Here is a 57671-nt window from a genome sequence, read left to right as displayed (position 1 = left end):
CAGCCGAAGAATTCACGATTGCCGAAGCATTGAAAGAAGGTGGCTACGCGACGGCCTGCATCGGCAAATGGCACCTCGGACATCACAAGCAGTTCCTGCCGACCAGCAATGGCTTCGATTACTACTTCGGTATTCCATACTCTAACGACATGGACCGGATCGCTTCGGCCCCCAAAGGGCGCGAATCGTTCTGGCATCCCAAGAGCGAATACTTCAACGTTCCCCTGATGCGAAATGAAGAGATCGTCGAGCGTCCCGCCGACCAAACGACGATCACCCGGCGTTACACCGAAGAGACGGTCAAGTTCATTGACGAAAACAAGGACAAACCGTTCTTCGTGTATCTGGCTCACTCGATGCCGCACGTTCCCTTGTTTCGCTCGCCGGAATTCGAGGGCGTGAGCCGTCGCGGATATTATGGAGACGTCATCGAAGAAATCGATTGGAGCGTCGGTCAGGTCCTGCAAAAGCTGCGTGAAACAGGCCTCGACGAAAACACGCTCGTTGTTTTCTGCAGCGATAACGGCCCCTGGCTGATCTATGGCGATCACGGCGGTTCCGCTGGTCCGCTGCGAGACGGCAAAGGGAGCACGTTCGATGGCGGCATGCGCGAGCCCACAATCTTCTGGTGGCCTAAGACCATTCCTGCCGCGGAAGTCGCCGCCGACGTCGGCAGCACGATGGATCTGATGGCCACGTTTACATCGCTGGCCGGACTCCCCCTCCCTTCCGATCGCAAGCTCGATAGCTACGACCTGACACCAGTGCTAAAGCAGACCGGCAAGAGCAAGCGCGAGGCCCTCTTTTACTATCGTGGTTACGAATTGATGGCCGTCCGCGTCGGTCCGTGGAAGATGCATTTGAAAACCCAAACCGGCTATGGCCAGCCCAAAGCGGAAGTCCACAACCCGCCGCTGCTATACCAGTTGGAAGAAGATCCCGGCGAATCACGGGATCTGGCCAAGGAGAACCCTGAGGTCATCCAGTCGATTCAAAAACTGATCGAGCAGCACCAGAAGGAAATGGTGTTCGCCGATTCCCAGCTCGAACTCTAAGAGAAAAAACTTCACACCCCTAATTGGAAAAAATCATGTCTGCTTTTCCTGAAGTTGGAAAGATCGAATACGAAGGCCCCGAGTCGCGCAATCCCCTGGCCTTCCGTTGGTACAACCCCGACGAAGTGGTCGAAGGGAAGACCATGAAGGAGCACTTCCGCTTCAGCGTGACATACTGGCACACGTTCCGCGGAACAGGCAGCGACCCCTTCGGCCCTGGCACCGCACTGCGTCCATGGGACGATGGCAGTGACTCGGTCGAGAACGCCGTCAATCGTGTGAAGGTTGCTTTCGAGTTCATCGAAAAGCTGGGGGCTCCTTTCTATGCGTTTCACGATCGCGACGTAGCCCCAGAGGGTGCTAATCTGAAGGAAACCTACAAGAACTTCGATGCCGTGGTCGACGTGCTTGAAGCCGAGCAGCAGCGTACCGGCATCAAGCTGCTGTGGGGCACGGCCAACATGTTCAGCAATCCGCGATTCATGCACGGTGCCGCTACCAGCTGCAACGCCGACACCTTTGCGTACTCGGCTTGTAGCGTGAAGAAGGCCATGGAAGTCACCAAACGCCTGGGCGGCGAAGGCTACGTTTTTTGGGGTGGTCGCGAAGGTTACCAGAACCTGCTCAACACCGACATGAAGCGTGAGCTCGATCACCTCGGCCGGTTCCTGCACATGGCCGTCGATTACGCCAAGGAAATTGGCTTCACCGGTCAGTTCATGATCGAACCCAAACCGAAAGAGCCAACCAAGCACCAGTACGACTTCGATTCGGCCAACTGTCTGGCGTTTCTCAAGACGTACGACTTGGACAAGCATTTCAAGATGAACCTCGAGACCAACCACGCCACGCTGGCTGGTCACACCATGCAGCACGAGCTGGAGTACTGCGGCATGAACGGCATCTTGGGTTCGATCGACGCCAACACCGGCGATATGCTCTTGGGTTGGGATACCGACCAATTCCCCACCAACTACTACCTGACCACCGAGTGCATGCTTTCAATCCTGAAGTATGGCGGTCTGGGCAGTGGTGGCGTGAACTTCGACGCCAAGGTGCGTCGCGAAAGCTTCGAGCCAATCGACCTGTTCTATGCCCACATCGGCGGCATGGACGCATTCGCCAAGGGCTTAAAGATCGCTGCCGCAATTCGTGCCGATGGCAAGCTCGACGAATTTGTCAAACAGCGTTACTCCAGTTGGGATAGTGGCGTAGGTGCCGACATCGAAGCCGGCAAACACGACTTCAAGACGCTTGAAGCGTACATGCTCGAAAAAGGGGACGTCACCCCCAACACCAGCGGCCGTCAGGAACTGCTGGAACACATCTTCAACATGTACCTGTAATCACCGCAAACAGCGGAAGATAGGCCTATTGGTGGCCGCTTGAACCACTAAAATGGATTGCCAACCAACAGGGCGGCAATCCATTTCTTTTTTGCGCCCTATCCTAATTGGCAGAGGGCCCCAATCGTGCAACCCAAGAAAGACACCTGCTACCGCGGAGAAACGGCGGAAACTCGGGCCTGGAAAGCGGCCGAGGTGGAGCAGGAAAACAAGCAGCTCAAGCAACGCATCGCGGAACTCGAGAATATCCTTTGCTCGGCCCCGGTGCACATCGTCACGATCAATCCCGATGGTGAGATAACCTACGTCAATCATTTCCCTCATCAGTTTTACAACTCGATCGTTGGAAAGAATGTCCGCGATTTCGTTTCGGCCGAAGATGGTGAGGTGTTATCAGAAGCGATCGACAAAACTCTACAGCAAGATGAACTACAGCAAGTCTGGGTGCGAAGTATCGCCTCGAATACGATCCATCAGACTCGCTACGCCCCGTTGAAGACGATCGACGGCCAGAAGTGCATTGTCGGCGTCACCTTCGATGCCACCCCTCAGCAAGAGGTCGTCTATGCTCTGCAGGAAAGCAAAGAGAAGATCGAAGCCGAGTTGAACGAAAGCGATGAACGCTTCCGAATCATGGTCGATACCACGCCGGTTCCGGTGGTGATCTCCGACATGGAAACTGGCCAAGTCCTATCAGGCAACCACGCCTTGGCCAAAGCGTTCGACTCGCCGTATGAAACGCTGCGAGAGCAAATCACCGGTGAATTCTATGCCGATCCAGCTCAGCGTCAGGCACTTCTTGAGCGTGTTGCCAACAATGTTCCGATCCGGGGCATGACCATGAAATTGAAAACCGCCTCCGGCAAAGTATGGTGGGCGGCAGTCTACCTGGACCGGATCACCTTCGCTGGCCGTACGGCCCTGCTGGCCTGCTTTTTGGATATCAGCGTTCGCAAGCAGCGTGAGGAAGAAATCTTGCGCGACCGCCGAGCGTTGCGTCGACTACTCGACACCAACGAACGCGACCGGCGGCTGATCGCCTACGAAATCCACGATGGCGTCGTCCAAGACATGACCGGCGCGCTAATGTTCATGCAAACAGGACTCAGTCTGGTTCCTTCGGACACGGACGGCCATCAGGAACTACAGCGCGGAACGCAGTTCCTTTCCAATTCGATCGGCGAGATTCGCCGACTGCTCAATGGTCTCCGACCGCTGAGCCTCGAACAGGGAGGAGTCATCGCAGCCCTCGACGACCTGGTCACACGCATGACGGAAGAAGAATTCATCGTCGACTTCGAACATGATGTCCAATTCGATCGACTGGCCCCCTCGCTGGAAATGGCCATCTATCGGACAGTCCAGGAAGGTGTCAACAATTCCCGCAAGCACAGTGAAGCTAGTCGTGCCTTGGTAACGATCAAGCAGGACGACAAGACGATCCTACTGCAGGTAGCCGACAAGGGACGCGGCTTCGATCCTGGCAAAGTCGATCCGCGGCGCTGCGGACTATCAGGAATTCACGAGCGGGCCAGCCTGCTCGGCGGAACAGCCCAGATTGAATCATCTCCGGGCAATGGGACAACCATCCTGGTCTCGCTTCCCCTGGGAGATTTTATTGATACCGACTAACCGACGGTACTCGGTGCCATCGACTTAACGATTTCCGGAACGCTTACCACCAATGACAGTCGTCCACCGCCTAGTTGGGCGACACCGCTGATCCGGTTGCAGTTTTCCAGTACGTTCTGCAGATCGTTGACGACTACCTTTCGCTTGCCGATCACCCGATCGACCAGGAAACATGCGGCCCCTTGCTTGCTGGCCACCAGAACGGCTGCATGACGGGACTTATCTTCCCACGTACCCGATGGGCAAAGTTCCATCTGGTCGGCCAATGACACCACCGAAACTGTCTGCCCGCGGACGATCGTCATCGGCAGCCCATGACATGTCTTGATCTCGCTCGATTCGATCTCCATCACTTCGCGAATATTCTCGAAGGGGATCACGAACTGCTCTTCTTCCACGCCTACCAGCAACCCTTCGATCACCAGCACAGCCTGGCGAATGGGGATTTCAATCGTAAACGTTGTTCCTTGATTGACCATCGATTCAACGTGTACTTCTCCGTCGTGATCGCGAATGGTGGTCCGCACGACATCCATGCCTACACCGCGGCCTGAGACGTCGGTGATCTTATCGGCGGTCGAAAAGCCCGGGTGGAAAATCAGGTCGATCACCTCCGTATCAGGCATCGCCTGAAGCTGTTCGACCGGCATAATCTTCTTGTCGATTGCCTTCTGGCGAATGCGTTTGGCATCGATACCTCGCCCATCGTCTCGAATCGTAATGACGACATGGGTGCGAGTCGTTTCGGCCTTGATCCACAAGTTACCGGTTTCAGCCACGCCACGTTCGATTCGTTCCTGCGGTGTTTCGATGGCATGGTCAGCCACGTTGCGAATCATGTGCGTCAGCGGAGAGTCCAGGTCTTCAATCAACGACTTGTCTACTTCGACCTCTTCTCCTTCCAAGTGCACGTCGATTTGCTTGCCCAGATCATTGGACAGCTTACGGGCCATCGGAGGGAACTTGGATAGTAAGCCTCGTACGGGCACCTTACGCAGCGACACGACACTCTTCTGCAGTTCGTTGGCCTGGGTCGAGAAGGTGACGTTGATTTGACGCAGCTCTTCCACCAACTCACCGATCGTTCCCGAAATGGCCATCCGGCATTGAACATCTTTCAATCGCTCACAGGTAATGAACAACGCCGAAACGTCGTCCAGAAAACGATCGAGGTGGTTTTCGTTGACACGAATCGAGCGTGCGCGTTTGGCTTGCTGAGCCGCTGGAGTTTCTGGTGCGGTTTCTGGCTCCGGCGGTTTCGGAGCGGTCGCTACTTCTACCGGGCTTTCTTCTGGGTGGAAGCGTTCGATCACGACAGCGACATTCGCCCAAACAACCGAGAGCAGTCCCTCGTCAACGCCGATCGGGCTTTCGTAAATAACCTTGAAATCTTTGACGGCGGCCTCGATCTTCTCTTGATCGTTCTTGCTGCCACGCAGACGACAAATCATTGAAAAGTCTGCCAGGCGATCCAAGACCATTGCCGAACGTTGATCGTTCCAGGCACTATCTGCTGGCCAAAGGAATGCCTCGGCGACTTGATGCACCAGACCGGAAACGTCTTCGCCGTCAATTTCAAATCGGCCTGTCAGCACGTCCTTAGGCTCGATTGCCGAAGCTTCTTCCGACTTGGCATCCTCGGCGGAATTGCCGATGAGCTGCGACAGTTTCTCAGACCAGCGAAGCGATTCAGGGAAACCCGCGGCGTTCATCTCTTGGGCGAGGCCGTGCAGTTCCCGCAACAAGGCTTCTTCGCTGGAACATCCCCCACCTGCTTCGTGGGACAAATCGGCAATGCGTTCCAGCAGCGAGACTTCCTCGGACGAGAGTTCGTCGGGAATTTCATTTTGTTCGACTTGCTGCAGAAGTCCATTAATTCGATCGAACGAATCAATAAGCGCCCGATTCAACTCTTCAGTCAACGCCAGCTTTTGATTTCGAATATCATCCAGCGTGTTTTCGACGGAGTGCGCGAACTTCTTGATAACCGACAAGCCGAAGAAGCCCGCATTTCCCTTGATCGAATGGACCGTTCGAAATACGCCATTGATCGAATCCGAATTTGCCGGATTATGCAAATAAGCAGTGATCTGATCGGCGAGTCCATGAATCGAGTGGAGCGATTCATCGATGAACGCCAAAAGTAATTCGTCATTCGGGTTTACGGTGGTCGTCATGATGGGTCTCAAGGTTGCTGACTAGGCGAATGCGGCGGAGTTCAGATTCACTGAGAAGCCCGGATCACATTCAACTCGCTGGCTCGACGATTCTTCAGTTCATGCAAGCATCGCCACCATCGCTCGACCTTGAAGAAGGTTGCATCCAAGGTTTCCAACAGCGGCGTGAAGTCTGGCATGGGCTTGAAGAAGCATGCTTCCGCTCCGCCACGCAGCGATTCCAATACCGTCATTTGCGAAACCAAGCCGGTCATCATGATGACCTGAATACCACCATCGTAGGCCTTAATCTCTTGCAGCAACTCCAAACCGTTGACGCGTGGCATGTCGATATCGAGGATGCACACGCGGCAGTTTGTGTTCAGTAGGTGCTTTAGAGCATGCTCCGACCGGGACAAGGAGGTAACCTTGTAACCTTCTTTGGTTAAGCGATGGTTAGCAATCTTCAGGAAGACATCATCGTCGTCGACATGAAGAACTTGTTTCTCGCTGCTGAATGAAATCGATGCCATGACCTGCCCCATTTTTCTTGCAAATCGCAAAACTATTCTTGGCAAGAGTAGGCCACGATTCGCGTACAGCAAGCCGTCCCAGAGAGGAACTAGAGAGCATCAACAGGTTCTTGGGGGTTCGGACTAGAGACAGACGCCCCGAGTGTCTAATGCCTTACGTAGATCGGCCGGACCGGTAAACAAGACGGCGTCATAACCGGCACAAGCCGCACCAGCGACATTTTCCTCGCGATCGTCGACAAAGAAGATTTTTTCGGGGGCGACGTCACACAACGCGGCCGCTTTGATGTAAATCTCAGGATCTGGCTTCATCGTTCCAAGGCGGAAGCTCAATGCATGGATGGGAAAGAAATCGTTCAGGAACGGGAACGGTTTTCCCAGACAATATTCCCAATGGGCATCGCACGTGTTGGACAGAATTCCCATTCGATGGCCAGCGGCGTGCAGGGCTCCGGCAATTTCCACGGTGCCGGGTATCGGGTCGAAGATATGCGATGCCGCGTGGCAGACATCTTCCAGCTTGGCCTCGACGTCGTAACGATCGCATAACCAACGATGGAGATCGAGCGTAGTGATCTCCCCCCGCTCATACTTCCACTGCTGTCCCGAATGAAATACATCGGTGCGTATCACCTGAGCAGTCGTTCCTAGAACGTCAGCCATTTGCTGACAAGCGATCTCGTGATCGAAGTCGAGCAGGACCTTGCCCAGATCGAAGTAAAAGAACTCGAGGGTGGAACTCATTTCCTCCGCTGCTTACAGCTTCTTCAGACGAATGTTACGATACCAGGCTTCGCACTTCGGCCCGGAATGAATCTGCAGACCAATAATACCCGATTGAGGGATATTTTCGTCCGCTTCGTGGTAATCGACCGTTTTCTCGTCGCCAACCCAGATCTGAATGTGCTTACCTTGAGCGCGAATTTTCAGCGGTACATACTCTTTGTCGGCCAGTACCTTCTTTAGCTTTTCCGGGTCTCCTTCGGCCAGAAACTTGCGACGGCGTGACTCATCGTACAACGAGCCCCAAATCGGCTTGTCTCCCTGCCAGCCCATATCGCACTGGTAACCGATCAACTCGTGGTGATCCGGAATTCGCTTGCTGCGGAACTGAACGCCAGCGTTTTTGCCGTCCCCTACCAGCTTTGCTTCCAGGGTCAGTTCGAAGTCTGCGAATTCCTGCTCGGTGCACAGGAACTCATTGCGTGGGATATCTTGGTCTAAACGCCCAGCAACAACGGCTCCCTGCTCGATGCGGAACCAGTCGAGATTTCCCTCCCAGCCGGCGAAGGAATCGCCATTGAAGAGCATATCTTCGTCCGTCTCAGCGAAAGCAATCGACGTCGTACCCAGCATCAGCAGGCAAATAAGCAGCAGAAAGTTGATTTTCATACTCGTGGTGGGCTCCCGAGGTGGGTCGCACGGATGAGTTGGAAGGGGTTGGCCTAATGCCTAATTTTACCTTAAGGTCACCCCCCAGGTCAGAGCAGAAATGCCGGTATTTACATGGTTAAGGCAGTTTTTCCGCAATTCCTGACGATCCTGGCAGCATTTCGCTTGTCTGGCTAGAATAACGGATTCCTTATTGATGACTCTCGCCTCCAAGTAAGTAGCAGGAACCCTCGCGTGTCCCAGCCCCTGAACAAGTACAGTTCGCGTATCACCCAACCCAAAAGCCAAGGTGCATCTCAGGCCATGTTGTATGGAACTGGGATGACCGACGAAGACATGCAAAAGGCTCAAGTCGGTATTTGCAGCGTCTGGTACGAAGGCAATACCTGCAACATGCACCTCAACAAGCTGGGGGAAGAGGTCAAAAAAGGGGTCGTAGCTGCTGACCTGGTCGGTATGCGTTTCAACACCATCGGCGTGAGCGATGGTATCTCGATGGGTACTGAAGGGATGAGTTTCTCGCTGCAGTCCCGCGACCTGATCGCCGACTCGATCGAAACGATCATGGGTGGTCAGTGGTACGACGCGTTGGTCGCGATCCCCGGCTGCGACAAGAACATGCCTGGCTGCTTGATCGCCATGGGCCGACTCAATCGCCCTGCCCTGATGGTTTACGGCGGGACTATCAAGCCCGGTCATCGCAATGGCGAAAAGCTGGACGTTGTCTCGGCCTTCCAGTGCTATGGTCAGTACCTGGCCGGCACGATCAACGAAGACCAACGCAAAGAGATCGTTCGCAAGTCGTGCCCTGGTGCCGGTGCTTGCGGCGGCATGTATACAGCCAACACCATGGCCTCGGCTATTGAAGCCCTTGGCATGTCGCTACCGTTCTCGGCTAGCATTCCAGCGGAAGACCCCGGCAAGATCGATGAGTGCCACCGAGCCGGTGCCGCCATTCGTAACCTGTTGGAAAAAGACATCAAGCCGCGCGACATCATGACCCGCGAGGCGTTTGAAAACGCGATGGTTATTGTCATGGCCCTGGGTGGTTCGACCAACGCCGTGCTCCACTTGATCGCCATGGCCCGCAGCGTCGACATCGACCTGGGGCTGGAAGACTGGCAAGCCGTCAGCGATCGCGTGCCGATGCTGGCCGACTTCAAGCCTAGCGGTAAGTACGTGCAAGAAGACCTGCATAAGATCGGCGGCACCCCTGGCGTGATGAAGTACCTCTTGAAAGAAGGGCTTCTCAACGGCGACTGCCTGACGGTCACCGGCAAGACGCTGGCCGAGAACTGTGCCGAGACGCCAGATTTGACCCCAGGCCAGGATATCGTGCGTCCGCTGTCCAACCCCATCAAAAAGACGGGCCACTTGCAGATGCTCTTCGGCAGCCTGGCTCCTGAAGGGGCCGTGGCCAAGATCACCGGCAAGGAAGGACTTCAGTTCAGCGGTCCAGCCAAGGTGTTCGACTCTGAAGAAGACATGCTACACGCCCTGGAAGACAAGAAGATCGTCAAAGGGGACGTGGTGGTCATTCGTTATGAAGGCCCCAAGGGTGGCCCAGGCATGCCGGAAATGCTAACCCCAACCTCGGCCATCATGGGTGCCGGCCTGGGTGCCGACGTCGCCCTGCTCACCGACGGACGTTTCTCCGGCGGTTCGCACGGTTTCATCGTCGGTCACGTCACGCCGGAAGCCCAAGTCGGTGGCCCGATCGCTTTGGCCCAGGATGGCGACATCATCACCATCGATGCCGACCTGCGAAAGATTGACCTGGAAGTCTCCGAGGAAGAACTCGCCAAACGCAAGGCCGCCTGGACCGCTCCTCCGTACAAGGTCAAGCGCGGTACGCTCTACAAGTATATCAAGAACGTGAAGAGCGCCTCGGAAGGTTGCGTGACTGACGAGTAGATTTAAGTTCACACATCTATGTGAAAACTTGTTGTCCTTTGGCGTTATCGGTAGAATTCGCCCATCAAGCAAATGCTCATTTGGAGTTGCCGATGATGCCATACACGGTTGACACACATCCCGGTGCTCTCGAGGTTCAATTGAACCTGTTTCGAGATATGACGGGACAGCAGCGAGTAGCCAAGGCGATCTCCCTTAGCGGCCAAGTGCTTGCCATGTCTAAAGCCGCTATCCGTCGGCAAAATCCGGAGTTCACGGAAGAGCAGGTCCTGCTGACCTTTATCAAACAGAACTACGGAGCAGACTTAGCTCGATCCGTTGAATCTCATTTGAAGGTAAAGTAGACGCTTGAACACTTCCAATGATCTAATCGTCGCAGTAAGTACTATCATCGCGGCGTTGGACTCGTTGCATATACCGTTCTTTATCGGGGGAAGCGTTGCGAGTTCCTATCATGGCGTCCCGCGCAGCACGATCGATATCGATCTAGTTGCTGATATCAAAGAAGAACATGCGAAGCCTTTCTTTTCTCAAGTCGCAACCGAATTCTATGCCGATGAAACCACGATCAGAAAAGCCTGCTTAGATCGCTCCTGCTTCAATCTGATTCATCTTGGAACGGGATTCAAAGTGGACATATTCGTCAATCAGAACCGCGAGTTCGACCGATCCGCTTTTGCCCGAGCAACAAAGGGGGCATTGGACGAATGCCAACAGGTTTGTGTACCAATCGCGTCGCCGGAAGACATCATCCTGGCGAAACTGCTTTGGTATCGCGAGGGCAACGAAGTTTCGGAACGCCAATGGAATGATGTCTCGATGTTGGCCAGAAATAATCGTGAGCAACTCGATCAGGATTACTTAAGAGTTCAGGCAGTTCAACTCAAGGTCGTGGATCTACTCGATCGACTGTTCGCAGAAGTGAAAATCGGAAATAAGCCGAGCGAATAGCTACCGGTCGTTCGTATCGACTTTCGCCCAGAACGGATGCAAGCGATCGGCTCGCGTGCGTGCGTCTTCCAGCATCACCTCGGTGGAAGGGGTCACGCCGTTGCCGTAGTTTCGGCCGTCATAGGTAATCGTCATGCGTTCGTCGAAGTTGACGATATCAGGCGTCAGGTAAATGTTTGCTTTGCCGGTGCCGCTGTTGACCAGCACGCCGTTGGTGGCCAGCACCTTCGCGGTGATTTTTACCGGAGACTTCTTCGGCTCGGGATAGTTGGCCGGCAGTACCAGGCTGCGTTCGGGGAAGTCGTTCACTTCCAGCCAGTAAAAGAAATTATCCCACGGTCGCATCGAAACGACTTCGTACTCCTTCGGGAAGAAGTTGCGTTTGTGGATATCCATCCAGCGGAAGATATCCTGAATCTCGTCCTGGAAATGCTCGTGGCCGCGGCCTCGGTATTCGACAATCGTCGTGTCGAAATTCGTCTTCGTCAGGTAGCGGTCGAAGTCACGTGAATTGAGTTCGCGTTTATTCCCGTCGAGTTCCCCCCCCACAAAATACAGCGGCACGCTGCGGGCATTCTCCCAGTATCGCGCGACGTACTTATCTGCCTTGGCAACGATCGGAATGACGCCTGCCCATAAATCGGGATGGGCCAGGCCAATATCCCAGGCAGCATCTCCTCCCATCGAATGACCACTTAGGTACACGCGATCGGTATCGATCGAAAAGTGACGCAGTGCGTGGCGCAAGCTGAACAACACCGCCGCATGTTCGTAGGCGGAGTAGTTGTATTCAAACTGATGCTCTTCCGCCCACATCGGAGCGATCACAATATATCCGTTACGAGCGGCCTGCCCCGTGCGGATCTTGGCCTTCTCACTGTGCGAGCCTGCCCACCAGTCGATCTGCTGTTCGGCCGTGGTCCCTGCCCCATGCAGCGTCATAACCGTCGGATACTTTCGGTAAGGATCGTATCCCTGAGGCAACTGAACGTAATAAAAGAAATCGGAACGCCCAGGCACGCCGGGCACACGCATCAGGTAGTAGCCGGGAATCTCGGAAGCCGTCTCCGGCTCGGCATTGCCCAGGGGTGGCTTCATGAACTGCAGGATCTTGGCGACATACACCGGCGCGCCACCTTCCATCCCTTTCAGTTTTTCCAGAATGGCTCGGCGATCGACATCATTGCGGTTGCTGATATAGTCGCTGACAAGATCGCGGGCCTGGTAAACACTCAAAGCAACAACCAGGTTTTCCTGGGCACTGTTAGGACCGAGAATCCAGCCGCTGATCGCGAGCGCCAGTTTCTCGTCGAGTTTCAGCGATGGGTCGTCCGACAGTCTCAAGTAAGGCCCCAGGCGATCCATGTTGTTGATGTTCAGTTCCGCTTCCATTTCGGCCATCGCCGCTTCGACGATAGGCTTCTGGGCTGGATCGGCAAACGCTTCCAGATGCTCTTTCAGCAAGTTGAACATCTTGTCGCGGCGTTCATAGGCGGTCTGATACTCGGTGAGCATCGACTTGACCTTCAGCAACGTCGAACTGGCAACCTTATCGCCGGGAAACTTGTTCAACATGCCGTATGCCAGGTTGTGCTGCCCGGTGTCTTTACGAAGCTCGACCTCGTCAATCAGTGTCGTTGCACTCAACTGAATGAGTTCGTCGTACTGCTTGCCGAACTGTTTTTTCAAATCCTCGAAGTCATTCATCAAGGCCGACAACTCGGCGGCCGCGTCGCGGTAGCGTTCCGATTGCAGATAAAGCCGCACGATCTGCAGACGCTGCGCGGCATCTTTAGCATCGATACGACGCATCAGGATTTCGCTCAGCTTGTCGCGGGGAATGCTGCTGGTGCGGATTCGCATGTCCCAAACGTAGGGACTGTCGGACATCAAACCTTCGACACGCGTCCATTCGGGCGTGATCTCGGTGATGCCCTGAATGACATCGACCGGGCCGCGGGCTGTCTGCATCGAGTAGATTCGGCGACCATATTCATCCCACGGGGTCACACGAATGCCTTCTCCAACCGCGTGTACGCTACGCCCGGAAGTGGCCACCCGCTGATCGATCTTGATTCGCTCGACCGGAGTTGGGGCCGCCTCTTGGACGTCCTGAACCTGATAGGTCGAGACAAACGTTCGCTTCAGGTCGTTGTCGACCAGGACGATCAACTGATTGTCGACCGCACCGGCGGTGGGGGTTTTCAGCGGATCGTCACTCATGCTAGCGATCTTGCCGACCGATCCTTCCAGCCGCATCCCGTTCTTGAGTTCCACGATCGTGCCCCAAGCCGCCGCAGGTACGCTCAGCCAGATGACACCCAATGCGATGAGAGAACTTGTTCGTCGTTTCATGCAATCACGGAAGAGAGAAAGACGCGAAATGATTTCCAAAATATAGATTAGGTCATACGCCGCTCCTTCCCAAGGTTCTGCGGCGATGGCCCTCTACCATTATCAAGGAACCTGCCAGAGGAGCAATAAAATCGTTACAGATCGTCCTTTCATTCCCCCCTTTGGCCAAAAAACAGGGGGCAACACCCGGTAATTTCCGGATGCTGCCCCCTTAGCCTCGATTGAGAAGAGAGTCGAGAAAAGCAGCCTCTTGTGGTTCTTAGAACTCGCCCAGCACCTGGCCATCGCGGGCGGCCATCAGGTTTCGCCAGGTATCGATCTGAATGGTTTCGGCGACAAAGCGACTGGAACCATCGCACAACGTCACCTGCACGCCCCCTGGGTGACGACTTCGCGCGGCGAACATTGTCGGGGCACTCGAGGTGGCGACATCGCACGGCAGATTCTTCAGCGGCAGGTTATTACAGTAGCTGGCGCTGTAAATACGATCCGCTTCGGAAGAGTTCGGGGCCTGGTAGCCAGAAACCGAAGTACCGTCTCCCCACCACGAATAGGCCCGCAGGTCGGAGCCTTCCGCTTGCAGTTTTTCAGCAAACAGAACGGTATTGGCCGTCCCGTCGGTAATATCACGGAAGCCAAAATACCCAGCCGAACCCACGTTGTCTGAGACGTACTTGAACGGTGCCCCCATGAAGGTCACTCCGTTGATGGTCCCTTGGGAATAGCCGGTGTTACCAAAATTAGCTCCGTAGTTGTGGGAAGTGATTGTTCCGAATGGTTCGTTGGGAGAATCGCTCGGGCACGTCAGCGCGTTAAGCCGGTGAACCGTGACGTCGGTGTTCTGGCTTCCGCTATAACGAGCGGTGTCGTCGTAGTACTTGTCGGTGATGTTGTAGTTGGAGTACAGGTTGTCCTGCTCGATGTAGGGCAGAATCGCAACCTGCCAGGTTCCCCAGCAACAGCCGTACGTTCCGCCTGGGAAGTTCGTGTAGGTATCGTGATAGTTATGAATCGCCAGCCCGAGTTGTTTCAGGTTATTCGAGCATTGCATCCTGCGGGCAGCTTCGCGGGCCTGTTGTACGGCCGGCAAAAGCAAGGCAATCAAAACGCCAATAATGGCAATCACAACCAGAAGTTCGACGAGGGTGAATCCTCTCAAAGCGCGCATACGACGTACCACGTTAAAGCTCCAATAAAGAGATAGGAATAATTGCTTGGGGGAGCAGATGAGGTTTGACGCTAAGTCGCCGATTTAAGGGATGGCGAATTGAAAATTGTTCTCCTCTCCATCGACAACCGTAATGGTTTGTTCGCTCTTGCTATTCCACTGGGAAGGAATGCGTTCTTTCGGCAAAAGACGCGATTCTCCCGGCTCACCAACGGCTTCGGTAACCGAATCGGCACTGTTCACCCGAACCGTATAGATCCCCGGTGGCAGTCCGCGTTGGCTATCCAAGGCAAGCTTTCCTTCCAGAATCGTCGCCCCACCAGACCTGCCGGTTGTGAGATCTTGTGGATCGAAAGAGATCGAACCCTTGTCCAACGGTTTCTTACCCAGGGTGATTTCACCACGGATCGCCTGACGATTCAGGGGATCGGCAGGACCACCACAGCCGACAAAAACCAAAGTGGCCGCACTAACGCAAACCATAAATGCGACGTAGCGGCTTCGTGTGGTCCATTCCATTGACACAGTCATGCGGATACTCGATCTAAAGGAAAAGAAAAGAAACCGAGAATGCTTTACCGCCTATCGATTGAATCATTGGCCTTTCAACCAAGATCAAGCGATGAGAATTATGCTACCGTGATGTCACGAAATATCAACACCCAAAATTAAATATATTGAAAAACGCTTTACAGGACCCAATGTGGATCGTTCGCGGCCAGCCAAGAAGATGGGGCGATGAACAAAGAGTGTTCACGGCTACTACGACGAGGCTTCGATCACCAGCGGCAGCAACTCGTCCATGTGACCAAAGCAGCGAACACTGGCTGAAGATACGTAGCTGCCAGATGGATCGTAGCGCAACACGCGCATCCCGACAGCGACTGCAGCCGAGACTCCAACATCACTATCTTCAACGACGATACACTCCCTGGCAGTCATGCTCATTGCCTGGGCAGCGTGCAGAAAGATGGCCGGGTCTGGCTTCCACGCCCCGATCTCATAACAGCTGAAGACATCACTCCCAAAGAATGGAGCAAGTCCGCATACGTTGAGTGCGAGTTGAATCTTCGGTTTCGGCGCACTCGACGCCACGCAGCGCGCCAGATGCAGTTGTTCGAGCATGGCCACCACGCCTGGCATTGGTTTTAGCTCGGCTTCGATCCTAGATGCGGCGTATTCGCGGTACTCGTTCTCGAAATTTTCCGGCAGCTTACGTCCCAGTCGCTGCTGGACGTCGGCCAGGATGTTGGCCATTCGCTGACCGCGGTAGCGTTCGGAGATGATGGCCAGCGGTTCGTCGAGTTCCGGCAGCATATCCAGCAACGCCTGCGAACCGAGGGTCTCGCTATCGACGAGTGTGCCATCCAAATCAAAAATCACACACGAGTCGGACATGGCCGGAAGTGCATTCCCACTTTACGAAGATGCCCGCGACGCACCTACCAGATGCGACGAGGGGAGCAAGCGGCCAGACGTTTCGAGGCCAGTCGCGGATGAGCTACGCTCAGACGAAGATTGGGGCGGTCTTCCAATTTGGAAGAAGCAGCCAGGTCACCCAGCAAGAAACAGATATCGTCGCCGGTGGTGGTGGTTACGACATCCATCATGCCTGATGGGGACCGTACCAGACGCTGCTTTTCAACATTCAGACTGAAGTAGGCCAGCAGGTCTTGGCGATCGGACAGGTAGGTGATCTGGTAAGGGGCATTGGCAGAGCCATCCCCTGTTTCCAATAGCCCCTGCAAGATCGATTCGGTGACGAATCGTTCGAGTTCGGCATCGTCTTCACAGCCCATCTGCTGGGCGGCAATCGATGCGTAGAGGTGAGCCGAAGGAGACGCTACCCAGGCAAACGGCATCAACTCGGTCTGCTCGAACATTTGTTCGTAGCAGCCGCGTTGGCACAAGTCGGCCAGTTGGTCTACGAAGCTTCCTGCCGAACAAAAGTCGGTTTCCGATTTCACTTCTTCTTGAAGTTTCAGGAAACCTTCTCGGCTAGGTGCTTCGAGAAATGCCTGGTAGTAATCGATCATTCAAAGCCTTCAGAACGGGTTCGCTTGGAAGCAAAACTTGCGAGCTGCTTTCGACGGGCAAGGTTTGCCGTAGCGACGATCGTGACGTGCAAGCATGTCACTCTTCTTTAGACTAACGACGACGTTTTAAAAACGCAATAACTTCCGCGTTGTTTGTCGCATGATTTTGTCACACCGATGACGATGCTCAAGCGAACATTCACCGCGCGTGGTATGCATTTCTAACAATAGCTCTTCAAAGCGCGAAGGCAACCAACTTGTCTGCATCATCACCGCGCGTGTGATCAACTTGCATGGTGCGAACAAGAAACAAAACACGCCGCAGTCACTTGAAAGTAACGCGGCGTGGCGTGTTTCTTTGATCGAGCGGAGCTTAGCCGGTAGTGTTGATCAAGTTGCCGGTGCCTGGCGACTTGCTGATGCGTGCGGCCGACTCAATCAACTGAACGGCAGCGTCCCCTTGCAGCTTTTGAGCGTCCAAAGACTTCTTCGCCACGGCGATATCGACCTGGTTTTGAACCTGAGATTGTTGAATCGCGCTGGCCTGTGCCGCGATACCATCCACACTTGCCATTTTCTGCTCCCCAAGGGTGTTTCTGAGTCTTGCAGCACGCCCATTTCCTTTCAGAAAACGACCACGCCGTGTCTCTTTCATCGGCAAATGGGGGCAAAACACTTGGTCAAAACATGACCAGGGGAAAGTTGTAACCGTTTTTCCGGTTAGATGAGGTAAACCGCAGGCTTTTGAGGGAGATGACTAACCACTGATAAACACAGGTTGGATTTGCAAAATCGCCAAGGCGTTTCCTATTATCTGTGTTCATCCGTGGTTACTCCCTCTTACCCCAGAACTTCCCGTTTGCGGTTGATGTAGTCCCACACCACGTAGCGATCCAGGTCGTTGCCGGCGGTGAAGAAGACTCGTCCCTTGGTCGATTCAGCCAAACGATAGGCGAAACGGATGTCTTCTTCGCTTTGCGACCAGCTGGGAACCAGGAACATGTTGATCGTGATCCCCTGCTGCTGACACAGCTTGCCTTCCCGCATCGTGGCCGCTTCGGTCTTGGGATGCGGCGGGTAGAGCAAATAGAGCTCGTGCCCTTCAAAGTGAGCCGTCGGCAGGCCGTCGGTGATCAAAATAATCTGCCGGTTGGGGGTATCCTGGCTGCTGAGGAACAGCCGGGCCTGCTGCAAGGCGTGCTGAATGTTGGTGAAGTGGGGTGGAATCCGGTATTCGCTCATTTCCGGCTTGCTCATATCGGCCCGCAGCTTCACCACCGGATCGTGAATGGTCACCGGTTTGGGTAGCAAGCCAATCACCTCCCCTGGGGCCACCGGCTTGGCAAACGTATACATCTCGATCATCTGCAGGAAGTCGCCGGGAAATTCACTGCGGATGAGTCCCTGCATGGCCAAGGCCATCCGTTTGACGTTCGCATACTGGGCATCGTACCGCATGCTGCCGCTCATATCCATGATCACGCAGGTAGCACACTTGGGGTTGTTCTTCGTCTTATGAATGACGATGTCTTCGCTCCGCATTCGCAGCGGACGCTCGTCCCCTTGGCGAAGCATCGCGTTGATCAGGGTCTGGGGGATATCCATGTTGGTCAGCGAATCGCCGAACTCGTAATCTTTGGTCGATTGCAGTTCGACCGCCCCTTCCCCCTCGATTGGCCCTTGATGCCGGCCGCTGCGCGATGCCTGGAGGTTGCTGAAGATCCGCTCGAGCAGTTTCCCCTGGAAGATCTTGTACGCTTGCGGCGTCAGATGGACGTGCCCTGCCTGGTTGGTCAGCCCCTGCTGCTCGGCCTGTTCGCGGAGGTACTGTTCGACCTGCCGCTGAAGTTTCATCAACTGTTCCATCTCGCCCGGGTCGGCATATTCGGAAAGCTGCTCCATGTCGATGATGCCGATCTGGGCGTTCTCGCGGGCCTGCTTTAGTTGCTCCAGTAGCTCGTCGATCTTCTCCAACTCTTCCTTCAACTCAATCGCCTCGTCGACAGTCATCACCTGCCGACCGGCGAAGGTGTACTTGGCCACCAATTGATCGACTTCGTACTTGCGGCTGAGGTGCTCGATCAGTTGAACCAACTCGCGGGCAAAGGGCGAACGCTCGTCGTCCAGACCGTACCAGACCCGTTCCAGGTCGTACAGTTGTTCCTGTTCAAAGCCCAACTGAAACCGCTCTCGCTGCCGCTTGGGAGGCTGCATCGCTTCGCCGTGGTCGCGGTAAGCCTTCTTGGCGGCTTTCTCCGCGGCGGTGGTTTCGTACGTTTCGAGAATCTTCCGTTTGCGTTCCTCGAGCATCTTGATCAGCGCATCGATACTCGGACCGAGGCCAGCGATCTGGCTCGGATCGATCTTCACCGCGTTGGCCAACTGCTCTGGCGTCAGCTCCATCCGATCGCCATACATCAGCCAGTGCTCCATCGCCGGCGAAACAAGATCGGGCGGAGGGGTCTTGGGGCTGGGAAACTTCGCCGGATCATACTTCTGGTAGGTATGAATGATCCCGCCGGGTTGATGCTTTCGCTTTGTCATCAGTTCTTAAGCCCTGGTAAGAGGCTCCGAAGATTTCCTCGTTGCTTACTCAAACTCGTACGTGATCTTGCCGTGGTGTTGGGCTCGGCTGATGCGGTCTAGCGCGTACAAACCCGCCAGAACGAACTCGACGCACGAGGCCCGCATGGCGGGGTTCTCGGATGCGTTCACTTCAAACGCGCGATCCCATACCGGCGGTACCCGCTTCAGCCGCTCGCTGTAATGTTCCGACGGCAGTAAGTCCCCCACCTCGATCTTGATCCCCTTCTGGAAAATCTCGGCGATCTGTTCGAGGCCGTGCTCTTGGATGTATTCCTGGAACACCGTCCCGACCGCTTCGGCGATCAGCGCGTCGAGCACCTGACGCTCGGACATTTGATGGCTGCCCATCATGTCGAGTTCCAACTTCCCCAGGCTCGACGTATAGATGTGCCCGAAGTCGCTCAAGCGAACGACCGCCGGCTTCTCGTTGAGCAAGATTCCCCGATGCCGGGCCGAGGCGACCACGGTGCTGTAGTTGGCGATACTGAACCGGGCACTGACGCCAGACTGCTGATCGACAAACTTGCTTCGCCGGGCAGCCTCGGTGATCTGCTCCAGCACTTCCTTCATGAAGTATGGCATCACTACCGGATAATCACCATCCAGACGAACGTCCGCTTCCTGCTCGATAATCTGAATCCCCAGATCGCGCTGCCGTGGGTAGTGCGTATGAATAACCGAACCGATGCGGTCCTTAAGCTGCGGGATGACCTTGCCGCTGCGATTGAACGTGGAAGGGTTCGCCGAGAAGAGCAGCACCAGGTCGATATCGAAGTTCACCGGATAGCCGCGGATCTGCACGTCCCGTTCTTCCAACATGTTGAACAAACCAACCTGCACCAGTTCGTCGAGCTCTGGCAGTTCGTTCATCGCGAAGATTCCCCGGTGCATCCGCGGGATAAGACCAAAGTGCAATGCTTCTTCGGTGCTCATGCTCACGCCGCCGGCCAGCTTGGCCGGGTCGATCTCGCCGATTACGTCGGCAAACTTGGTCCCTGGTGCTAGACGCTCGGCGTAGCGTTCCTGCCGCGGCCACCAGGCAATCGGGATCTCTTCGTCCCCGTGATTGGCGACAAAGTTTTTCGCTACCGAGGTGATCGGGTGATAAGGATCTTCATGCACAGGGCAGCCAGGAATGTTCAGGTACGGCACCGCATCATCCAGAAAACGCACCATCATCCGCATCATGCGGCTCTTCCCCTGCCCTTTCTCACCCATGAACAGCATGTCGTGCCCGGCGATCAGGGCCAGATGAATCTCTGGCAAGACGGTATCTTCGTAGCCCACCATCCCGGGGAACGTTTCTTCTCCGGTGGCCAGCATGCGCATGAAGTTTTCTTGAATCTCTTCTTTCACAGAGCGCGACCGCCAACCGCTCTCTTTCAGTTCTTTCAGGTTCACCGGGCGAGCAAGGTTGTCAGTCGCGTCGTTCGAGCTAGTCACTATCCAATATTCCCTGTGGATTGCTGATTTTCTGGAAACTCCCGGAATTATAGCGCAGTATGCCTAAACGCCAAGCTTTCGCGCTTCTGGGGAGTCGAATCCTCCGATAGGCCTTGAGCATAACCGCAAAAGCTGGCCGCTTTCATCTACCCTGGCCTTAAAAAAAGGCCAAGTGTCGACATAACCACCACGCGTCTGACCGGGAAACGAAGTCATGGGAAAATCTGTCTTAGTTTTGCTGCTATTGGCCAGCACGGCCTGGGCCGCCGATAGCAAGGTCACGCGAAACATTTCCTACGCCGGCAGCGACAGCCGGCGTCAACAACTTGATATCTATGCCCCCCAAGATGCCAAAGACTTGCCGGTCATCGTCTGGATGCATGGCGGCGGCTGGCGAAGAGGCGACAAGCTGCTCGTTCAAAAGAAACCCCAGGCATTCAACGACCAAGGGTACGTCTTCGTCTCGATCAACTACCGCTTCGTCCCCGACCACACCATGCACGACCTGGCCACCGACGTCGCGACCGCGATCAAGTGGGTCCACGACCACATCGCCGAGTATGGCGGCTCACAAGATACGATCTTCGTCGGCGGACACTCCGCTGGGGCCCACCTTTCGGCGCTGGTCTGCTCGGACGAGTCTTATTTGAAGGCGCAAGGACTTGCTCTTACGAACATCGCCGGCTGCTTCCCTGTCGACACCGCCACCTACGACACCGCGAAGCTGGTCTCGTTCCTCGATCGCGCGAATAGCAATCGAACCGAACTATACACCAACGCCTTTGGCGAAACGGCCGAAAGTCAGAAGAAGTACTCCCCCCTCACGCACATCAACAAGAACACCAAGTACCCGCCCTTCCTTCTACTGCATGTCGCTGCGCGTCCCGACGCCACGCTCATGAGCAACGCATTCGCCAAAGCAGTCACCAGCGCCGGCGGCCAGGCCGAGACCTTCGCGGCCAAAGGAAAGGATCACGGAAGCATCAACAGTGAACTGGGCGTCCCCGGCGACGAGCCCACCAAGGCTGTGTTCGCATTCCTGAAAAAGCATCAACCCAAGTCCGCACAGGAATAACACCGAATCGGTGTACTTCAGCCCCCCGACCGGTTAGTCTAGTCGCATCCCTTGATGCACCTCTCTCCTAGACTTTCATGGCCGACGAAACAGAACTGGAACTCGAACTTCTCGACCAGCGCCCACCGCAGTTTGGCCTCATGCATTTGATGGGGCTGATGACCGCGTTGGCGTTGGCCACGGCCTTGCTGGTTCCCATCTTTCGAACGCTACCTGCCTACCTGACCGCGATCATACTGATCGTTCTTTTGATCGAGCTATGCGCGGTCATCGGCGACTGGTTTATTGGCACCACGCGCCGCCAAGGTGTGCTTGCGCTCGCGGGAAGACAAATCTCCCTCAGCGGCGACGACGATCCCCAGGCCAAGCCAACAAGCATCGGCAAGATGATCGTCATCGGTGTCGAGGTCCTGCTCGCTCAAATCGGGATCGGCATCGTAGCGTACTCACTAGGGGGAAACGACGTATACTGGCTGGTAATCGTGTGCCAAATTCAGATCGCACTCTACGTTGCCAACCAGTTGATACGGCAGCGATGGAGTATCCACGACGAAAACGCCGAGTTCTTCGAGAACGGCATCATCCTTGGATCGTTCCAGTTCACGCCGTGGGAGCGAATTTCCGTCCGACCGTGCCGTTTATACCCCGATCGCGTCAACCTGCATATTCAATCCGCCACCAAGCATGTTGGCCCCACGCTGAAAACCATTCCTGTCTCAGATTCCATGAAACGATACTTGCTGAATCAATACGGCGAAGCGGATCGCAGCACCCAGGCCAACGGGGAGCGAGCATGAGCACCGATCCCGCCAGCGAACCCGAACTGGAGCTTGAACTAGAACTTCTCGACGAACGCCCGCAGCAGTTTGGTCTCATTCATTTGATGGGGCTGATGACCGTGCTGGCGTTCGCGTTTGCGCTGCTGGCTCCCCTGTTTCGCATCCTGTCGGGGCGTCAAGTCACCTATATCGCATTGATTCTGGTGATCGAATTGTTTGTCGTTGGGGGATCGTATTATCTTGCTTCGTACCGACGCAACAAACTCCTTTCGGTTTCCGGTCGACGTGTCGGACAAAGCAACTTTGGTATGGCCAAGTCACGAGCATTCGGCAGACTGGCGACCGTGTGTGGCTTGCTCGTTTTTGCGTTCCTTCAGTTGGCCCTTGTCATTTTAGTGATCTGCTGGATGCCGGATGACCACTTCCCTTGGTCCATGTTAATCGTTCAATTTCAAATGGGGCACTTTGCCACCAACGCGATCATGCAGCTGCGGTGGGACCGCGACTACGGAGCGATCGAGTTCTTCGAGAACGGCATGGCTGACGCCACGATGCAGTTCACCCCCTGGGAACGCATCGTCGTGCGTCCGAGCAAACTGTACGAACACGGCGTGAACCTCCACATTAAACCTGCCGCAAAATATGGAGGTGCCATGATGATGACCATCTTCGTCTCCGATCCCCTCAAGCAGTATCTTTTAAAGCATCACGGCGACCTCTCCCCAGAAAAAGAGGCTGTATGAGCACGGATCCACTCAATGAGCCCGACCTGGAAGTGCTCAACGTTACGACGACCCAGTTCCATTTGATTCACTTGCTGGGGCTGATGACCGCATTGGGAATTCTCGCCGCGATCTTCGCCCCGGCGATCCGCGCGTTAGAGTCGGAGAATGCAACCGTCGTGCAGTTTCTCGTCGGATGCCAACTGGCCGTGATGACTGGCGGTTACTTTTATGGCAGCTATCGCAGAAGAAAGGGGCTGGAAGGATCAGGGGCGCGTCTCGGGCAAAGCGTTACCCGCTCGCCAGCCCTGCAATACTTCATCAACACGCTGATGATCGGGGGGATGTCCGTGGCATGCCTGGCGATCGCAGCCATGTCGCTACGAGAAACCAGCGAGACCATCCAGGTCTTTCCCGTGCGGCTGGTCTACAACAATTTCGTCGCCGCGTTCATCTCGGTCCCCTTTCTGCTGCATATCTCCTGGAGGCGGCACGTGGGGGGCGTGGAATTCTTCGAACATGGCATCGCCATGACCCCCATGAAACTTACGCCGTGGGATTTGGTGACGGTACAACCCAGCGAGAAGAACAGCGATGGAATCGAACTACTGGTGACCACCACCGGCAGACACCCCCGTCAGTACACGGTCGCGGTGGTGGTCTCGCCAGCACTACGTAGCTACTTGCTGAAACATCACTCTCGTCCAGACCACCCGGACGAAGAAGCCCCGCTCAAACGGGGAATGCTTTTTGATCCGTGATCCCTTTATCGGCACGCAGGTTAATCACGCAGCCAAACAAACCCAGGCACACCGTCGGCACCTTCCACGTAGTCGAACACAAACCGCGTGCACTCCGAGCTCCCCAAACCATACCGCCCGACTTGGTCGAGCTCTTCGAGCGTCTCCGGATCGATGACCAGGCGAAAGTACGGGGCCTCGTGTCGCTTCATCTTCGGCGAGATCAGCTTGGTCACCTTGAAGCCAACCTTCTGGCCATACTGCGAACTGAGTCGTGAAATGAATTGCCACCGCACCCACGCCTTCTCCGGCTCTGGGCTGCTTTCGACTTGCCGCTTCAACTGCTCGATCGCCAGCGGCGTGAGGGCTAACGAGACACTCACGTTGTGCTGGTTCTTGGCATTCCAGATCACAATCGGCTCAGCGACTTTCCGTTTGACGATGTGGGAAGTTCCCACGATCTGCCAATCCTCTTCCGGCGACGGCTGAACCAGGTACGTATGCTTCTGCTTATCCGCGATCTCATGTCGTGTTGGTACGCCGATCGAGTGCAGTGCCTGGGCGAGACTCGTTTCGTGTCCCTTGGGGCATCGCTCGACCTGGTCGAAAAGTACCTGCTTGGCTTTGGCCGTACCAATCTGGGCCAGCGAAAGATAGGCGAGCCCACACTGGTAGGTTCCAGCGATCCCAGCAAGTTCGTCGAGCAAACGTTCGCCAGCGTAGCCTGCCCACTCGATGGCAAACGGGTTCGAGTGCTCGCCCGACAGGAACTCTCGAACCGACTGGGCATCTTCCCACGGAGTCAGCGCGATGATATTGGCCGTGTAGACATCATCGTGCCCTTGGTCATACGAATCGACCTCCCGTTCCCTCTGCAATAACTCGCGTAGCTGCTGGCGGGCCTGACGATCGGCGGCGATCTCCTGAGATGTTGCCTGCCGCGGTTCAAACTTCAAACCACCGGTGAAGTAGTCGCCACACAGGCTCTCTTCCCAGTCGTCGTCAGCGACCGCGTCAAGCTGCTCGCGCAGCGACGGCACCGAACGAAACGCGACGCAGTACGGATACCCTTCCATCAACACCGACACGCGTCCTTCCAGCGGGCCGGTCAGATGTACGAACAGGTAGCTACCGTTGTCGTCGGTGAAGAAAGGAACGCCGCCCAAAAGAGGCATCACCGCTGCAAACGCATCAACCTCGTCGATGACCTCCTCAACACGCATCAGGCGAATCCCACTCGCCTCGGCTTCGTGGGCGGCATTGCGATAGAGACCAGCCAACACCTCTGACAGCGAAACACCAAGATGCTTTTCAAGCTGCTCAATTTGCTGAGCTCTGCCAGAGCGGTCTTCGTTTGCCATTGATATGCCTGAGGACTGTTCGGGATTTGTTACCGGCAAAGACCAAATCGTAACGAGTCCGGCAGCACGACGAAACATTTTCCGCGCATAAAAAAAGCCCCGGCCAGTGGCCGAGGCTCTTTTCTATTCTTAGTCGCTATCAAAAGCAGCGAACTATTTCTTCAGCATCGCACCACTGACGTACCAGCCGTTGTCTTCGGTGCGGCCATAGGCACCCGTTGGGCCAAGGTAACCTTCAACCTGGGCGAAGGGGGGCAACTTGCTGGCGTCGATCTGCTGCTGGCGTTTGGCCTGTTCGTCTTCCTGACCCATGCTCCACAGTTCGTTGATGATCTTGCCCAAGGCCGATTCCGATTCCGGCATCTTGCCTTGCTGCATCAGTTCGTACGTGACGCGGGCAGCCTGATCGGTGCGTCCAAAGTGACGGAAGCTATCGACACCGCTACCCAGAACCTGCAGGGCTTTGCTCATGCGTTGATAGTCGGCGGCCTGTTCCAACAAGTTGGCACCAGCACCGGCCTGCTTGGTCAGGATGACCTTCTTGATCAGCTCTTTGTTGTTGGCAAAGAAAACCCAGTCACCCACCACCGAAACGGCAGCGTTGGGAATCTTCGGCTTATTGGCGTCACCCTGGGTAAACTGATTGTTGGCAGCAAACGCATCCGGGAAGCCAGGACCACTGATGACCAGCGTCGGGATTTCTTCTTCCTCTTCGTGGATTTCCCAGATCTCTTCGTCACCCACCGCATGCTTTTCGGCGTTGGGGTCTTGCTGCATGATCTGCGTGATGGCCGCTTTCACCGGGGCGGAGTTCAGCAGATGCACGGCCACCAGACGCTGTTCCGACTGCGGCGTGATCGGCGTCTTCACGTCGACCAACATGCAAACCTTGTCGTCCAGGTGTTTGACGATCTGGTTGACGACGTCCACCTTCGGGCCGGCTGGGTCTTTTTCCAAGCTTTCGATCAGCTCGTCAAAGATCTCGTCGTCGGCGTATTCGTTGACGATCGTTTCGCTGAACTTGAACGCGTCTTGCACGTTCCAGCGGAAGTCCATGAACGTGGCGATTTCATTCGGAACCCAGTTGTGCGGCTGGAAGTTCTGATCGTTCGGGAAGTTCAACACGCGAGCCCCCAGGCGGAAGCGTTCGCCGGCCTCGGCCTTAGGATCTTGCGGAGCGTACACGAACGAACTGTGCACCATTTCCATCTGGTCGCCATCGTTGGCGACCACGAAGTTCACGTAACCACCCAGCCCCTTCACGGCGTCAAAACCTTGATTCCGCAGCAGGTGCAGCATGTCGGTACCGCGTTTCTTACGGCCACCTTGCTGCGAGCGGATCACTTCGGCATAGCCAAACGGCTCGACGAACCATTCGAAGTCGTAGGTTTCGGGTCCGCGGCCTTCAGCAGCCCGGGCCAGGACAGCCTTGAACGCTTCCAGCGAAGCCAGGTTATCTTGCTTGGCAGCAGCGATCGATTCCAGGATGTACTTCAGGGTCGCTTCAGAGTCGGTCGCGACCAGCAGGTCTTGCGAAACGGCATAGTAGGCTTCGTTCGGACCAGGCTTTTCGGCACTAGGCGGAAGATCGAACTTAGTGGCAGCCACCCCAGCGATGGTCACTTTCGACTCTTTGGCACCGTTGGCCTTCTGGTGCTGGGTGATCTTGGCCAGCAAAGCATCGACCTGGGCCTTCTTGGCGGTCACATCGACCGTCAGCACCACGCCGTCCGACTTCTCGCCGTTGGGCTGGTCGTTGGCAAAGCAGATTTCCCCGGCGTAAACGTCTTTCAGGTCATCCAGGTTGATGCCCAGTTTCACGCCGCCGGCGATCAGCTTTTGCTTGATTTGCTCTTTCAGATCGTCCGTAAACGGCTTCATGACCGGGTCGGCCATCATTTTACCGATCTGCGTTTCGTCGAAATGCGCGGAGGCCTGATCGTAATCAGGGATCGAAACGTAGCTTTTAATGGTTTGAGGAAGTACCGTCGCCGCCGCAGGGGCAGCTTGTACTTGTGGCTGAGCAAATGAGAAAATACCTACGCAAAGTAGGGCGAGCCGCGCCCAGCGATATGCCTGCATCACAATCAAAACTCCTCCGCCTGAGTGAAACGGATTTCCCCAAAGGGCTGCCTGTCGTACATTCGGGAAAATCCGAGGTGCTATTTCTATCGGCAAATGCGTTTAAAATTCCGTCTTGGAACTACCTCGGTTCCACGCATCTGATGCTAAAACGGTAACCGTCATCTATAAGATGTAGCGATTAATCCAATTAACGAATCTCCCTGATTCTGCGAAACTAGCGAATCTGGTGCAAGCTCTGCTAGCCGCCGCCTGACCAATTAACCCCAAAGGAGTAAGGGTGAATCTCGATAAATTTGCCGCCGAGTCCCTCTGCTACGATCCCATTCACGGATATGTTCCCTTCGTTTCGGAAGGAACTTCCCCGGGCGAGGTCACCGAACGCACCATCATCGATCATCCCTGGCTCCAGCGGATGCGGCAGATTCACCAGCTACAAACGGCCTGGTGGGTCTATCCCACCGCCGAGCATACCCGCTTTCAGCACATCCTCGGGGTGATGCACCTGGCCAGCCGGCTGATCAATCAACTGTATCCCAGCCTGAAGGAAGTCTGCCCCGACACCCCTTCTCGCGGCCACGTCGAATCTCTCCTGCGAATGGCAGGCCTATTGCACGACGTCGGCCACGGGCCGTTCGGCCACTTCTTCGACAGCCACTTCCTCCAGCACTTCGGCCTGACGCACGAATCGCTCGGGGCCCATATCATCCAGCACGAACTGGGGGACCTCCTTTCCCAACTGCGGCGGAATCCCTACTCGCAGATGGAAGACCACGAACACATCAATCCCGAACACATTTCCTGGATGATTCAGCGTCCCAAGCAGGGGGACGAAGCCGATCGCCCGCAGTGGCTCAGTTTTCTCCGTAGCCTGCTCAGCGGCATTTACACGATCGACAACATGGACTTCGTCCTCCGCGATGCCTACATGACCGGCTACAGCCAGCAGTCGTACGACTTGGAACGGCTGATCCGTTACAGCTTTTTCACGGAAAAAGGTCTCACCATCCACGAACGCGGCATGGCAGCGCTGATCCGCTTCATGAACGTCCGGGCAGAGCTTTTCCAAACCGTTTACTTCCACCGCGAAGTGATGGCGATCGATAAGACGCTCGAAGACCTGTTCGCCGAAAGCCGCCCCTGGATGTTCCCTGGCAACCCCATCGAGAACCTCGCCGCCTACCAAGGCTTCACCGAGTTCAGCCTGCTAGTCGATGCGGCCCGCTGGCATCAATCCGCAGACCCTCACCAGGCCGAGGTCGGCCGCAAATGGAAAGACCTGCTCAGCCGCAACATCCCCTGGCGATTCATCTGCGAACGCTCCCTCCGCTTCGACGAAGGGGAAAGTCAGGAGATGACCATCTTCCGCAGCGAAAACTTTGCCCTGACAGCACTGCGCGAAGTGCTACCGGCCGAACTGAAAGAGATCCCGCTGAAGATCGCCCTGAACCGAACCGTCTTCCGCCCCAACACCCGCGGCCCCAGCGACCACCAGAACTTCATGTACGACGGAGCTCAAAAGAAGATCAAAGAGCTCACCACCGACAAGATCTTCCGCTCGCTCCCAGTCAGCCGCGTCATCTGCCGGATCTACGCCCAGGATGCGTCCCTGGCACCAAAGCTGGCGTCGGCGCTCGATCGACTGGTAGGCAACCACGCGGTAGATGATTTGACGAATATGTAGACTCTCTCCCGTCCTCTCACCCCGCCGGAGAGAAGGCCAGGGTGAGGGACAAACCATAGAACCATGGACTCGCTCCACGACCGACAATGACATGAGACCCTACGAAAAATCCTCATCTTCCCGCCGCTTCTCAATCTCACGCAACCGGTTCGCTCTTCTTCCCGAGCCTCGGCCGAACAGGAGCGTGTCGACACCCAGGTACGCGACCCCGACCAACAGCGACACGATCACCGTAAAGAACATCATCGTCAGCGCGAGTTCGGTTATCGATGCTTGCGGGTAGCGAGCCCTGACCACGCCGGCCGTCACTCCCAAAATCGTCAGAAAGGCCATCATGTGCCGGAGGCCAAAGCCGAGCGATCGCACCGTGTGCTTCGTCTTCCGCCACAGCTTCCCTTCACGAATTAGATCCTGCACAAACCACCCCACGCTCAGGCCCAGCAGCGTGATCAGCACCAAGGGCACGATAAACGGGATAAGCCCGACCGCAATCAGCCCCACAAACAACAGTGCCCAGGCAACCGTGCCCATCTGCGTGATCTTGCTAGTCACCATCCGCCACGAAAAACGGTTCGTGCGACGTTTCCTCTCGGAACGCGCTTCTTGATTCCGCTGATCGCGAATGCTCCGATCACGATCAACCACAAAAGCGCAGAAGGCAATCCCGACAAACAAAAGGCCCCAGCCAATGACAGACCAAAATTGCATCGTTCCCCCCGATTCGCAGAGTAAGAGCGCAGCGAAAAGGTATTCGCGGCGGCAATGCGTTTCTTTGCCAGGAAACGGCCCAATTCCCATTGGATGCGAACAGAGAACCAACCACAGATCACACGGATGAACACAGATAGGCACAGAAAGAGAACCGCGGATCACGCAGACTTACGCGGATAAGAGCACACAAAAACTATCTTCCAAAAAATCTCCCCCAAACATTTGACATGTATACACATGTTCACATATCTTAAGGGGAACCCGCGAGTCTCACACAACTCCCCGGGTGCCACGCCCAAGTCTGCTTGGGCGTGCGAACACCATTTCCACTCAACCCAAAAGAAAAATGTCCCATCCCGACCCCCAACCTAAACAACACGGAGCCGGCCATCATAGCCAGACTCCGCAGGTTGCCGTGCGCGATGGGAACCGCATCATCTGCCCCTGCTGTGGTGAGGTGCTCATGGTCATCCCCGATCGACCGATCGAAGAGATGACCATCTTCCAGCAGGCCAACCAGGTCCGCGTCTCCCCCAAAGGGGACCCGCGGCGAACATGCGCGGCCCTGGAAGAGATGATTGCCCGGCAAGAAGCCGAAGAACGGGGCGATCACAAACCACCGCAAGAGGAAGAACCGCCGCCGGAACCATTCGTCTACGTGCCAGACCCCAACCGGCTAACGTACCGGGCAGACCCGCTCGTCGAACCGATCGATCCCGAAGTCGCGGCCCACCAGTTCCCCGACATGCGACCACCCTGGGTCGTTCCCCAGGCCAAGAAACCGCGAAAGCCCCCTGCGTACCGAGCACCGCGTGAACGCGACGACAACACGCGCGAACGGGAATGGCAACTACGACGCATGAAACGCCCGCCCGAAGAGGCGTGGACGTACGAGCTGGCGCGGCTCTATGCGTGGACCTATTACCGATTGCAGAAGCTGGACCGGCAACTGCAGGGCGAGATCTGCGCGAAGCAGGCCGAGCTGGATCGGTTGGAGCAAGAGTTGTTCGAGTTGAACCCGGAGCTCCAGCCCTTCAAAACGCAACCACGACAACCAGCGCTAACGGCAACACGTTTGCTAAGTGAAGCGAATGCGAACGTCCCGACATTGGATACGCATGAACTGCCAACCGGCGCTCCGCACGCCCAAGCAGACTTGGGTGTGGCACCCGGGGAGTCGTCTGGTGTGTCGTCCGAAACGTTGAGCAACGTTTCATCTGGCGAGTTGGTTCACGCGTCATCTGCCAAGCCGATCGACGAGCCGACCGTCGAGTTTAAACACGAAACGCCTCATGCCAACGAACGCGGCCCGCCAAGCTAATGTCAGCTCCAACGGAGCGACCGTTCATAGCCAGGGGCGGCAGCCCCTGGAAAGCGATCTCATTAAAACATCTTAAGCCCTGAAAGGGCGGCCGAACCGGTGCGCGCACACTCGGCCGCCCCCTTGGGGCTTGGGACTCGATGTTGGTGGCACGGGTACCAGGGGTTTCCACCCCTGGCTATGAACGGTCGCCCCTTTGGGGCTGGCGAGAAGAAGATTGCGCGCGAACATGGCGTTGCCATAATGGACAATCTTCATCTCCAAGGCCGCGGGTTAGCGTTGTGCCGGGTGCGACTGGCTGCGCTGTTCGCACCCTACGTCTTCCATTGGAATGCCTGCTGGCGAAACACACCCGAACTCTCTCCCCGCCGGGGCGAGGGGATCGGATTTGTGCGCGCACACACTTTTCTCGCCATTCAATCCCAAGCTCACTCAAACTCACACTTCTCAACCCCGCCCATACTCCTCAGATCCGCGTCCATCCGTGTTATCCGCGGTTAATAACTTCCTCTCTTCCAGATCGGTTCCTGTCCCCGCAGTGTCCCATCGCCTCCCCCCTGCCCCGTCGCAATCTCCTGGTGAACATACCCTGCCGAGACGCCCCGTTTTCCGCTAAAATCAATCGGTTCAGACGCCAACTCGAATCCATACAAGGGAACTCCACGTGTCCTACGAACAATACGAAAACCCGTTGATCTCTCGGTATGCCTCGCGGGACATGAGCTTTTTGTGGAGTCCGCAGAAGAAACATTCCACCTGGCGGCGGCTGTGGCTGGCCCTGGCCGAATCGGAACAAGAGCTTGGGCTGTCGATTACCGACGAGCAGCTCGCAGCGATGCGGGCCAACCTCGACAACATCGATTTCGACCTGGCTGCCAAGCACGAAAAACGCCGTCGGCACGATGTGATGGCCCACGTTGAAACGTTCGCCGAAGCGGCACCGATCGCCAAGCCAATCATTCACCTGGGCGCAACCAGCTGCTTCGTGACCGACAACACCGACCTGATTCTTCTGCGAGAATCGTTGGAGCTGGTTCGCGATCGTCTGGTTCGCTGCATTTACATGCTGGCCGATTTCGCCAAGCAGTACCGCGACCTCCCCTGCCTTGGCTTTACCCACCTGCAATCGGCCCAGCCCACGACCATCGGCAAACGCGCTACGCTGTGGTGCTACGACCTGGTGTTGGACCTGGAAGAAGTCGAACACCGGTTGGCCCTGCTTCGTTTCCGCAGCACCAAAGGAACGACCGGCACCCAGGCCAGCTTCCTCGAACTGTTCCAGGGGAATCACGACCTGGTCAAGAAGCTCGAAAAGCGTGTCGCCGAGAAGATGGGCTTCGATCAGTTGTACGCCGTCACCGGCCAGACCTATTCGCGCAAGGTCGATACCCAGGTCCTCGACTGCCTGAGCGGCATTGCCCAGTCGGCTCACAAGATCGCCACTGACATCCGTATTCTGGCCCATCGCCGCGAACTGGAAGAACCGATCGAAAAGGATCAAATCGGCTCGTCGGCCATGCCGTACAAGCGGAACCCCATGCGCAGCGAACGCATCTGCGGGCTCGCTCGTTACGTGATCAGCAACCAGGCCAACGGTGCCAACACACTCGCCACGCAGTGGATGGAACGCACCTTGGACGATAGCGCCAATCGCCGCTTGAGCCTGCCGCTTTCGTTCCTAGGTATCGATGCCATCCTGATTATTCTGGCCAACGTTTGTAACGGGATGGTTGTGTACCCTGCCCTGATCAAGCGTCACCTGGCCGAAGAGCTGCCGTTCATGGCGACCGAAAACATCATGATGGCCGCCGTGAAAGCAGGGGGCGATCGTCAGGACCTGCACGAAAAGATTCGTGTTTACTCGCGCCAAGCGGGAGAACGCATCAAGCAGGAAGGGCTCGACAACGACATGCTGGCCCGTATCCAAGCCGACCCGGCATTCCCTGAATTCGACGCTGAAGAAATCCTGGAACCGCTCAACTACGTCGGCCGAGCCCCCGAGCAAGTCGACGACTTCCTGGCCGACATCATCCAGCCGATCCGCGATCGTTACGCCAGCGTCACGCTCGAGAACGAAGAGCTGAAGGTTTAATGTTGGATAACCTCGTATCCAGCCCCACCGCCCCTTCGGAGAGAGGGGACAAAAATCAGAACGCTTAGATCAAGTCGACGCGGCGTTTTTTGCGGCGCGACTTTTTCTGGCACTCTTCGCAGACACCATTGATGATGAAGCGGTGGCCGGTAGCGCGGAACTGGTGCAGGCGGGCAACTTCATCGCGAAGTTCCTTAAGTTCGGCACTTTGAAATTCGATCAACTGCTGACACTGAGTGCAGTACAGGTGATCGTGATCGGGGTAGCCGTAGTCGTGTTCATAGACGGCTCGACCACCGATTTCCATCTTTCGCAGCAGGCCCGCTTCGACCAGTTCGTTCAGCGTGCGGTAGACGGTCGGACGACTGACACGGTCCGAACCTTTACTATGGTGTGAAAGTTCGTCGATCAATTGATCGGCGTCGAAATGCTCGTGGTGGCTAAAAACGTGCTCGATGAGGATGCGGCGAGGCTGCGTGATTCGCTTTCCCTTACTTTTAAGGTACTCCTCGAACCGCTCCATCGGGGTAAGAGCTACGTCGACGGCTTCCAAAGCAAACGGATCAGACATGGGAATCTCAATAAGGTCAACAAGGTCATCGTCTTTATTGAGACTGAGTTGCTTTATCTATCTAATTGCAGTTTAAGAAGATACGCTACTTACGGGGCTTTCAGTCTCAATACGGAATTCTAGGCCAAAGTTCCCCTGCTACAAGCCCAGGTGGGGCCGATTTTGGCGAGGGAAACAGCTTGAGACGGGGCACAAAAAAAACGGGCAGCATCCGCTGAGGAATGCTGCCCGTTACGATTGATTTTCTAAGTTGTTTGATGCTGGCTAGTTAGCCGATTTCATCCAGCAGACGCTCCAGGGCCAGATCGAGCTTATCGTCGGTCAGGTAAGTCCCGTCGGCGATTTGAGCTTTGATCTGGGCAACTCGATCGGCGCGAATGTCCGGAATGTCCTTCACCTGGCTGGCGAAGTCGGCTTCGTGCGAAATGTCGAGTTCGTCCACGGTGTCGAATTGGGTGCGGCTGTCTACGGCCGGGGCCTGCGGTGCGTGGTGCGGACCTCGGATGGACTGTGCCGGGTGAACTGCGGTTGGGCCATTAATGTGCATGGTAAATCCTAACTCCCTTTGACGTCTTTCTACTTGAGTTGTGGGTTGATTGGGCCACTCAAGCGAGACGTCCCTAAAATCATGACCGGAATCGGAGGTCTGGGTTTTCCCTAATCGGTAAGCCTGGCTTCGTCAGGCAACCTGAGGGAGGCAGTTTCCCTACCTCGCAAATATAGTTCATTGGCGTCTTCCATGGTGCCGTATTCCGTGTCAGTAATAGCCATCCGTGTGAAGCAAGTGACTCACGGCGAAGAGTTTGTCAGGAAGTACCCTTCTTATCGACTTGCTAGCACTCGAGATTCAACCATCCTTGACTCGGTCTCGTTATGCAGTCCCTGGCAACGTCGCCGACAAGGCTGCCTCTTTCGGACCGGCGAAATAAACCGATTAAACGGCTTTTTCCGGCCCTTGGCAGAACCATCGGCGGCGAATACCTGCCTTGCGTATCGCACAATCGTTACGACTGGTCTACGCAAATGGTTTGCCAAAAATTACGGCGTTTGTCCCCCTGGCGACATTTTTTCGATGCTCCCAGGCAAACGAGCCCGAGAGTACGGCAATTGTCGAAACGGCTCAATCGCAATTGCGACCGTCGTGGCCTGAATCTTGAGAAATTCCGGTCCTCGCCTGGGGAATTCCTGGAATTATTTCCACATATCAGGAAACCAACCCATCGATTCGTACGTTAACTTTATGGAGGGAAGAGGGTCCTTTCCAAGATAGGCCGCTATTTCGTCTCAGATCTCACCCGATCAAGCGAATAAGACATTAGAGAGGATCACACTCACTATCGAGCAAGCAACCCAGAGGCAAACACAGACACCCCATACAGGGTAGTTCAATGCCCTCTGAAATGCCTTGATCGTGATTTTGAACCCCTTAAACATTCGCCTAACGTGATGGGATCCCACATTAGTCCTATTGCAAGGGTGAGCCTTTTTTACTAAATCTTAGAATCACGTGAACTCGCGGAGCCGAATTTACGTCTAGAATTTGAGTAGAGCACGCGTCAGTGCAGCGCAGGATTCGCTGCGGTCAGCTACAGGGAACGTAGCGAACTTTCCCCAGGGAGTTCGCTAATGAACGACTCGCTTTTCGATACCATGCAAATCAAGCTGGAAGACGCCCGAGACCGGGAAGAAGCCCCAATCATGGTAGGCCTCGCGCCTTACATGGAGCTTTCCCAGTGGATGGACCAACAGTTGGTCAAACTGCGCCTCGAATTTCACGATTTCGAGACTTCCAAATCCCAACGCCTTAGCGACTGGGCCAAGGTGGCTCCTCATTCGTAATCGAATTCGTTAGCGCCGCTATCCATTTATTCTTCCTCATATCGGCGTCCCCAAAGCTTTTAAAATGACCTAAACTTGGAGTGTCCCAAAAACTTGGGACACTCTTTTTGTTTCTTGATCCCCCAAGGCAATCATGACGCAAGAACAACCTTCTCTCGACCAAGTCAAACAGCAACTTCGTCAGGGACAGAAGATCCAAGCCATCAAGACCCTGCGCGAAGAATCAGGCATCGGCCTGAAGGAAGCGAAAGACCAGGTCGAGGCGATTCAGGCCAAGATGATTGCCGACGGCGAAGTCTTGCCCAAGGCCAGCGGATGTGCCGGAGCGATGATCCTGTTTGCTGCAGGCCTGGGTAGCTTCAGTGCCTGGATGCTGACCTGAACCAGCGTCCCTCATTTCCACTCAACGTCCAAAAGAGTGGCTTGCCCTTCGGGTTCATCCAGGTTTTATTGGCTACTGGCCTTTCTGCAAAACGGTTGATGAATTCCTGGGAATCTCAATGCATTTTAGTTGCACACCTCGCTGGCTTCTTCTGGTTGTTTGCCTGGTTGTTGTCCCGGCAAACGCTTCGGCAGACGACTCCCCTGCCCTGCGTGTGATGACCTGGAACATCTGGCACGGTGGTAAAGAAGATGGCCAACAGGTCGGCGTGCAGCGCGTGATCGACGTCATTAAGCATAGCCAGGCCGACGTGATCGCTCTGCAGGAAACGTATGGCTCTGGCGAGCAGATTGCCGAGGCTCTCGGTTATCACTTTCATCCTCGTGGAACAAACGTATCGCTGCTCAGCCGTTATCCGGTGGTGGAAGACATTTCGGTTTTCGAGCCGTTCAAATGCGCCGGGGCGATCGTCGAGCTTCCGTCAAAGCAGCGAGTGGCCTGCTATTCGATCTGGTTGCCGTTCGACGGCGAGATCTGGAAGCCTGGTACCCGTGATGTAAGCGACCAGCAGAAGATGCTTGCCGTTTGTCAGCCGTCGCATGATGACCTGCAAGCGATGTGGAAGCGGATCAAAGCGCGGCTCGCCGATGCAAAGTACGCCGGCATTCCAATCATCATCGCTGGCGACTTCAACAGCATGTCGCGTCTCGATTACATTCCGTCCGCTCAGGCCGACTACCAGGTTGCCATCGATTGGCCGACCAGTCGCATCCTGCCCAACGCTGGCTTTCGCGATGCCTGGCGCGAGCTGCGTCCGGAAGTCAGTCGTCGGCTCGACAGTACCTGGACACCCCGTTTTCCTGAACAAGAGCAAGACCGCATCGACTACATCTATTATCGCGGCGATAACCTGCAAGCGACTGACGTAAAGCGAATCGATACGCACGAGCAGAAGTTCCCATCGGATCATGCCGCAGTGGTTGCTCGCTTTGCTTTCCTGAATCCCAACAAGTCGACGCAGCGTCTGCGTACGGTTAGCTACAACATTCGCCACGGGGCCGGCAATAGCGGGAAGGTCGATCTCACGCGCACGGCGGCCCTGCTTCGCAATCTGTCGCCTGATATCGTCGGGCTGCAAGAGGTCGACAACGGCGTCAAACGTAGCGGCAACGAGAACCAGGCAGAGTCGCTCGGCAAACAGTTGGGCATGCACGCCGCGTTTGGCAAGTTCATGGACCTGCAAGGGGGCCAGTACGGCATGGGGCTGCTTTCGCGGCATCCAATCGAATCGATCACCAAGGTGAATCTTCCCAAGGGAAACGAACCGCGCGTGGCACTCGCGGCCCGCATCGCACTCCCTTCGGGTCAGAAGATCGTGGCGGTCAACGTCCACTTCGATTGGGTCGACGACGACACATACCGTTACGCCCAGGCCGAAGCGTTATCGAAGTACCTGAAGAGCCTAGACGTGCCGTACATCCTACTGGGTGACTTCAACGACGTCCGCGATTCGCGCACGCTAAAGCTATTGAGCGAGAACAGCATCGAAGCGAAGAAACCGCAAGAGCGCCGCCTGACCTGGCCTTCGGATAAACCAGAGATTGAAATCGACTTCATCTTCGGTTCGCCTGCCGCACGATGGTCGGCCCCGGTTTGCCGCGTGCTGGAAGCATCGGAAACTTCTGATCACTGCCCGGTATTCAGCGTACTGGATTTAATCGATCGTTAACACAATCGACAAGCAGCATCGCATGGTGCTCAATTCGCCCGACTTTTTCTTTGACACGAAGCAAGACGAATTCGAGAAAAACGTTCTCGTTTGCCGCGTCTAACGCCTAGACTAGAGTGTGTTCGCCCTTCCTTTTCCAAGACACACTCTTTTCCTCGTGGGACATTCGACGGCATGCGATTACCTTCCTTCATCGCTTATGCGGCGATCGCTTTCGGACTGTTGGCCTTTAGCCTTCCGGTTTCCTCGTATGGTCAAGCGTCGCAGCAGCCATCGGCGGAAGACCTCGCCAAGCTGTGGGATCGCCTGGCTCATCGTCAGCGGCCGATGCAGATCAGCAAGGCCAACGAGTTCGATTTAAGTGGGCCAGCGATCAGCAAGACAGTCGTTTCTCGCGATGGAGGTACGCTGCTGGTGCTAGACCAAGAGGGTGCTCTCGTCTTTTGGAATTTGAAAACAGGGGAGCAAATTTCCCGCATCGTTCCCGAACAGGCATCGCCGGACGCGGTGCTCGATATCGCCTACAACGGCACGTCCGCTGTGGTCGGCTTTCCCTCTGGCCTGATCCAGGTCTTCGTGGCGAGCCGCAGCAAACCATTGATCGAGTACAAAGCCTATAAGACACCCCTGCAGATGGTTCAACTATCCGCGGATCAAAACCGCGTGATAGCCGTCGATGGATTCGGCAAGTCGTTTGAAGTCGACGCCAGAGGGAAATCGAAGGGCTTCGAGTTTGGTCCCAGCGAAGACACCCCCGTGAAAAGCCTGGTCGCGGCCGGCGGTGGCCTGCAAAACTGGTGGAAGATCTACATCGACGACAACAACCAAGTCAGCGACGTCTACTTCGATGGTAAAGAGAAGCTGGAAAACAATATTGAACTCAAGCCACCCCATCGTATCGAGGCATCCGACGTTCGCTTTTTACTGGTGGGCCCCGAGCAGTTGGCCTGGTCGCAATTGGCTTTCCAAGGAGAGAACAAATACGAAGCGAGTTTCTCAAAAGTCGATTTCGAAACGCCCCTGCGTGACGCGGCTTTTGTCTTTCGAAAACCTTGGATCTGGACCTTATCGGACGAGCAGTTGGAACTGCGAAGCCTGGCCTTTGGCAACGTAGAGAAGACGGTTCAACTACCGGAAGATCTGCCTGCCAAGCATACGTATCTGGTGCCCAACGACGAAGCCATGGTCACGATCACTCCGGAAGGTCATGTGACGCGATGGAATGCTTATGTCGATATCGGAAATCCGCTGAATGAACTGGTGGATATGATTTCCATCGCAACGATCAATCAGCGATTCGACGCGTTGGAACTGATCGCCAAGAAGTGGAACGATCGGATTGATCACTTTCAAGACAGCGAACACGAAACGCCTTATTCGTTTTTGATGAGCATCGTCCAGCGGGTCGCACCTCGCCTGCCTGGTCACGAGGAAAGACCTTATAAGGCGTTTCATGATTGGATCGACAACAACCCGAACAATTGCCAGTTCACCCGCATCGCATTGTTCCGCCTGTACCTCGCCGCAGGCTACCGTGCTCGCGGTGAAGGCTTCGCCAACACGGTGACCGAAGAAGGTTGGAAAACGTTTTACGAAAACATGGAAAAGTCGTGGGAAGTCGCCGAGCCGCTGTTCGATCAAGACTACATCCCGGCCGAAGGCTACACCTGCGCGATCATTGCCGGTAAGAACTTGCAGTGGGATCGCGACGAAATCAACGGCTACCTGCGTGATGCGTTCGCCAAGTATCCGACCTACCATCGCACCTTCACTGAAGAAGCGGTCGCCCGCCTGCCACGCTGGGGCGGCAAGCCAGGCGAAACCGAGTACCTGGCACGTTTCACGGCCGACAAGATTGGTGGAGACGACGGAGACATTCTGTACGCTACGCTTGCTCAACATATTTCTCGATATGTGGGCTGGGACAACATCGATGTCGAAACAGGATTCTCACGCGAGCGAATCTTGAAGGGGCTTGTTGCGATGACCAAGACCACCGAGAACCGACGCACCATCCAACAGACCCTGCAGGTGGCCATCAAATGGGAAGACGAAGAAGCCGCCCGGGCCGCCGCCACACGCCTGGTCGAACTAATGGAAATTGGCCGAGAAGAACCTCTACCGAACCGGCAAGAAGTGATCGATAAGATCTACGAGCAGTACAAGCAAAGGGAAGCAGACAAGCCGTGAAGCTGGCCGTATGACGATCACCCCGTAAGACCTCTGTGTGGCACTGGCCAGTGCCACACAGAATACTGAGCATTCGCCAGTCTTACCCAGTCGAAGCGTAGCGTGTTACTTCCACTCCGGCTCTCGCTTTTCAACAAATGCGGCAAGCCCTTCCTTGGCGGCATCGGTCGTGCGACTGGTGGCACTGGCGGCGGCACCGAGTGAAATCAACATCTCGAGTTGTTCGCCAACGGTTTCGTTCAAATGCTTCTTGGTCAGTTGGATGGCCTGGGGTGCGGACTGGGCGATTTGCTTGGTCAGTTCGGCGGCGTAGGCCCACAGGTTCTTCGTCGGAACGATCTCGTCGTAGGCTCCGATCTGCACGCCTCGTTCGGCCGTGATTGTTTCTCCAGTCAGTAGCAGCCGGGCAGCGTGTCGTCCGCCGGTGCGGAAGTGCAATAGCGGCGAGCAAAGACCACTGACGATGCCACGCTTGGGTTCGGGAAAGCCGAGCGTTGCTTCGGGGCCAGCGATGGCAATATCGGATGCCAGGACCAGCCCTGCCCCGAATCCCATCGCAGGGCCATTCACGGCCGAGATGATCGGCTTGGGGAACTGCAGCATCAACTGAATCAGCTCGGCCAGGCTACTGGTATCTTGATGCCAGCGATCGAAGTTGTCGTCTTCCTGCACAATCGCGTTCATCTCTTCCAGGCACAAGCCAGCACAAAACGCCGAGCCAGCCCCGGTCAGCACAACAGCTCGCACCTTGCGTTCGCCATGCAAATCGCGAAAGGCTTGAATCAAGTCGAAGATCATGGCCCGCGTGAGGGCGTTGCGTTTCTCTTCTCGATGAATCGAGATCGTGCCGAGGTTTTGATGAACTTTGACGAGAATAGGGGGCTGAGACATCTTGATCACGAGACCGCACGGGAAAGGAGTCGAGAAGTGGACGAGTCTTTCATGGTAACAAGTCTGCCAAAGATCGGGCATCCTGTTTGTTGCCCCCTCTCCCCGAGGGGCGCGGGGACAGACGTTTTTGGGTGTTTACGTTTTGCAACAAAACCCCGGAAAAACCGTGCTCAAAACGAGCATTCAGGGGTTCCGATGGAACGAACTACGGGTTTTACCCGTCTAAAAGCATTGGCAGAGTCTTGGTTGGAGGCAGCGAACCAGGGTGAATTGATGGGTTTTGACCACAGGTTTTGAGACCCATTTGATGCGAATCGACAACATTGGCACACTCACCCGCGCATACCAAGAACGCCGTAACCAACAACTAATTATAGACTTAGGGCAATACCTTGGCGCGGGATTCTGCTTTTGGCATAGGTGCTGCAATTAACGGTGGCGTCGCCCGATCGTGCTGGTCACGGTCGCAAAAAAAACCACCGCAGGAGAACGCACCCATGACTCGCTCGCACGAAGCTTTCCGAGAAGACGACGATTTCGATTCGGTCTCGATCAACAACCTTTCGGTGATCAGCGACAGTTCGGACGACGACGATTCGGCTGAAGAAGTCAGCCAGGTCGACGACCCCGTTCGTATGTACCTGATGCAGATGGGCGAGATCCCCATGCTGACCCGTCCCGAAGAAATCGACGCCGCCACCCAAATCGACAAGTGGCGTGGACGCTTCCGCCAGGCAGTCATTGCTAACGACCTGATTCTCCGTCATGCGTTCGATCTGCTCTCGAAGGTTCGTGATGGCCAGCTTCGCTTGGACCGCACCGTGGAAGTCTCGGTGACCAATGCCAAGGAAAAGAAGCTGATCATGAAGCGGATCGTGCCGAACCTGATCACGCTGCAAGGGATGCTCGAAGCCAACAGTGCCGACTACCGCATCGCGATCTCGAAGAAGGCCAAGCTGGCCGAACGTCAGGCTGCCTGGAAGCGTTTGACCCGTCGCCGCTTGAAGGCCGTTCAGTTGGTTGAAGAGTTGAACCTGCGAACCAACAAGGTCACGCCGCAGTTGTCGAAGCTTCGTGAGATCTCGCAGCGAATGGACACCCTGCTGGAAAACATCGAACTGGCTCGCGAATATGGCGGTCACCTCAATGGCCAGTCGCTGGAAGACATGCAAAAGGAACTGCACGGTCTGATGCGAGTGACGCTGGAAAGCCCAGCCACGCTGCGTCGCCGAGTGCAGAAGATCGCCGAGTTCCAGGAAGAATACGATGCCGCCAAGCGTCGCCTGTCGGCTGGTAACCTGCGTCTGGTGGTTTCGATCGCCAAAAAGTATCGTAACCGCGGCCTGAGCTTTCTCGACCTGATTCAAGAAGGCAACACGGGCCTGATGCGAGCCGTGGACAAGTTCGAGCACGAACGTGGCTACAAGTTCAGCACCTACGCCACTTGGTGGATTCGCCAGGCCATCACCCGAGCAATCGCCGATCAAAGCCGTACGATCCGCGTTCCGGTTCACATGATCGATACCATGGGCAAGGTTCGTGCCGTCACTCGTGAACTGGTTCAGGAACTGGGCCGCGAACCATCGCCGGAAGAAGTCGCTCAGCGAATGGACATCTCGCTGGATGATGCCAAGGTCATCTGCAAGATGAACCGCAACCCACTCTCGCTCGATCAACCGGTCGGCGATCACGACGACAGCTTCTTCGGCGAGTTCCTGGAAGATCACCGCGACGACGACCCGCTATACGAAACGCACCAGCAAGCGTTGAAGGAACGTCTGGGCGAAGTGATGCAGCACCTGAATCATCGCGAACGAGAAATCATTCGCCTGCGTTACGGCCTGACCGATGGTTACGCCTACACGCTGGAAGAAGTCGGCAAGATCTTCAGCGTGACTCGCGAACGCGTTCGTCAGATCGAATCGAAGGCCGTTCGCAAGCTGCAACAGCCTTACCGCTCGCGTGGTCTGGCCAGCTTCCTGGAAGGTGCCGAAGACCTCATTGCTGCCGATGCGGCCGAAACCGCATAGGCAGGTAACCGCTTCTGAAAATTGGGTGTGTGAAAGGACGGACGGCTTGGCGACACTTAGCCTGCCGTCCTTTCGCCTTTTCTTGGCAGCTTAAGAAGGAAGATCCCCTATTCGACGATCTCGATCTTCAGATTGGGGTTCTCCTGGGAGGCCTCGTTGAGTACGTCCAGGATTCGGATGGCCTCCAAGTAATGATAAGGGTTTCCACACGACCAATGCCGCGGCCACACGATGCAGACAGGCTTGTTGATGTCTGCCGTCGCGCAGTCCCATAAAGCATTGAGGTTTCGACCAAACCAACCGGGAAATTCCAGCGAGTCTTGCAGGAACGTATACAGGTCTTCGATGGAATCGATGTCCGCCGGGACGACGATGCGTGTTTCCAGAGGCTCACTCATGGCTTGGTACGTACCTCTTGAAAGCTGCGGTAGTGATCGCGAGTCACGAAGATCAATCCATCGCTCGAGTAAACCAAACGTTCGGCACCGCGCGAGCCGCCGTGATAGTTCAAGTCGGCTTCAAAGTACTGGCGGCCGGGGGCATCGGGTAGTTCTCTTTCGCGATTCATGAACCGATCGCCGCCGATGCTTTTACCAGGGGCGACCTCGCGAAGGTTCCCTTCTGACGCATCCCAACCAAAATCGCGGGCCTTATTCTTGGTAACAAAAGAATCCGGTAGCGAGCCGTGCGCGATGATGTGCTCGACGATGGCGACTTCTTCCGCCCCTTGCAACACATCGCGGTTCCACTTGGCGATGTCGGAAGTCTTCTCCGATTTCGTCTCGGTTGTTGTCGTTGGCGGCTCGACGTTCGGCGTGATGTCGACCACTTCTCCTTGCGGATCGGCGGTCGGGGTATCGGCCTGGGGGGTCTTATCACCACTAAACCGTTCGACGAGCGCATTGATGCCAACGACACACAAAACGATGGCGAATACGATCAGTCGAAGCTTCAAACGGGACATCCCAGACTCCTTCATGGGTTGGGGCAGAGTTCATGCGAAAGGGGATTCAGCACTCATCAAACCATCCGGCAGCGAGCTGCTCAAGGGCATCGCCGCTTAATCGCTGCCTGCAGGATGGTCGTCGATCGGGGTAACTTTGCTATCAAGCACTTCGCTCTTCTCGCGCTGTTTGCGGCTCTCGCGAATCGAACCGCCCTTGGGGTCCATAAATGGCAAACTGATCCCCAGTTGAGCCAGCGAAGCGAAAAAGACCCCTGAAAAGAAGACCTCGTCCAGGTTGCCAATGCCAGGGATGTTGTCGGGGATCTCGATGAACCCGCCTGAGAGATTGGCCAGGTAGACGGTCGAGACGAGCAGGCCAAAGATAGCCAGGCAGCCACGTCTCTTACTAAAGGATTTTTCTTCGACCATAGAAAATTGTCGTCACAAGATGAGTGTATGCAGCGGTTGGCACCCCTATTGTAGACGCGTAGGAAACGCAAAAGCGATTCATTTTTTGCCTGGTTTGCTTTACGCAACGCGCCGGCTCGTCTCCCTCACACGTGGCAGGCAGCACAGCAGCCGGCCACATCTGGGACGAATTTTAAACTTTCTTCGCGGGGTACCGGCACTTCATTTCTTAACGTGGGTTTAACAGTAGATAGCCAGGAACTCATTCCAAGCGAAGCTGCGGTCTGCCGCAGATCACATCGCCATCTTTCGCACCGCATCCTGATTATCAATCGACCTGAAAGAGGATCATTCGGCCGACGGAACCCGAATGAGTACGAGAATTAAAGACGCTTATGGAATTCCTGGAAGTCCCACTGTTTGATACCGATCTTTTCAAGTTATTGGTCCGCTTTGGACTCAACTTGTTCTTCTTATCGTTGATTGTTGTGTTTGGGATCTATCCCAGCCAACGTCAGCGCGAGTTCGCTTTTACGGCGGTGATGCTGAATATCGTCGTCTTCTTCATCTGCTTCACGATGAAAAAGCTGGAACTCGATTTGGGCCTGGCGTTGGGTCTGTTTGCCGTATTCGGCGTGCTACGGTATCGCACCGACTCGATCCGCCCTAAAGAAATGACGTACCTGTTTATCGTCATCGGAATCGCCGTTATCAATTCACTGGCCAACAAGAAGACCAGCTACGCCGAAGTGATTTTGGTCAACTCGGTGATCTTCGCCAGCACGATGCTCAAAGAACGCGTCGTCGGATTAGCAGCAAAAAATGGCAAGCCAGAGGTTAGCAAAGACCCCGAAGAAACCTCGGCCAATGGCAACGGCAAGGAAAAAGAAAAAGAGAAGGACAAGGAAAACGGCAAGTCTTCCAAGAAGGACAAACTGCCCAAGTACACGATCGAGTACGACCGCTTGGAATGGCTAGGCGATACGCATCGCGAAACTTTGCTGGCCGATCTACGGCAGCGAACGGGTTTGGATGTCGCGCAGTTCGAGATCAAGTCGATCGATCTTCCCAACAACAAAGCCACGTTGACCATCTGGGTTCAACCAGCCAATCCCCCTCAAGACAGCGAAACCTAATCGGAACGACACGAAAGCTTTTGATATGGCACAACACTTCCGCCCCTGGGCACTCCTTTTGACGCTCGCCCTGTTTGCGACCACCGCCAACGCACAACCACCAGAAGGTTTCCGCGGACCCCCTGGCGGCCCTGGGGGATTCGGACCGCCTGGAGGTTTCGGCCCAGGTGGCTTTGGTCCCGGCAATCGAGAAGATCGCAAGCTGACCAAACAGTTCGATCACGACAAGAATGGCTGGCTCGATCAAAAAGAACGCGCCGAAGCACGCGTAGAAGCCACAAGCGAAACGGAAGAACGCCGCGGCTTTGGTCCTCCAGGGGGTCGTCGTGGCGGGGGACGTGGCGATCGGCCGGCACCGGATAAGGGTCCGCACGTGACGCCTACCCAGGTAAAGAATTACGGCGATGCCGACATGTATGACGCGAAAGTGCTGCGAACCTTCTTCCTGCAGTTCGAGAACGAAGACTGGGAGAAAGAGCTCGAAGACTTTCACGGCACCGACGTCGAAGTCCCTGCGACGCTGATCGTCGATGGCAAGACGTACAAGAACGTGGGCATACGCTTTCGCGGGATGTCTTCGTATGGCATGGTTCCGACTGGCCTCAAGCGGTCGTTCAATGTTTCGCTCGACCTGGCCGACAAAGATCAAGAGCTCAACGGCTACCAGACATTCAACCTGTTGAACTGTGCCGGCGACGCTTCGCTGATGAGCACGGTGCTGTACTCCCACATCGCCAGCGACTACATTCCGGTTCCCAAGGCCAACCACGTGCAGGTTGTCATCAACGGCGAAAGCTGGGGCATCTATTGCAACGTGCAGCAGTTCGATAAGACGTTCATCTCCGAGCACTTCGATCCTTCTAAGGGAACGCGTTGGAAGGTGAGCGGCAGTCCCGGCGGCGATGGCGGCCTGCGTTACCTAGGAGAAGATCTGGAAGAGTACAAACGACGCTACGACATGAAGTCGAACGACGGCGTCAAAGCCTGGGCAGCGCTGGTCAAGCTGTGCCGGACCCTTAACGAAACACCGCTCGACAAGCTGCAAAGCGAGTTGGAACCGATGCTCGACATCGACGAGACGCTCCGCTTTCTGGCGCTCGACGTGGCCTTGGTCAATAGCGATGGCTACTGGACGCGTGCCAGCGATTATTACTTGTTTCTCGACAGTGAAAAGCGGTTCCATGTGATCCCACACGATATGAACGAAGCCTTCGAAGGGGGCCGCAGCCTGGGTCGTGGTCCCGGTGGACCTGGCGGCCCGCCCCCTGGCATGGGTCCTGGCGGTCCTGGCGGCTTTGGTCCTCCGCGCGAAGGAGATGACCAGCGTCGGCCGATGCGGGAAGGGAACCCCGAAGATCGCGCCCAGCGAGAGCGAGGAGGCCCAGGCGACTTCGGGCCTGGTGGGTTTGGCCCCGGTGGCTTCCCGCCCCCTGGCTTTGACCCTGGCAATGTTCCTCCAGATCAACAAGGACCGCCTCGCGGTCGACGTGGTTTCGGTGGCCCTGGTGGTCCCGGTGGCCCGGGACATGGCGGGCCCGATCTCGATCCACTGGTCAACGTCGACAATCCTCGCATGCCTCTTCGCAGTCGTTTGCTGGCCATCCCAGCGCTTCGCGAAAAGTACCTGGGTTACGTTCGCGAGATCGCCGAGAAGTCGCTGGCCCCGGAAGCGATCGACCCGGTTCTGCAGCAGCACGCCCAGTTGATTGCCGAGGTGGTTGCCACGGATACTCGCAAGCTCGATACGCTCGAAGCCTTCGAGCAAACGACGTCGCTGAAGCCAGAGCAGGACAAACCTTCGCTGAAGAAGTTCCTGCACGAGCGCCGCGAGTTTCTGCTGAACTACAAGGCTCCGCCGCTGAAGTAGGCATAGCTGAGCATCAACAGCATGACAACAAGATCCCGAGCGGCTACCAAGATCGCTCGGGATTTTATGCACGGTCAGTGGATCTCGATTCCATTATCTTTCAGCCACTGGATCGCTTCGTCGCGCCTATCGACAATCTTAGTCAGCAGGGCCGGATCGTTGGTGCTGGTATCTTGGGCCCAGACTTCCCACACGATGGTATTGGCTCGCCCGTGCGTTGGTGCGATAACCACAATCAATTGTCGCCCGTGGGTTTGTGAGAACTCGCGGTCTTTCTCTCCCAGATATCGCATCGTCTTGTGCGAAGCTTGAAAGTCGCGGACATCGGTTAAGTCGACCAACTGAAACTGCAAACCTTCCGGATATTCGTGGCTATATAACTCCACATCCGATTCCAACAAATCTTCGTCAGTCACCACGCCGGAATGTGCCATCAAAACGCCGTTGCTGTAGAAGACTAAATTGACTGGCATTCTGCCTGGCTTTCTCTGTCGACAAATCGCTTAGGACACGAATTATCAGCCCATTACTCGATTTCTATCAAGCTTTGCGATGACCATTAGACAGGAAGCTTCTAGGGAACTCAATCCAAGATCCCTATCTCCTCGGCAAGATTAACTACGCACCCGATGCACACGTCGCATTTGCTAGACGGCAGTTTTCCGCAGAGGTATATTCCGAACTTCCGTCGCATGAGAACTTGAGCGACAAGCGTCCAGGCACCCCTTAGCACCTGCGATGCCTCTTTCCTACGTTGGAGATTGAATCATGAGCGGGATGATTGCGAAGTCTCAAGTGCCGGTGATCCATCGCGGCCAATTGCCGGCCGATGTTCAGGCAGGCATTGTCGCTTTGAAGAACATGATCCGCAGCGGTCGCGGCGAAACGTTCAACAATCGCAAAGATGTCAAAAACGCGACCGGGCAACCGCTACCCAAGCTCGATCAAGGGTGCATCTACATCGAAGGTGACGTCGGCCGAGGCCGAATCGACCGAGGCAAACGCCGCCTGGTCGCTGAGATCGTCGAAACAACGCGGCAAGTCCGCGAGATTTACTTTTCAGACGAGCACTATTTGAAGGGGAGCTTTGTGCGGGTTGTATGAAGGGGATAGCGCGAACTAACCGACAGCGCTCTCGTGTCGCTGGAGGTTCGCCTTGTAGAAATGTGAGTTGATCCAAGCCACCAATACTGCCAGACCCACAGCGCCGATCATTAGCGCCACGGCTGTGCCCAAGGAATGCAGCAGTTCAGGAGCAAGCAAGATGATCACTCCAAGAAGCAACATCATGAATCCGGACAACAGCTTGAGAAAGCGTCCCTCGTGCTCCTGCAGTTTGCGAGCACCAAGCGTATAGGTGAACACGACCACGATGATGCCCAGGGGAATGACATAGATCATGTTGTAGAACGCGAGGTAGCCGTAATAGCTGGCCGTCGGCAGTTCCCTCAGCGTCAAGACTCGCGTGTACACCATCGGAAATCCGGCCGTACAAAGCAGCTCATACGTATTGGCTGCGGCGGCAAGTGCCATCGTCCCCAAAAGCATCGGCCACATCTCCGTTGCCCCAAGCAAGTTTCTCATCCGTTGAAAGAGCCCAGGCTTGGCACTTTCAGGAATCGAGAGCGATATTCCTTGTTTCCATGCAAAGTAGTCTTTGATGTTGATCAACGCCACGAAAATGGCCACCAGGCCGGCTCCCGTGGTAATCCATGTCAGATGACCTGCCAGTACAAATACATTCAACCATGCTGCCATAAACAGGAAGTAGAACAGCCCCGAGAATAGAACGAAAATCCCTCCGACCCAAAACATTCGAGCGCGGCTGCGGGCATGGATCAACAAACTAAGAAGTGACAACAGAACGAAAAACGCGCACGGGTTGAACGCATCGCAGCCAGCCAGAATCAGGGTAAACAGAGGCAACGACAGCGAGTCGACATCTACCTCGCTGTTCCAGGGCAACTCTACCACTTCATTCTCGGCGGAATCGAGTTCAGGGAGTTCCAGAACCAATTCAGCTGCAGGCTCCTCTTCAACTTGATCTTGTGGAGCCGGAACGGGATCTGGGGAAAAGGCCGCTAGATGGATTCCCCACGTTGGCGACGCAGACGAGGCCGTCGGAATTTGTTTCTGGAGTACGTCGTGGCACTTGATCAGTGCCGACTCAATTCGCTGCCCTGTCGTTGATTCGCTGCCGAATCCCAGCGTCATCTGTCGACAGTAAAAGAACGCCGGCACGGAACCGGCTTGCCGTTTCAAGCTCGAGGCCATCCGACGATAAAGTTCCAGATTACCCGAATGATGAGAGGTCTCGTACTTATGCACCTGGAGCCATGGGTGACACTTCCCCAGTTGTTCTGCAAACTTAATTCCATCTTCGCAGTGGGGACATCCGTCGCGGTAGAACACGAACAGATTGACTTTCACCTGGTGGTCTTGATCGACCTCGTACCAATTCCATTTGAATTGGTCGTCCGCCCTGGCACCCATCGATGCCACGCCCAGGCACAGCAACACGCAGAAATAGACTAAGTATTTCATGGCTATCTCCCATCGATTGGTTCCACGAAAATCAACTTTGTCTCTTAATAATTATACACCATGCGATTTTCTCAGCAGATAGTGTCGACCTTGACTCGAGAATGGTGGATTCACCGATACCCCAGACATTCCCCAGAACGCCCTCTGGACAAGCCTGCCCCACTCGGCCGACTAGAGAAATGCTTCCGGCCCGTTAGAACTCAGCCTGGAACTGCGTGCGGAAAAGATAGCCGTCGTCGCCGACCAGGATATCGCTCGAGCGGTTCAACAACGGGCTACCGTCGAGCGCGGTCACGTCAAACGTGATCTTCAGCTTGCTGGTCTCGGTGGGATACCAGTTCATGCCGGCGGCGTATTCCGAGGCATCGCCGTACTCGCCGCTGACGTGAGAGTAGCGCAGGTTGACGTCGAGCTTTTTCGCGATCAGAAAGCGTCCCCCTTCGGCATAGTAACCGTGCTGAAACAGCGACGTGACCGGCAGGGCTCCGTTCCCTTCCATCTGGTTGATCCAACGCAGGAAGACCTCGGCATCGAAGCTCCAACCGTGCGACTTCCAAGCGAAATCGAGCCCGTACAGAACGACGTCGAAGCTGGAAACGATCACGCCTGGTGCGATGGCCCCGGTCTCGGTCAGACGCGTGCCGTCGGAAAGCCGAATGAAGTCGGCCTCGCCCAGGGGAACTCCGAGCGTATCGCCACTGTTGGGCGAGTAAACGAACGAATGGCCAAAGCGAATGAGCGACCCATCAGTGCAATTGTAGTCGACAATCTCGCCGCCGAAGTCCCCCCAGGGATCGAAGTAGTTCGTCGCGGCAAAGGTAAACTGTTGATCGGAATCGGCGATGGGAACATTGGTTGAACTGTACCCGTTGCCGACCATCACTTCGTAATGGATCCCTTCGCCCACGTTGCCGACGCCCCACACGCCGACCGTTCGATCAGGCCGGAAGAAATCGTTCGCCATCGGGCGATCCGCAAAACGCGTACGCCGGGCTGACATGAGCCACTGACGCGAGCCGGGCACTTTGCGTTTGCCAACTTGCACCTCGAACAGATCACTGAACTTCCAGCCCCAGAAGTAGTCGAAGAAGTCGACGACGTGACCACCGTCGGTGTCTCCGTCCATCTGCAGAAAGTAGGTCATCCGCTTGTCGATAGCAAAGCCAGACAGAATCAGGCGGCCCCGTTCCAGGTCGAACGCGTTGCGATTGCGTATGGGGCGAGTGATACCGGCGTTGTCGGTCCACGTGGTCGCATTGCGGGCAAACGCGTGGTGTCGAAACTGAACCCAGCCGTTCACCTTCAGTTCAAACGGATGGGCTTTTGGATCGAAAGGGCGCAGGACAATCCCGCGATCGTAGTCGACGTAATAGTTGAGCTTAAAAGACTTCGGCGGATCGCTATCGTCGCACTCCGGCGTCCACGGCACGTCGGCCTCGAGCGGCAATCTAAGTGGCGGCGGGCCGGCGTTTCCGCAGGCTTCTGCCGAGAGAAACTCGGATCCGCAAGCGATTGACGAAGGAATCGGCCAATCGGCCTGAGGTGGCAACGAAGGTGCAACGTAAGCAGGACCAGCCGGGTCAGGCAGAAGCAGCAAACCATCCGAGACCGGTTCTGCCTGCCCCCAAGACGCCACGGCGATGGCGAGGCACAACGGAAGCACGGCAAATCTCAAGATCGAGTTCAACGGCTCCCCTCAAACGAGCTAGCACCCAGCAAGCTGACGAATATCGACGCAACTAAGGTTCTATCGTATCGATTGTAACGACGACTTCAGTCAGAATGGGGGAGACAAACGGGAATGTCGCAGGTACTTGCCGCTGCCAGCGGCAAGTCAGCCAGGCCGCCGAGCTTCCTGAAAGCCAAGTGCGTCACCGAACGTACCGCGAAGCGCAAACACCTTACCGAAAGAAGATCATGACCAAGTACCTCATCTCCTTCCCCAGCGCTGCCATGCAGGTTCCGGCCAACGAGATGGAGGCCGTTAGCGAAGACTCCCACGCCGCGATCCGCCAGGCGAAGGAAGCAGGCGTCTACGTCTTCGGCGGAGGCATCGACGAGTCGGTCCCACCGGTGCTGGTATCGGCCGACGGCACCACCGCCCAGGGAGGCTACCCCTGGGCCCCACCGATCAACGGCGGCTTCGCGGTATTCGAAGTACCCACCCGAGAAGAAGCCATCGCCTGGGCTGCCCGTCTGGCGAGAGCTTGTCGGTGCGATCAAGAACTGCGGGTGTTTGGGTTTGATCCGGAGTCTTGACGCCGGCGGCGTCGCGAAGCCCGTAGGCTGGGTCGAGACCCAGCAGTATCTATCCGCGAAAAGAACATCACCGGCAAATCAAGTCTGTCAAACAACACGTCGAAGATACCTCCATTTAGGATTAGCGGATGAAAGGATAAGCTGCCGATTCATCGCCGCTGGGTCTCGACCCAGCCTACGCTACCTATACAAAGATACTTCGTACGAAGTTGGCTTCGAGAATAAGGAAAGCACAAATGAGTATCGCATCCTATTTCTTCATCGGAACAGACGATGAAGCCCAAAGAAATGATGGGCTCGAAGGTAGTCCGGCGGACCATCGAGCAGAGTTCTACCGTGTAATGGATACAAGCATCAAACCAATCTATACGATTCTGACCGGTGAGAAATCTCCCAGCTTTGAGCCTGTTGTAATGAATGATGACTTCAGCCAAATTACCTTTCTGATTCCAGAGAAGTTCGTCCAAGCTGCCGCATCAATCGAGCCGGACAATCATGTCGAAATCTTGAAGGCATGGAAAGAGACGGAAGACGCACCATACGACAACGACAAGGACCTGACCGATCTACTCGCCGCCCTGGCGAAACTGTCGAGGAAGGCAATAGAAGACAAGCAGAATCTCTATCTATGGAACTGCCTGTAGCTTCTCAGGCTGGGTTTCGCCCCTGCCTACGCTACTTCGCAACATCAACAATGATGAACCAGGCATACACTTGGCTAGCTTCCCATGGATTGAACGATGGACTCCGCCAAACTGTACGACTTCCTGCTCCAAGCTCAGAAACGCAACGCGCCGTTGGTTTTGACATTCGACGACGGTGACAAATACGCACTCGACAATGTTGACTTGGGTTTCAGTATCGCTGACCGCGAAGGCCTTCGTGAAACCGAGCCTTTGGTGGTTGCATTCGACGACTGCGTCAACGAATCCAACAAACGTTTGCAAGCGAATGCCGATGGCAAGCTAAAGACGCCTGGTGTTTATTGGACATCCACCGAACCTGCTTACCCGGTAAATATGGAATACACCATCGAAAACGTCGTTACTGTTTGGGATACCGACAAGGACTACGTCGTTTACGATAGGAATGTGAATTGAACCCACTGATCTAGCCACTTAAAAAACGGATGGGCTCGATCTTTCAACACATTGCCGACGACTCGTTAGTTGCCGAGGATGCTTCGTAGCTACCAACGGATTCAAGCCAGGGCACTGTAACCAATCCTCTTATCCCCGAGCCCCGCATGGATACCGCATCTAGAATCAGCTACTTCCAGGCCCAGCTGATCAAAAACAATGCTCGCCCTGCTACCGTGGCCCGTCACCTTCGCCACCTCAAGTCGGTGTTGAACTGGGGCAAGGACGTCGGGCTCATTAATCGCGTTCCTAAGATCAAGATCCTCAAGCAACTGAAAGGGGCAAAGCTCATGCGCGGGCGTCCTCTAACAGACGAGGAATTTCAGCGAATGCTAGACGCTGTGCCAGAGGTGGTGGGCGATGACCTGGCAGAAGGATGGAAGTATTTTCTTGAGGGACTGTGGTGGTCTGGCCTCAGGGTCAGCGAAGCCATCAACCTCTACTGGGATCGCCGCGACCGCTTGTCCGTTGATTTCAGCGGGGAATATCCGATGTTTCGGATCCTGGCGGAGTTTGAGAAGGGAAAATGGGATCGCATTCTGGCAATGGCCCCTGAGTTTGCCAAGTTCCTTGAGCGAACACCTATCGAAGACCGAAGCGGAAGAATCTTTGAGCCAGCAGGAATCAGCATCGAACGGCAAAGGACACACTTTTCGAAGCGTGGAACATTGATCGGAAAAGCAGCAGGGATCGTGGTAGAAACCGATCCAGAAACCGGAACCAAGAGATATGCAGGGCTTCATGACCTGAGACGGTCATTTGGCGAGCGTTGGGCACAAAGAATATTGCCCCAACAGCTTATGGAGTTAATGCGACACGAATCGATCGAAACAACATTGAAGTTCTATGTAGGGGCCGATGCAATGAGAACTGCGAGAGTGATTTGGGGGCACAGGGTTACGTCGGAGGAGCGTCCCTCTTCGTAATAGCATCTCGTTTCGATTGCGGGAGGCTGGTAAAAATGTCGGAAACCTCTTTGGGCTCAGAAATCATTTTAGCGGCGACGAAATTGACGAGCCGAAATAGGGTCGTGGCCGTATCGCGGTTATCACGAAGATCGATCGTGCCTGGGTGAACCGCATCATTTCCGATTACTCGGACGCTATCTAGTGCCATTTGAACCGAAGGGGAAAGCCCATTTGCAACGAGTGCTTTAATATCGTCGTTGATGTTTTTTCCTGGTTGACCTAGGTGAATACATAGCTTCTGGATCGCTAAACGAAGCAAGGCCGCAGCGCCGCGCGGTGACCGCCCAAGGATGGAACGGGCCTCGTCAAAATCCTCTCGAATGTCATCGGGAAGGTCGCCGTTGGGAAGTTCCGCTGTGCTAATGTCAGGGAAGATGACGTTGGAGTTGTACCAAAAAGCTGGTTCGCTGCAATGGAAGCAAAACGAGACGGCGAAACCAGCAAGATCGTACTGCGAAAGGCCACGGCCTACGTTAACTTCCATTTTTACTGCTCCCCATTCCTGTTGGGCCAGGACCTGACAGTGTGGGCAGTTGAATGATTTTTCGTAGTAACGCGGAGGCTTGTATGTTGAAGTCATTAGCTGGGCCAGTTCTGTAGGACCGTAATAAACTAAACCTTGACTGAGGTGACACTTTGGGTGACACTTACATCGCGAGAGAAGTTCGTCCCATAAGGGGTAGAACCGTAAGTCTAGCAAAGAACACTAGTTAGAAAAAGTACCAGAGGGGGGAATCGAACCCCCACTCCCTTGCGGGAACTGGATTTTGAAGCAATAGTGCCCCTTCTGGGAGAAAGATTGCAACTTCTTTAAGAGCAACGCTTTAAAGCGATTTTCGCTCACCATCAGGCGGAGTCTTTACCCCTTTTCTACCCCCGCTCTACCCCTTTTGTACCCCTTGGAAGAATGAATTCAAGTTGTTTTCATCTTAGGACCATGGAAACATTGTCAGTTAAGGCAGATTGAGTTGTCACCAGTCGCCCCTATTCGCTTGTTTCCTCTTGGATCGGGTAGTCATCATCCCAGCGCGCTCTGTAGGAGGCCAGCAAGAGTCCTAGAATCTTCTTCGACTCCTTCGCACGATACTGTTCGTACGCATCGTCAGAATTTAAGAGTTCCGCAATTCGATCTCTAAGCTCTCCGATTACCAGTTCCCAATCAATACGATCACCTTCTTTCCCGTTTCCATCGCTCATCGCCTAAAACCTCGATCGCTAAAACTCTGGTCGTGGCAGATATGCACGACCAAATAAGACACTTTTACTTTGCCCCAACGACTGAATTGGGGAATTCCAACTCTTGCTGTTTACTTCTCTTTCTTGTTGGCAAATCCGAGAACCGCACCACAAGATTTGCAATAGATCATAACCAATTTCGTTCCAAGAAACGTTTTTGTCATAGCGGAGAATTCCTTCTTACCGCACTTAGGACAGCAAGGATCGGGACTACTATCGTTTGTCGACATCAATAACCTCACTTAAAACAAGACTCTAACGGTCGCTTAATCTTTGATAAACTTCTCAATCAGCTCGCTTAATTCCGTCGGAATTTTTTCCGATCGAATTGACATCTCTTTGATAATTGCATTTTCAAGATAAGGCGACTGCCCAATGCTGAGTTTTTTGGCGAAGTTCCTAAGCAATTCTTTACCAGGAAACAAAGTGTTCCAATTCCCAGAAACCAGCGATGTCCGAATTTCTTCACGACACGACTCGTATAAATCATCAAAATCGTGACCCGACAAACGCTGATTTAGTTCCGAGACGGCATCGCCTGCCTTTCCGCTTAGCGCGGTCTTTAACTCAGCATCTTTGCCATTCCAACTGTTGCTCAATGGATCAAACGAAACAGCCTCTTTAAACAATTTTGCAACCGTAAAATCTTCGGGGCGAAATTTGTAGTTGAGTCGAAAACTAACCATGTCACGCAAGACGTCTCCTGCCATCTTACAAGCAATTGCCTTCAGCTCATCACCTACTTGATCTGGTGACAACTGCTGATGAAACAACTCTTCAAGCACAACTGAAATAATGTCATCGTCGAGCAGGTAGTTTTCAATCTCATGCCTCTTGAGTACGTGTATTTTATCGCCGCTCCTTGCCTCAATCGCTCTAACCATTTCATCTGGCATATAATCACGATCTCGAATTAGAAAGAACTTGCAGAACGCGACATCCGCTTCCAACAGACTCAAGACCGATCGATTTATGCGTTCAATCTCTGAACATCCACTTGCAGGAATAAATTTAATTTCCTTACTGTGTTGGGGAAACAATCGCGAGAACATCTTTCGATCCGCGCTCGAATTATGTCCTTCCGTGAAGATCATTGCCTTAGCAAGTCCAATGTAGCCAGAGTAACCGAAGAAATCCCTTAAGCACGAGAGCGCTGGCTCCTCATCTGTTCCGCGTATTATCTCCGCTTTCTTCGTCTTATTTTCTCGTTGAATGAACCAGACGCGATCTCTTCCAGCCTCATCAATAACATCAGCGCTTTGAGTTGCCAGCCAAATCTGATTCCCTGATTTCAACTGCTGCATCGTACGCAAGAGAACCCTCGCAAGACTTGGATGCAAATGTAACTCTGGCTCATCAATCATAATGATGGCATCTTCAACATTGTGCCGCTCAAAGAAACACAAAGTGAAAAACACTTGCTTTTCGCCAGAGGAAAGGTCAGAAAACGGAATCGTCTCACCTGAAGGAATGCGAATGAATAGATCACTCGGCGCGCTCTCGGGCTTTCGGACGAAGCTGTAGTTCGGAAACACTTTTGAAAGAACATTGCCGTATGTATCCTCCGGATACGGTGGCAACTCATCCTCACTCACGTTCGCATTTCGTTGGGCCTCTGAATAAGCCCCTAGTTGTAGAATGTAGTCATGGCGCCAAGCAATGAGAAAATCCAGCATGTCAGCGAATTGATCCGCTTCTCTCTGAAAGGCAAACCGGCTCACGTATGAAGGCTGAATGTACTGCTGATATTGAAATAACTTCTTAGCGTAGTCGTAGTTTTCCTTTTTAAACGACCGCTCAGGACCAAGGTAAAACCCCAAAGGTCGATAGTAATCTCCCTTCAGTGACTTCGTAACAAGGTTGTGAATCTTATTATGAAGAACTTGATTCTTGTCATACTCACCACCCTCAAATTTGAAGCTGCGATAGTATGAGCGGTGCTGATCGAGATATTCAAAAGCCTCCGTTTCGCCGCCTCCCGAAATCGTTTTGATCAACTCAATCTCCGAAGGCAACAGACCGATACACACCTCGAAAGATGACTCGGGGGCCGTCCGATTTACCGAGTATGTTAGACTCCAAGACGTTGCAAGCGTCTGTGAAATCAATTCCAAGACACTGCTCTTTCCGCTCCCATTCGGCCCTGCAAAAACGATTAGATCAGAAGACTGCCTCGGCGCGGAGAATGGCCCAATTTCAAGGCCTTCGATATGTCGGTACTTACGGATATTTAGGTGCTTAATGTACATAGCGATTTTTCTAATTGAATATCATCACCGGACCCCGCACATCTTACTGCCTATTACCACCTTGTAAATGTGATTCGCACAAAATAAATAAGCGTCGATGGTTTCGATCCACGAACATCGAACATGGGCTCCACCCCTGCCCCTGTGCGCGCG

Annotated in this window: 52 protein-coding genes (1 of these 52 running past the window's edge); 25 read left to right on the top strand and 27 right to left on the bottom strand. The window is 55.0% G+C overall.

Annotated elements, in window-relative coordinates:
* The 3 genes from C5Y96_RS15420 to C5Y96_RS15410 form a co-directional block, all read left to right on the top strand.
* Window positions 1-1055: the 3' portion of a sulfatase gene (locus C5Y96_RS15420; protein ID WP_105355060.1), read on the top strand. It extends 358 nt beyond the left edge of the window; only the last 1055 of its 1413 coding nucleotides appear in the window; the start codon falls outside the window, past its left edge; its stop codon occupies window positions 1053-1055.
* A gap of 35 nt (window positions 1056-1090) precedes the next feature.
* The gene (gene xylA, locus C5Y96_RS15415; RefSeq protein WP_105355058.1) at window positions 1091-2401 is read left to right on the top strand and encodes a xylose isomerase; all 1311 of its coding nucleotides are present in this window, start codon (window positions 1091-1093) and stop codon (window positions 2399-2401) included.
* A gap of 126 nt (window positions 2402-2527) precedes the next feature.
* Window positions 2528-4033, top strand: a complete 1506-nt coding sequence (locus C5Y96_RS15410; RefSeq protein WP_105355056.1) for a PAS domain S-box protein — start codon at window positions 2528-2530, stop codon at window positions 4031-4033.
* On the opposite strand, the gene C5Y96_RS15405 is transcribed toward C5Y96_RS15410, so the two are convergent.
* From C5Y96_RS15405 to C5Y96_RS15390, 4 genes are all read right to left on the bottom strand, one after another.
* Window positions 4030-6210 (bottom strand): chemotaxis protein CheA, encoded by a 2181-nt coding sequence (locus C5Y96_RS15405; protein WP_105355054.1) that lies wholly within the window; start codon window positions 6208-6210, stop codon window positions 4030-4032. The genes C5Y96_RS15410 and C5Y96_RS15405 overlap by 4 nt on opposite strands.
* A gap of 47 nt (window positions 6211-6257) precedes the next feature.
* A complete protein-coding gene (locus C5Y96_RS15400; RefSeq protein ID WP_158261253.1) occupies window positions 6258-6722 on the bottom strand; it encodes a response regulator in 465 nt (154 codons plus the stop codon).
* A 123-nt stretch (window positions 6723-6845) separates the two neighbouring features.
* A complete protein-coding gene (locus C5Y96_RS15395; RefSeq protein WP_105355050.1) occupies window positions 6846-7466 on the bottom strand; it encodes an HAD family hydrolase in 621 nt (206 codons plus the stop codon).
* 12 nt (window positions 7467-7478) lie between these two features.
* On the bottom strand, window positions 7479-8114 hold the full coding sequence (locus tag C5Y96_RS15390; protein ID WP_105355048.1) for a DUF1080 domain-containing protein: 636 nt from the start codon (window positions 8112-8114) through the stop codon (window positions 7479-7481).
* 234 nt (window positions 8115-8348) lie between these two features.
* On the opposite strand from C5Y96_RS15390, the gene ilvD reads away from it, so the two are divergent.
* The 3 genes from ilvD to C5Y96_RS15375 all read left to right on the top strand — a co-directional run bounded on the left by ilvD (window position 8349) and on the right by C5Y96_RS15375 (window position 10979).
* Window positions 8349-10028 (top strand): dihydroxy-acid dehydratase, encoded by a 1680-nt coding sequence (gene ilvD / locus C5Y96_RS15385; protein WP_105355046.1) that lies wholly within the window; start codon window positions 8349-8351, stop codon window positions 10026-10028.
* 92 nt (window positions 10029-10120) lie between these two features.
* Window positions 10121-10372, top strand: coding sequence for a hypothetical protein (locus tag C5Y96_RS15380; RefSeq protein ID WP_105355044.1), 252 nt, complete (start codon window positions 10121-10123; stop codon window positions 10370-10372).
* 4 nt (window positions 10373-10376) lie between these two features.
* Window positions 10377-10979 (top strand): hypothetical protein, encoded by a 603-nt coding sequence (locus C5Y96_RS15375; RefSeq protein ID WP_146115675.1) that lies wholly within the window; start codon window positions 10377-10379, stop codon window positions 10977-10979.
* On the opposite strand, the gene C5Y96_RS15370 is transcribed toward C5Y96_RS15375, so the two are convergent.
* The 8 genes from C5Y96_RS15370 to C5Y96_RS15335 form a co-directional block, all read right to left on the bottom strand.
* On the bottom strand, window positions 10980-13334 hold the full coding sequence (locus C5Y96_RS15370) for an alpha/beta hydrolase-fold protein (RefSeq protein WP_105355040.1): 2355 nt from the start codon (window positions 13332-13334) through the stop codon (window positions 10980-10982). It abuts the gene before it with no gap.
* A gap of 259 nt (window positions 13335-13593) precedes the next feature.
* Window positions 13594-14514 carry a DUF1559 domain-containing protein gene (locus C5Y96_RS15365; RefSeq protein ID WP_315850653.1) on the bottom strand — a complete coding sequence of 307 codons (921 nt, stop codon included), beginning with the start codon at window positions 14512-14514 and terminating at the stop codon, window positions 13594-13596.
* Between the two features lie 72 nt (window positions 14515-14586).
* Window positions 14587-15033, bottom strand: coding sequence for a hypothetical protein (locus C5Y96_RS15360; protein ID WP_146115674.1), 447 nt, complete (start codon window positions 15031-15033; stop codon window positions 14587-14589).
* 231 nt (window positions 15034-15264) lie between these two features.
* The gene (locus C5Y96_RS15355; RefSeq protein ID WP_105355035.1) at window positions 15265-15900 is read right to left on the bottom strand and encodes an HAD-IA family hydrolase; all 636 of its coding nucleotides are present in this window, start codon (window positions 15898-15900) and stop codon (window positions 15265-15267) included.
* Window positions 15901-15944: 44 nt separating this feature from the next.
* The gene (locus C5Y96_RS15350) at window positions 15945-16538 is read right to left on the bottom strand and encodes a hypothetical protein (RefSeq protein WP_105355033.1); all 594 of its coding nucleotides are present in this window, start codon (window positions 16536-16538) and stop codon (window positions 15945-15947) included.
* A 373-nt stretch (window positions 16539-16911) separates the two neighbouring features.
* Window positions 16912-17112 (bottom strand): YjfB family protein, encoded by a 201-nt coding sequence (locus tag C5Y96_RS15345; protein WP_158261252.1) that lies wholly within the window; start codon window positions 17110-17112, stop codon window positions 16912-16914.
* 266 nt (window positions 17113-17378) lie between these two features.
* Window positions 17379-19082: a VWA domain-containing protein gene (locus C5Y96_RS15340; protein WP_105355030.1), complete on the bottom strand. Its 1704-nt coding sequence runs from the start codon at window positions 19080-19082 to the stop codon at window positions 17379-17381.
* A gap of 45 nt (window positions 19083-19127) precedes the next feature.
* A complete protein-coding gene (locus tag C5Y96_RS15335; protein ID WP_105355028.1) occupies window positions 19128-20567 on the bottom strand; it encodes a magnesium chelatase in 1440 nt (479 codons plus the stop codon).
* A 214-nt stretch (window positions 20568-20781) separates the two neighbouring features.
* Between C5Y96_RS15335 and C5Y96_RS15330 the strand changes: the two genes are divergently transcribed.
* From C5Y96_RS15330 to C5Y96_RS15315, 4 genes are all read left to right on the top strand, one after another.
* Complete coding sequence (locus C5Y96_RS15330; protein WP_105355026.1) at window positions 20782-21642, top strand: alpha/beta hydrolase; 861 nt, start codon at window positions 20782-20784, stop codon at window positions 21640-21642.
* Between the two features lie 77 nt (window positions 21643-21719).
* Window positions 21720-22439, top strand: coding sequence for a hypothetical protein (locus C5Y96_RS15325; RefSeq protein ID WP_105355024.1), 720 nt, complete (start codon window positions 21720-21722; stop codon window positions 22437-22439).
* Window positions 22436-23164, top strand: coding sequence for a hypothetical protein (locus tag C5Y96_RS15320; RefSeq protein WP_105355021.1), 729 nt, complete (start codon window positions 22436-22438; stop codon window positions 23162-23164). The genes C5Y96_RS15325 and C5Y96_RS15320 overlap by 4 nt, the downstream gene beginning before the upstream one ends.
* Window positions 23161-23904: a hypothetical protein gene (locus C5Y96_RS15315; RefSeq protein WP_105355019.1), complete on the top strand. Its 744-nt coding sequence runs from the start codon at window positions 23161-23163 to the stop codon at window positions 23902-23904. Before C5Y96_RS15320 ends, C5Y96_RS15315 begins: the two co-directional genes overlap by 4 nt.
* Window positions 23905-23924: 20 nt before the next feature.
* Here the strand turns inward: C5Y96_RS15315 and C5Y96_RS15310 are convergent, their stop codons facing one another.
* Together C5Y96_RS15310 and C5Y96_RS15305 are read right to left on the bottom strand one after the other, a co-directional pair.
* Window positions 23925-25244, bottom strand: a complete 1320-nt coding sequence (locus C5Y96_RS15310) for a hypothetical protein (protein ID WP_105355017.1) — start codon at window positions 25242-25244, stop codon at window positions 23925-23927.
* Window positions 25245-25397: 153 nt separating this feature from the next.
* Complete coding sequence (locus C5Y96_RS15305; protein WP_146115673.1) at window positions 25398-27329, bottom strand: hypothetical protein; 1932 nt, start codon at window positions 27327-27329, stop codon at window positions 25398-25400.
* Window positions 27330-27606: 277 nt separating this feature from the next.
* Between C5Y96_RS15305 and C5Y96_RS15300 the strand changes: the two genes are divergently transcribed.
* A complete protein-coding gene (locus C5Y96_RS15300) occupies window positions 27607-29010 on the top strand; it encodes an HD domain-containing protein (RefSeq protein WP_233198981.1) in 1404 nt (467 codons plus the stop codon).
* Window positions 29011-29109: 99 nt separating this feature from the next.
* Here C5Y96_RS15300 and C5Y96_RS15295 read toward each other — a convergent pair whose 3' ends face one another.
* Window positions 29110-29718: a hypothetical protein gene (locus C5Y96_RS15295; protein WP_146115672.1), complete on the bottom strand. Its 609-nt coding sequence runs from the start codon at window positions 29716-29718 to the stop codon at window positions 29110-29112.
* A 349-nt stretch (window positions 29719-30067) separates the two neighbouring features.
* Between C5Y96_RS15295 and C5Y96_RS15290 the strand changes: the two genes are divergently transcribed.
* Together C5Y96_RS15290 and purB are read left to right on the top strand one after the other, a co-directional pair.
* Window positions 30068-31042 carry a hypothetical protein gene (locus tag C5Y96_RS15290; protein WP_146115671.1) on the top strand — a complete coding sequence of 325 codons (975 nt, stop codon included), beginning with the start codon at window positions 30068-30070 and terminating at the stop codon, window positions 31040-31042.
* Between the two features lie 664 nt (window positions 31043-31706).
* A complete protein-coding gene (gene purB, locus C5Y96_RS15285) occupies window positions 31707-33134 on the top strand; it encodes an adenylosuccinate lyase (protein ID WP_105355005.1) in 1428 nt (475 codons plus the stop codon).
* A gap of 64 nt (window positions 33135-33198) precedes the next feature.
* Here the strand turns inward: purB and C5Y96_RS15280 are convergent, their stop codons facing one another.
* Both C5Y96_RS15280 and C5Y96_RS15275 read right to left on the bottom strand, forming a co-directional pair.
* Window positions 33199-33705: a Fur family transcriptional regulator gene (locus tag C5Y96_RS15280; protein WP_105355003.1), complete on the bottom strand. Its 507-nt coding sequence runs from the start codon at window positions 33703-33705 to the stop codon at window positions 33199-33201.
* 268 nt (window positions 33706-33973) lie between these two features.
* Complete coding sequence (locus C5Y96_RS15275) at window positions 33974-34252, bottom strand: flagellar biosynthesis anti-sigma factor FlgM (RefSeq protein ID WP_105355001.1); 279 nt, start codon at window positions 34250-34252, stop codon at window positions 33974-33976.
* Between the two features lie 1079 nt (window positions 34253-35331).
* Here C5Y96_RS15275 and C5Y96_RS15270 point away from each other — a divergent pair.
* The 4 genes from C5Y96_RS15270 (at window position 35332) to C5Y96_RS15255 (ending at window position 39845) form a co-directional block, all read left to right on the top strand.
* On the top strand, window positions 35332-35544 hold the full coding sequence (locus C5Y96_RS15270; protein WP_105354998.1) for a hypothetical protein: 213 nt from the start codon (window positions 35332-35334) through the stop codon (window positions 35542-35544).
* Window positions 35545-35677: 133 nt separating this feature from the next.
* The gene (locus tag C5Y96_RS15265; protein WP_105354996.1) at window positions 35678-35926 is read left to right on the top strand and encodes a ribosomal protein L7/L12; all 249 of its coding nucleotides are present in this window, start codon (window positions 35678-35680) and stop codon (window positions 35924-35926) included.
* 118 nt (window positions 35927-36044) lie between these two features.
* Window positions 36045-37655: an endonuclease/exonuclease/phosphatase family protein gene (locus tag C5Y96_RS15260; protein WP_105354994.1), complete on the top strand. Its 1611-nt coding sequence runs from the start codon at window positions 36045-36047 to the stop codon at window positions 37653-37655.
* 174 nt (window positions 37656-37829) lie between these two features.
* A complete protein-coding gene (locus C5Y96_RS15255; protein WP_105354992.1) occupies window positions 37830-39845 on the top strand; it encodes a hypothetical protein in 2016 nt (671 codons plus the stop codon).
* Window positions 39846-39950: 105 nt separating this feature from the next.
* On the opposite strand, the gene C5Y96_RS15250 is transcribed toward C5Y96_RS15255, so the two are convergent.
* Window positions 39951-40736: an enoyl-CoA hydratase/isomerase family protein gene (locus C5Y96_RS15250; protein WP_233198980.1), complete on the bottom strand. Its 786-nt coding sequence runs from the start codon at window positions 40734-40736 to the stop codon at window positions 39951-39953.
* Window positions 40737-41233: 497 nt separating this feature from the next.
* Here C5Y96_RS15250 and C5Y96_RS15245 point away from each other — a divergent pair, with 497 nt between their 5' ends.
* Window positions 41234-42766, top strand: coding sequence for a sigma-70 family RNA polymerase sigma factor (locus C5Y96_RS15245; RefSeq protein ID WP_105354990.1), 1533 nt, complete (start codon window positions 41234-41236; stop codon window positions 42764-42766).
* A gap of 107 nt (window positions 42767-42873) precedes the next feature.
* Here the strand turns inward: C5Y96_RS15245 and C5Y96_RS15240 are convergent, their stop codons facing one another.
* The 3 genes from C5Y96_RS15240 to C5Y96_RS15230 all read right to left on the bottom strand — a co-directional run bounded on the left by C5Y96_RS15240 (window position 42874) and on the right by C5Y96_RS15230 (window position 44141).
* Window positions 42874-43164, bottom strand: coding sequence for a barstar family protein (locus C5Y96_RS15240; protein WP_105354988.1), 291 nt, complete (start codon window positions 43162-43164; stop codon window positions 42874-42876).
* Window positions 43161-43730 (bottom strand): ribonuclease domain-containing protein, encoded by a 570-nt coding sequence (locus tag C5Y96_RS15235; protein ID WP_105354986.1) that lies wholly within the window; start codon window positions 43728-43730, stop codon window positions 43161-43163. The genes C5Y96_RS15240 and C5Y96_RS15235 overlap by 4 nt, the downstream gene beginning before the upstream one ends.
* Before the next feature lie 96 nt (window positions 43731-43826).
* Window positions 43827-44141: a hypothetical protein gene (locus tag C5Y96_RS15230; protein ID WP_105354984.1), complete on the bottom strand. Its 315-nt coding sequence runs from the start codon at window positions 44139-44141 to the stop codon at window positions 43827-43829.
* A 374-nt stretch (window positions 44142-44515) separates the two neighbouring features.
* On the opposite strand from C5Y96_RS15230, the gene C5Y96_RS15225 reads away from it, so the two are divergent.
* Together C5Y96_RS15225 and C5Y96_RS15220 are read left to right on the top strand one after the other, a co-directional pair.
* On the top strand, window positions 44516-45256 hold the full coding sequence (locus tag C5Y96_RS15225) for a DUF4956 domain-containing protein (RefSeq protein WP_105354981.1): 741 nt from the start codon (window positions 44516-44518) through the stop codon (window positions 45254-45256).
* Between the two features lie 25 nt (window positions 45257-45281).
* Complete coding sequence (locus C5Y96_RS15220; RefSeq protein WP_105354978.1) at window positions 45282-47123, top strand: CotH kinase family protein; 1842 nt, start codon at window positions 45282-45284, stop codon at window positions 47121-47123.
* Between the two features lie 74 nt (window positions 47124-47197).
* On the opposite strand, the gene C5Y96_RS15215 is transcribed toward C5Y96_RS15220, so the two are convergent.
* Entirely contained in the window at window positions 47198-47596 is a 399-nt protein-coding gene (locus tag C5Y96_RS15215) for a hypothetical protein (protein ID WP_105354976.1), read from the bottom strand.
* A 295-nt stretch (window positions 47597-47891) separates the two neighbouring features.
* Between C5Y96_RS15215 and C5Y96_RS15210 the strand changes: the two genes are divergently transcribed.
* Window positions 47892-48227, top strand: coding sequence for a hypothetical protein (locus C5Y96_RS15210; RefSeq protein WP_105354974.1), 336 nt, complete (start codon window positions 47892-47894; stop codon window positions 48225-48227).
* A gap of 15 nt (window positions 48228-48242) precedes the next feature.
* Here C5Y96_RS15210 and C5Y96_RS15205 read toward each other — a convergent pair whose 3' ends face one another.
* Complete coding sequence (locus tag C5Y96_RS15205; RefSeq protein ID WP_105354972.1) at window positions 48243-49667, bottom strand: hypothetical protein; 1425 nt, start codon at window positions 49665-49667, stop codon at window positions 48243-48245.
* Window positions 49668-49860: 193 nt separating this feature from the next.
* Window positions 49861-51330 carry a porin gene (locus C5Y96_RS15200; protein ID WP_105355322.1) on the bottom strand — a complete coding sequence of 490 codons (1470 nt, stop codon included), beginning with the start codon at window positions 51328-51330 and terminating at the stop codon, window positions 49861-49863.
* A gap of 119 nt (window positions 51331-51449) precedes the next feature.
* Here C5Y96_RS15200 and C5Y96_RS15195 point away from each other — a divergent pair, with 119 nt between their 5' ends.
* The 4 genes from C5Y96_RS15195 to C5Y96_RS15180 all read left to right on the top strand — a co-directional run bounded on the left by C5Y96_RS15195 (window position 51450) and on the right by C5Y96_RS15180 (window position 53991).
* Window positions 51450-51926, top strand: coding sequence for a YciI family protein (locus C5Y96_RS15195; protein ID WP_233198979.1), 477 nt, complete (start codon window positions 51450-51452; stop codon window positions 51924-51926).
* Window positions 51927-52162: 236 nt separating this feature from the next.
* Complete coding sequence (locus tag C5Y96_RS15190) at window positions 52163-52570, top strand: hypothetical protein (protein WP_105354970.1); 408 nt, start codon at window positions 52163-52165, stop codon at window positions 52568-52570.
* A 96-nt stretch (window positions 52571-52666) separates the two neighbouring features.
* On the top strand, window positions 52667-53026 hold the full coding sequence (locus tag C5Y96_RS15185; RefSeq protein WP_105354969.1) for a hypothetical protein: 360 nt from the start codon (window positions 52667-52669) through the stop codon (window positions 53024-53026).
* A gap of 215 nt (window positions 53027-53241) precedes the next feature.
* On the top strand, window positions 53242-53991 hold the full coding sequence (locus C5Y96_RS15180; RefSeq protein WP_158261251.1) for a tyrosine-type recombinase/integrase: 750 nt from the start codon (window positions 53242-53244) through the stop codon (window positions 53989-53991).
* On the opposite strand, the gene C5Y96_RS15175 is transcribed toward C5Y96_RS15180, so the two are convergent.
* From C5Y96_RS15175 to C5Y96_RS15165, 3 genes are all read right to left on the bottom strand, one after another.
* On the bottom strand, window positions 53963-54517 hold the full coding sequence (locus C5Y96_RS15175) for a DUF4145 domain-containing protein (RefSeq protein ID WP_105354965.1): 555 nt from the start codon (window positions 54515-54517) through the stop codon (window positions 53963-53965). The two genes, C5Y96_RS15180 and C5Y96_RS15175, sit on opposite strands and share 29 nt — an antisense overlap.
* A gap of 500 nt (window positions 54518-55017) precedes the next feature.
* Window positions 55018-55230, bottom strand: a complete 213-nt coding sequence (locus C5Y96_RS15170) for a hypothetical protein (RefSeq protein WP_105354963.1) — start codon at window positions 55228-55230, stop codon at window positions 55018-55020.
* 305 nt (window positions 55231-55535) lie between these two features.
* Window positions 55536-57518 (bottom strand): ATP-binding protein, encoded by a 1983-nt coding sequence (locus C5Y96_RS15165; protein WP_114322184.1) that lies wholly within the window; start codon window positions 57516-57518, stop codon window positions 55536-55538.
* Between the last annotated feature and the right edge of the window lie 153 nt (window positions 57519-57671).

This window comes from Blastopirellula marina (assembly GCF_002967715.1).
Lineage (GTDB): Bacteria > Planctomycetota > Planctomycetia > Pirellulales > Pirellulaceae > Bremerella > Bremerella marina_B.
Note: the sequence above shows the minus strand (reverse complement) of the source record. Positions and strands in the feature narration are given on the sequence as shown.

What these genes read in the sequence shown, in the direction of transcription:
- C5Y96_RS15325 (WP_105355024.1), top strand. Translation starts at nt 21,720, where the DNA reads ATGGCCGACGAAACAGAACTGGAACTCGAACTTCTCGACCAGCGCCCA.
- C5Y96_RS15170 (WP_105354963.1), bottom strand. Translation starts at nt 55,230, where the DNA reads ATGAGCGATGGAAACGGGAAAGAAGGTGATCGTATTGATTGGGAACTG.
- C5Y96_RS15255 (WP_105354992.1), top strand. Translation starts at nt 37,830, where the DNA reads ATGCGATTACCTTCCTTCATCGCTTATGCGGCGATCGCTTTCGGACTG.
- C5Y96_RS15165 (WP_114322184.1), bottom strand. Translation starts at nt 57,518, where the DNA reads ATGTACATTAAGCACCTAAATATCCGTAAGTACCGACATATCGAAGGC.
- C5Y96_RS15245 (WP_105354990.1), top strand. Translation starts at nt 41,234, where the DNA reads ATGACTCGCTCGCACGAAGCTTTCCGAGAAGACGACGATTTCGATTCG.
- C5Y96_RS15185 (WP_105354969.1), top strand. Translation starts at nt 52,667, where the DNA reads ATGGACTCCGCCAAACTGTACGACTTCCTGCTCCAAGCTCAGAAACGC.
- C5Y96_RS15260 (WP_105354994.1), top strand. Translation starts at nt 36,045, where the DNA reads ATGCATTTTAGTTGCACACCTCGCTGGCTTCTTCTGGTTGTTTGCCTG.
- C5Y96_RS15215 (WP_105354976.1), bottom strand. Translation starts at nt 47,596, where the DNA reads ATGCCAGTCAATTTAGTCTTCTACAGCAACGGCGTTTTGATGGCACAT.
- C5Y96_RS15360 (WP_146115674.1), bottom strand. Translation starts at nt 15,033, where the DNA reads ATGACTGTGTCAATGGAATGGACCACACGAAGCCGCTACGTCGCATTT.
- C5Y96_RS15240 (WP_105354988.1), bottom strand. Translation starts at nt 43,164, where the DNA reads ATGAGTGAGCCTCTGGAAACACGCATCGTCGTCCCGGCGGACATCGAT.
- C5Y96_RS15250 (WP_233198980.1), bottom strand. Translation starts at nt 40,736, where the DNA reads ATGTCTCAGCCCCCTATTCTCGTCAAAGTTCATCAAAACCTCGGCACG.
- C5Y96_RS15290 (WP_146115671.1), top strand. Translation starts at nt 30,068, where the DNA reads ATGTCCCATCCCGACCCCCAACCTAAACAACACGGAGCCGGCCATCAT.
- C5Y96_RS15390 (WP_105355048.1), bottom strand. Translation starts at nt 8,114, where the DNA reads ATGAAAATCAACTTTCTGCTGCTTATTTGCCTGCTGATGCTGGGTACG.
- C5Y96_RS15280 (WP_105355003.1), bottom strand. Translation starts at nt 33,705, where the DNA reads ATGTCTGATCCGTTTGCTTTGGAAGCCGTCGACGTAGCTCTTACCCCG.
- C5Y96_RS15270 (WP_105354998.1), top strand. Translation starts at nt 35,332, where the DNA reads ATGAACGACTCGCTTTTCGATACCATGCAAATCAAGCTGGAAGACGCC.
- C5Y96_RS15400 (WP_158261253.1), bottom strand. Translation starts at nt 6,722, where the DNA reads ATGGCATCGATTTCATTCAGCAGCGAGAAACAAGTTCTTCATGTCGAC.
- C5Y96_RS15275 (WP_105355001.1), bottom strand. Translation starts at nt 34,252, where the DNA reads ATGCACATTAATGGCCCAACCGCAGTTCACCCGGCACAGTCCATCCGA.
- C5Y96_RS15225 (WP_105354981.1), top strand. Translation starts at nt 44,516, where the DNA reads ATGGAATTCCTGGAAGTCCCACTGTTTGATACCGATCTTTTCAAGTTA.
- xylA (WP_105355058.1), top strand. Translation starts at nt 1,091, where the DNA reads ATGTCTGCTTTTCCTGAAGTTGGAAAGATCGAATACGAAGGCCCCGAG.
- C5Y96_RS15190 (WP_105354970.1), top strand. Translation starts at nt 52,163, where the DNA reads ATGAGTATCGCATCCTATTTCTTCATCGGAACAGACGATGAAGCCCAA.
- C5Y96_RS15345 (WP_158261252.1), bottom strand. Translation starts at nt 17,112, where the DNA reads ATGGCAAGTGTGGATGGTATCGCGGCACAGGCCAGCGCGATTCAACAA.
- C5Y96_RS15295 (WP_146115672.1), bottom strand. Translation starts at nt 29,718, where the DNA reads ATGCAATTTTGGTCTGTCATTGGCTGGGGCCTTTTGTTTGTCGGGATT.
- C5Y96_RS15175 (WP_105354965.1), bottom strand. Translation starts at nt 54,517, where the DNA reads ATGGAAGTTAACGTAGGCCGTGGCCTTTCGCAGTACGATCTTGCTGGT.
- C5Y96_RS15355 (WP_105355035.1), bottom strand. Translation starts at nt 15,900, where the DNA reads ATGTCCGACTCGTGTGTGATTTTTGATTTGGATGGCACACTCGTCGAT.
- C5Y96_RS15330 (WP_105355026.1), top strand. Translation starts at nt 20,782, where the DNA reads ATGGGAAAATCTGTCTTAGTTTTGCTGCTATTGGCCAGCACGGCCTGG.
- C5Y96_RS15210 (WP_105354974.1), top strand. Translation starts at nt 47,892, where the DNA reads ATGAGCGGGATGATTGCGAAGTCTCAAGTGCCGGTGATCCATCGCGGC.
- C5Y96_RS15405 (WP_105355054.1), bottom strand. Translation starts at nt 6,210, where the DNA reads ATGACGACCACCGTAAACCCGAATGACGAATTACTTTTGGCGTTCATC.
- C5Y96_RS15350 (WP_105355033.1), bottom strand. Translation starts at nt 16,538, where the DNA reads ATGATCGATTACTACCAGGCATTTCTCGAAGCACCTAGCCGAGAAGGT.
- C5Y96_RS15205 (WP_105354972.1), bottom strand. Translation starts at nt 49,667, where the DNA reads ATGAAATACTTAGTCTATTTCTGCGTGTTGCTGTGCCTGGGCGTGGCA.
- C5Y96_RS15310 (WP_105355017.1), bottom strand. Translation starts at nt 25,244, where the DNA reads ATGGCAAACGAAGACCGCTCTGGCAGAGCTCAGCAAATTGAGCAGCTT.
- C5Y96_RS15320 (WP_105355021.1), top strand. Translation starts at nt 22,436, where the DNA reads ATGAGCACCGATCCCGCCAGCGAACCCGAACTGGAGCTTGAACTAGAA.
- C5Y96_RS15370 (WP_105355040.1), bottom strand. Translation starts at nt 13,334, where the DNA reads ATGAAACGACGAACAAGTTCTCTCATCGCATTGGGTGTCATCTGGCTG.
- C5Y96_RS15380 (WP_105355044.1), top strand. Translation starts at nt 10,121, where the DNA reads ATGATGCCATACACGGTTGACACACATCCCGGTGCTCTCGAGGTTCAA.
- C5Y96_RS15220 (WP_105354978.1), top strand. Translation starts at nt 45,282, where the DNA reads ATGGCACAACACTTCCGCCCCTGGGCACTCCTTTTGACGCTCGCCCTG.
- C5Y96_RS15340 (WP_105355030.1), bottom strand. Translation starts at nt 19,082, where the DNA reads ATGACAAAGCGAAAGCATCAACCCGGCGGGATCATTCATACCTACCAG.
- C5Y96_RS15395 (WP_105355050.1), bottom strand. Translation starts at nt 7,466, where the DNA reads ATGAGTTCCACCCTCGAGTTCTTTTACTTCGATCTGGGCAAGGTCCTG.
- C5Y96_RS15265 (WP_105354996.1), top strand. Translation starts at nt 35,678, where the DNA reads ATGACGCAAGAACAACCTTCTCTCGACCAAGTCAAACAGCAACTTCGT.
- C5Y96_RS15235 (WP_105354986.1), bottom strand. Translation starts at nt 43,730, where the DNA reads ATGTCCCGTTTGAAGCTTCGACTGATCGTATTCGCCATCGTTTTGTGT.
- C5Y96_RS15315 (WP_105355019.1), top strand. Translation starts at nt 23,161, where the DNA reads ATGAGCACGGATCCACTCAATGAGCCCGACCTGGAAGTGCTCAACGTT.
- C5Y96_RS15195 (WP_233198979.1), top strand. Translation starts at nt 51,450, where the DNA reads ATGGGGGAGACAAACGGGAATGTCGCAGGTACTTGCCGCTGCCAGCGG.
- C5Y96_RS15230 (WP_105354984.1), bottom strand. Translation starts at nt 44,141, where the DNA reads ATGGTCGAAGAAAAATCCTTTAGTAAGAGACGTGGCTGCCTGGCTATC.